41 protein-coding genes (2 of these 41 only partly in view) are annotated in these 57,671 nt (G+C 45.4%); 23 read left to right on the forward strand and 18 right to left on the reverse strand.

What is annotated here, in order from left to right:
• Positions 1 to 94, forward strand: the end of a protein-coding gene (dacB, locus tag OCU36_RS10815) for a serine-type D-Ala-D-Ala carboxypeptidase (protein WP_261838017.1). The gene continues 1,340 nt to the left of window position 1, outside the view; only the last 94 of its 1,434 coding nucleotides appear in the window; its start codon lies off the left edge, out of view; the stop codon is at positions 92 to 94.
• 82 nt (positions 95 to 176) lie between these two features.
• Here the strand turns inward: dacB and OCU36_RS10820 are convergent, their stop codons facing one another.
• Entirely contained in the window at positions 177 to 1,022 is an 846-nt protein-coding gene (locus OCU36_RS10820) for a magnesium transporter (protein ID WP_261838018.1), read from the reverse strand.
• A 394-nt stretch (positions 1,023 to 1,416) separates the two neighbouring features.
• The gene (tyrS, locus tag OCU36_RS10825) at positions 1,417 to 2,604 is read right to left on the reverse strand and encodes a tyrosine--tRNA ligase (protein ID WP_017059402.1); all 1,188 of its coding nucleotides are present in this window, start codon (positions 2,602 to 2,604) and stop codon (positions 1,417 to 1,419) included.
• A 129-nt stretch (positions 2,605 to 2,733) separates the two neighbouring features.
• Between tyrS and OCU36_RS10830 the strand changes: the two genes are divergently transcribed.
• Positions 2,734 to 4,023 carry a peptidoglycan DD-metalloendopeptidase family protein gene (locus OCU36_RS10830; protein WP_261838019.1) on the forward strand — a complete coding sequence of 430 codons (1,290 nt, stop codon included), beginning with the start codon at positions 2,734 to 2,736 and terminating at the stop codon, positions 4,021 to 4,023.
• A gap of 111 nt (positions 4,024 to 4,134) precedes the next feature.
• Here the strand turns inward: OCU36_RS10830 and OCU36_RS10835 are convergent, their stop codons facing one another.
• The 3 genes from OCU36_RS10835 to erpA form a co-directional block, all read right to left on the reverse strand.
• The gene (locus OCU36_RS10835) at positions 4,135 to 7,224 is read right to left on the reverse strand and encodes an efflux RND transporter permease subunit (protein ID WP_261838020.1); all 3,090 of its coding nucleotides are present in this window, start codon (positions 7,222 to 7,224) and stop codon (positions 4,135 to 4,137) included.
• 10 nt (positions 7,225 to 7,234) lie between these two features.
• Entirely contained in the window at positions 7,235 to 8,359 is a 1,125-nt protein-coding gene (locus OCU36_RS10840; RefSeq protein WP_261838021.1) for an efflux RND transporter periplasmic adaptor subunit, read from the reverse strand.
• Positions 8,360 to 8,684: 325 nt separating this feature from the next.
• Positions 8,685 to 9,026: an iron-sulfur cluster insertion protein ErpA gene (erpA, locus tag OCU36_RS10845; RefSeq protein ID WP_261838022.1), complete on the reverse strand. Its 342-nt coding sequence runs from the start codon at positions 9,024 to 9,026 to the stop codon at positions 8,685 to 8,687.
• Positions 9,027 to 9,322: 296 nt separating this feature from the next.
• Between erpA and hemL the strand changes: the two genes are divergently transcribed.
• The 14 genes from hemL (at position 9,323) to OCU36_RS10915 (ending at position 32,094) form a co-directional block, all read left to right on the forward strand.
• Positions 9,323 to 10,618 carry a glutamate-1-semialdehyde 2,1-aminomutase gene (gene hemL / locus OCU36_RS10850; RefSeq protein ID WP_261838023.1) on the forward strand — a complete coding sequence of 432 codons (1,296 nt, stop codon included), beginning with the start codon at positions 9,323 to 9,325 and terminating at the stop codon, positions 10,616 to 10,618.
• A gap of 342 nt (positions 10,619 to 10,960) precedes the next feature.
• Positions 10,961 to 12,046, forward strand: coding sequence for an AI-2E family transporter (locus OCU36_RS10855; RefSeq protein WP_261838024.1), 1,086 nt, complete (start codon positions 10,961 to 10,963; stop codon positions 12,044 to 12,046).
• A 110-nt stretch (positions 12,047 to 12,156) separates the two neighbouring features.
• Positions 12,157 to 13,179 (forward strand): 16S rRNA (guanine(1207)-N(2))-methyltransferase RsmC, encoded by a 1,023-nt coding sequence (gene rsmC, locus OCU36_RS10860; protein WP_261838025.1) that lies wholly within the window; start codon positions 12,157 to 12,159, stop codon positions 13,177 to 13,179.
• A 216-nt stretch (positions 13,180 to 13,395) separates the two neighbouring features.
• Positions 13,396 to 16,785, forward strand: a complete 3,390-nt coding sequence (locus OCU36_RS10865) for a response regulator (protein WP_261838026.1) — start codon at positions 13,396 to 13,398, stop codon at positions 16,783 to 16,785.
• A 701-nt stretch (positions 16,786 to 17,486) separates the two neighbouring features.
• The gene (locus OCU36_RS10870; RefSeq protein WP_261838027.1) at positions 17,487 to 19,169 is read left to right on the forward strand and encodes an ABC transporter substrate-binding protein; all 1,683 of its coding nucleotides are present in this window, start codon (positions 17,487 to 17,489) and stop codon (positions 19,167 to 19,169) included.
• 168 nt (positions 19,170 to 19,337) lie between these two features.
• Positions 19,338 to 20,324: an ABC transporter permease gene (locus tag OCU36_RS10875; protein WP_261838028.1), complete on the forward strand. Its 987-nt coding sequence runs from the start codon at positions 19,338 to 19,340 to the stop codon at positions 20,322 to 20,324.
• 2 nt (positions 20,325 to 20,326) lie between these two features.
• Positions 20,327 to 21,352, forward strand: a complete 1,026-nt coding sequence (locus OCU36_RS10880; RefSeq protein WP_261838029.1) for an ABC transporter permease — start codon at positions 20,327 to 20,329, stop codon at positions 21,350 to 21,352.
• 2 nt (positions 21,353 to 21,354) lie between these two features.
• Entirely contained in the window at positions 21,355 to 22,338 is a 984-nt protein-coding gene (locus tag OCU36_RS10885; protein ID WP_261838030.1) for an ABC transporter ATP-binding protein, read from the forward strand.
• A gap of 86 nt (positions 22,339 to 22,424) precedes the next feature.
• Positions 22,425 to 23,420, forward strand: a complete 996-nt coding sequence (locus OCU36_RS10890; protein WP_261838031.1) for an ABC transporter ATP-binding protein — start codon at positions 22,425 to 22,427, stop codon at positions 23,418 to 23,420.
• Positions 23,421 to 23,518: 98 nt separating this feature from the next.
• Positions 23,519 to 25,240, forward strand: a complete 1,722-nt coding sequence (locus tag OCU36_RS10895) for a glycoside hydrolase family 9 protein (protein WP_261838032.1) — start codon at positions 23,519 to 23,521, stop codon at positions 25,238 to 25,240.
• A gap of 2 nt (positions 25,241 to 25,242) precedes the next feature.
• On the forward strand, positions 25,243 to 26,127 hold the full coding sequence (locus OCU36_RS10900; protein WP_261838033.1) for an N-acetylglucosamine kinase: 885 nt from the start codon (positions 25,243 to 25,245) through the stop codon (positions 26,125 to 26,127).
• 12 nt (positions 26,128 to 26,139) lie between these two features.
• Complete coding sequence (locus OCU36_RS10905; protein ID WP_261838034.1) at positions 26,140 to 28,101, forward strand: beta-N-acetylhexosaminidase; 1,962 nt, start codon at positions 26,140 to 26,142, stop codon at positions 28,099 to 28,101.
• A 100-nt stretch (positions 28,102 to 28,201) separates the two neighbouring features.
• Complete coding sequence (locus OCU36_RS10910; protein WP_261838035.1) at positions 28,202 to 30,607, forward strand: GH36-type glycosyl hydrolase domain-containing protein; 2,406 nt, start codon at positions 28,202 to 28,204, stop codon at positions 30,605 to 30,607.
• Positions 30,608 to 30,681: 74 nt separating this feature from the next.
• A complete protein-coding gene (locus OCU36_RS10915) occupies positions 30,682 to 32,094 on the forward strand; it encodes a phosphoglucomutase/phosphomannomutase family protein (protein ID WP_261838036.1) in 1,413 nt (470 codons plus the stop codon).
• A gap of 126 nt (positions 32,095 to 32,220) precedes the next feature.
• Here OCU36_RS10915 and OCU36_RS10920 read toward each other — a convergent pair whose 3' ends face one another.
• The 10 genes from OCU36_RS10920 to hrpB form a co-directional block, all read right to left on the reverse strand.
• On the reverse strand, positions 32,221 to 33,249 hold the full coding sequence (locus tag OCU36_RS10920; protein WP_261838037.1) for an ABC transporter ATP-binding protein: 1,029 nt from the start codon (positions 33,247 to 33,249) through the stop codon (positions 32,221 to 32,223).
• A complete protein-coding gene (locus tag OCU36_RS10925; RefSeq protein ID WP_261838038.1) occupies positions 33,249 to 34,874 on the reverse strand; it encodes an ABC transporter permease in 1,626 nt (541 codons plus the stop codon). The genes OCU36_RS10920 and OCU36_RS10925 overlap by 1 nt, the downstream gene beginning before the upstream one ends.
• Positions 34,875 to 35,120: 246 nt before the next feature.
• Positions 35,121 to 36,134, reverse strand: a complete 1,014-nt coding sequence (locus OCU36_RS10930; protein WP_261838039.1) for a Fe(3+) ABC transporter substrate-binding protein — start codon at positions 36,132 to 36,134, stop codon at positions 35,121 to 35,123.
• Between the two features lie 249 nt (positions 36,135 to 36,383).
• The gene (locus OCU36_RS10935) at positions 36,384 to 37,613 is read right to left on the reverse strand and encodes an ammonium transporter (RefSeq protein WP_261838040.1); all 1,230 of its coding nucleotides are present in this window, start codon (positions 37,611 to 37,613) and stop codon (positions 36,384 to 36,386) included.
• A 28-nt stretch (positions 37,614 to 37,641) separates the two neighbouring features.
• Entirely contained in the window at positions 37,642 to 37,980 is a 339-nt protein-coding gene (glnK, locus tag OCU36_RS10940) for a P-II family nitrogen regulator (protein WP_261838041.1), read from the reverse strand.
• A 224-nt stretch (positions 37,981 to 38,204) separates the two neighbouring features.
• Positions 38,205 to 38,573 carry a YacL family protein gene (locus tag OCU36_RS10945; protein ID WP_261838042.1) on the reverse strand — a complete coding sequence of 123 codons (369 nt, stop codon included), beginning with the start codon at positions 38,571 to 38,573 and terminating at the stop codon, positions 38,205 to 38,207.
• A gap of 307 nt (positions 38,574 to 38,880) precedes the next feature.
• On the reverse strand, positions 38,881 to 41,469 hold the full coding sequence (acnB, locus tag OCU36_RS10950; protein ID WP_261838043.1) for a bifunctional aconitate hydratase 2/2-methylisocitrate dehydratase: 2,589 nt from the start codon (positions 41,467 to 41,469) through the stop codon (positions 38,881 to 38,883).
• A gap of 272 nt (positions 41,470 to 41,741) precedes the next feature.
• On the reverse strand, positions 41,742 to 44,075 hold the full coding sequence (locus OCU36_RS10955; protein ID WP_261838044.1) for a patatin-like phospholipase family protein: 2,334 nt from the start codon (positions 44,073 to 44,075) through the stop codon (positions 41,742 to 41,744).
• A gap of 37 nt (positions 44,076 to 44,112) precedes the next feature.
• Positions 44,113 to 46,512, reverse strand: a complete 2,400-nt coding sequence (mrcB, locus tag OCU36_RS10960; RefSeq protein WP_261838045.1) for a penicillin-binding protein 1B — start codon at positions 46,510 to 46,512, stop codon at positions 44,113 to 44,115.
• Complete coding sequence (gene hrpB, locus OCU36_RS10965) at positions 46,509 to 48,947, reverse strand: ATP-dependent helicase HrpB (RefSeq protein WP_261838046.1); 2,439 nt, start codon at positions 48,945 to 48,947, stop codon at positions 46,509 to 46,511. The genes mrcB and hrpB overlap by 4 nt, the downstream gene beginning before the upstream one ends.
• Positions 48,948 to 49,041: 94 nt before the next feature.
• Here hrpB and sfsA point away from each other — a divergent pair, with 94 nt between their 5' ends.
• From sfsA to panC, 7 genes are all read left to right on the forward strand, one after another.
• Positions 49,042 to 49,767: a DNA/RNA nuclease SfsA gene (gene sfsA, locus OCU36_RS10970; RefSeq protein ID WP_261838047.1), complete on the forward strand. Its 726-nt coding sequence runs from the start codon at positions 49,042 to 49,044 to the stop codon at positions 49,765 to 49,767.
• 135 nt (positions 49,768 to 49,902) lie between these two features.
• Positions 49,903 to 50,349 carry an RNA polymerase-binding protein DksA gene (gene dksA / locus OCU36_RS10975; RefSeq protein ID WP_004738189.1) on the forward strand — a complete coding sequence of 149 codons (447 nt, stop codon included), beginning with the start codon at positions 49,903 to 49,905 and terminating at the stop codon, positions 50,347 to 50,349.
• A gap of 219 nt (positions 50,350 to 50,568) precedes the next feature.
• Positions 50,569 to 51,444 carry a tRNA glutamyl-Q(34) synthetase GluQRS gene (gene gluQRS / locus OCU36_RS10980; protein ID WP_261838048.1) on the forward strand — a complete coding sequence of 292 codons (876 nt, stop codon included), beginning with the start codon at positions 50,569 to 50,571 and terminating at the stop codon, positions 51,442 to 51,444.
• Positions 51,445 to 51,627: 183 nt separating this feature from the next.
• A complete protein-coding gene (gene pcnB, locus OCU36_RS10985) occupies positions 51,628 to 52,983 on the forward strand; it encodes a polynucleotide adenylyltransferase PcnB (RefSeq protein ID WP_261838049.1) in 1,356 nt (451 codons plus the stop codon).
• Positions 52,980 to 53,465 (forward strand): 2-amino-4-hydroxy-6-hydroxymethyldihydropteridine diphosphokinase, encoded by a 486-nt coding sequence (gene folK, locus OCU36_RS10990; RefSeq protein ID WP_261838050.1) that lies wholly within the window; start codon positions 52,980 to 52,982, stop codon positions 53,463 to 53,465. Before pcnB ends, folK begins: the two co-directional genes overlap by 4 nt.
• Before the next feature lie 22 nt (positions 53,466 to 53,487).
• The gene (gene panB, locus OCU36_RS10995) at positions 53,488 to 54,282 is read left to right on the forward strand and encodes a 3-methyl-2-oxobutanoate hydroxymethyltransferase (RefSeq protein WP_261838051.1); all 795 of its coding nucleotides are present in this window, start codon (positions 53,488 to 53,490) and stop codon (positions 54,280 to 54,282) included.
• Between the two features lie 8 nt (positions 54,283 to 54,290).
• Positions 54,291 to 55,181 (forward strand): pantoate--beta-alanine ligase, encoded by an 891-nt coding sequence (gene panC, locus OCU36_RS11000; RefSeq protein WP_261838052.1) that lies wholly within the window; start codon positions 54,291 to 54,293, stop codon positions 55,179 to 55,181.
• Between the two features lie 105 nt (positions 55,182 to 55,286).
• Here the strand turns inward: panC and OCU36_RS11005 are convergent, their stop codons facing one another.
• From OCU36_RS11005 to OCU36_RS11015, 3 genes are all read right to left on the reverse strand, one after another.
• Positions 55,287 to 56,057, reverse strand: coding sequence for an ABC transporter permease (locus OCU36_RS11005; protein ID WP_261838053.1), 771 nt, complete (start codon positions 56,055 to 56,057; stop codon positions 55,287 to 55,289).
• 1 nt (position 56,058) lies between these two features.
• A complete protein-coding gene (locus tag OCU36_RS11010) occupies positions 56,059 to 56,976 on the reverse strand; it encodes an ABC transporter ATP-binding protein (RefSeq protein WP_261838054.1) in 918 nt (305 codons plus the stop codon).
• Between the two features lie 297 nt (positions 56,977 to 57,273).
• A protein-coding gene (locus tag OCU36_RS11015; RefSeq protein WP_261839726.1) for a SulP family inorganic anion transporter crosses the window boundary here: on the reverse strand, positions 57,274 to 57,671 show its 3' end. It continues 1,234 nt past the right edge of the window; 398 of the gene's 1,632 nt are visible here — the last part of the coding sequence; its start codon lies off the right edge, out of view; it ends in the stop codon at positions 57,274 to 57,276.

Consider the following 57,671-nt stretch of genomic DNA (forward strand, 5'->3'; position numbering starts at 1 on the left):
AGACAAACCAGTAGAAGCACCGATCACCCAGTTTGAGCGTGCTTTCTACAAAGATGTGGTCGAGTTCAGTCAAACACAAAACAAATCTAAGTAATGCTAGCTCTGTGTAAGCTTCTACATTAATAACAAAAATGGCGCTGAAGACCTTCAATCTTTAGCGCTATTTTTAGAAGTGGTTAAACGATGCCTAAGAATGCGTTCACTACAGTGAAGTAGATCCACATTCCTGAGATATCGACTATCGAAGCCAGCACAGGGCTCACTAACACAGCAGGATCAAGCTTGAATAGCCTAGCGACTATCGGCAATCCACCGCCAAGTACGGTTGATAAGGTCACCTGAATAAACAGCGCTACCGCTATCGCTAAGGCAATCATGTTGATGTCATGCCCTCCCGTTGATGGGCTATCACTGAACAGTAAGATCCGGCCTATTATCACCAAAGCGATAGCAAGCGCTAAGCAGATAGCAACTCTCAATTCTTTCCACAGAACGTTGGCCCATTGGCGCTTCTGCAACTCACCGGTAGCTAAAGCCCGGATCACCAAAGTTGCGGCTTGTGTTCCCGTATTACCACCAGCAGCAGCAATCACAGGCATGTAGATTGCCAAAAGAACCAACTGACTGAGAATGTCTTCATACTGAGCAATAATAAGCCCAGAGACGATTCCTAATAGTGCTAACGCAATAATCCAACCGATACGCTGCCTGACGTGACTCATGACGCCAGTAGAAAGATAGCCCTGCTGAGGCTCTACCTCTGAGTAGATCAGCCCGAGTTGGTGAGCGAGATGTCGAGATCGCTTCTCAAAGCCCTGCTCTTCTAGCTCACTAAGTAAAGTCTGAATTGTACTCAAAGAGCATTGCCCCAATACTAACACCGCATCTTCGAGCGGCATTCGGTTCAAAAGGTTAATTTGTTGTTCGCGTCCGTACTGTTGAAAAGCATTCGATACCGCTTGAATGTCTTGCTCTGAGTACTGAGCTTCAATAGATAAAAAAGTGTTGTTCATTACCGTCATGGCGAATCTCCCGATTGGCAAAGGTAACGACCATCAAAACAAATAGCCTATCGCTAGTACATCAAGTGCACATAACTAGGCGCACCAAGAGCTTTACGCACTGATGTGTCTACTTGTTAGAATCTAGTGTGTGGAAAAGAAAGAGGGGAAAACAAAGATACCCTACCTGAGCGGCAGGACAATAGATCAATACCGAGACAGGTTATTCTTCTCCATTCAAACTAGGAGGATGGTCGGTATTGTTCATAAAAATCTCCAGAATTACTGTCAATTTGACAGCGCGCATAGTGTAGCAATAGACGTTTAAAAACTTCGTCAACTTTCGGTTAATAATGTTAGAGGCAATAAAAAGGCATCCGTAGATGCCTTTCGATAACTGATTGATGATTCAATATTACTTGATAGTAATACGAGCAAACTTACGCTTACCAACTTGGTAAACCGCCGTACCCGCTTCAGGTACAAATTTGCTGTCTTCAATCTTTTCGCCTTCAAGCTTAGCCGCGCCTTGCTTGATCATACGCATCGCATCAGAAGTCGAGTTTACAAGACCCGCTTCTTTTAGCACGTTGGCAATCGGTAAGCCTGCTTCGAATTCAAATTCAGGCATTTCATCAGGAACTTGATTCTTAGCAAAACGGTTAACGAACTCTTGCTCAGCCGCTTCAGCATCCGCTTCACTGTGGAAACGAGCGATGATCTCTTTCGCTAGCAGTACTTTAACGTCACGCGGGTTTTTGCCTGCATCAACGCCAGCTTTCAGTTCCGCTACTTCTTCAAGAGGACGGAAAGACAGTAGCTCGTAGTAGCTCCACATCAGATCGTCAGAGATAGACATGATCTTACCAAACATCTCGCTTGGTGCTTCGCTGATACCGATGTAGTTGTGCGCAGACTTAGACATCTTCTTAACGCCGTCTAGCCCAACAAGTAGTGGCATCATCAGTACCGCTTGTGGTTTTTGACCGGCCGCTTTTTGCAATTCACGACCCATTAGCAGGTTAAACTTCTGGTCAGTGCCGCCAAGCTCAACGTCGCTCTCTAGTGCAACAGAGTCGTGACCTTGTAAAAGTGGGTACATGAATTCGTGGATTGCGATCGGTTGACCGCCAGCGTAACGCTTTTTGAAATCATCACGCTCAAGCATACGAGCAACCGTTTGGTTAGAAGCAAGACGAATCATGCCTTCAGCACCAAGCTCAGATAGCCATTCAGAGTTGAAACGAATTTGCGTTTTCGCAGGATCTAAAATCTTGAATACTTGCTCTTTGTAAGTTTCAGCATTCTTCAATACGTCTTCACGGCTTAGCGGTGGACGTGTTGAGTTTTTACCAGATGGATCACCGACCATTGCCGTGAAATCACCGATAAGGAATGTCACCTCATGACCAAGCTCTTGGAAAGCACGAAGCTTGTTAAAGATAACCGTATGGCCTAGGTGGATATCTGGAGCGGTTGGATCGGCACCCAGCTTAATGCGTAAAGGACGACCTTCTTTTAGTTTCGCAATCAGTTCGTCTTCTGGAATCAGTTCTTCCACGCCACGTTTGATCTCGGCTAGTGCTGCTTCAATACTCGCCATTCTTGTTCACTCCCACAGATTTGGCAAAAATATAATAATTAGACATCTTACTTGAATAGCGATGTATTTTGAAACCAGTTACACTGTTCCGTCGCCGATTTTCATAATATTTATAGAACGAACCGGAACATGTTGTCTATTTTTGCACGCCTTCCTATTTTGCACCGGGTTTTTATCGCATTTTTTAGTGCCATAATTTTCGTCGCGATTTTCTTACTTCCCGACGTCAACAGTTTGCGTGACGATACGGGGGCTTTAGTGGTGGGGAAACATTATCCACTCATCATCGATGCATCCTCAATGGTGAGTTCAACGGATACACTGCCGACGGCGGTACTCAATTGGGAAGAATACACCGTTCGTTCAGGCGAAAGCACCTCCGTCTTATTCGAACGTATTGGCCTCTCATATCGCCTGTTGATCACGCTACTCAATACCAACAATGATATTAAAAAGCAGTTGTCTAACCTTAGACCTGGCGACGTATTGCAATTCGGTTTTGATGAAAACAACGACCTGATTCAGTTAAAACGACAACTGAATGCGTTTGAAAGCTTCAAGATCACCAAATCTGGTGATTCGTTTACTTCTGGCTTCGACAAAAAAGAAGTGGCCTATCAGTACAATTATGCTGAAGCCAACATCACCTCGAACTTCTGGAATGCCGGCGTTAGCGCAGGTTTAACCGCAAACCAAATCATGGAGCTGGCCGGGATCTTCGGATGGGATATCGACTTTGCGTTGGATATTCGCAAGAACGACAGCTTTAAAATCTTATACCAAGAGAAAGTGGTGGAAGGCGAAGTCATTGGTCGAGGTAAAATTATAGCGGCTGTATTCAACAATCAAGGCGATTCATTTACTGCGATATTGGATGATCAAAGTGGCGACTACTTCGATGAAAATGGTCGTGCGATGAAGAAAGCCTTCTTGCGCTCACCGATTGATTTCCGCCGTGTAACATCGAACTTTAACCCTCGCAGAAAACACCCCGTAACCGGTAAGGTTCGCGCTCACCGCGGCACCGACTACGCGGCACCTGTTGGCACGCCTATTTGGGCGGCGGGTGACGGTATTGTTCAAAAGTCGAGTTATAACCAATTTAATGGTAACTATGTGTTCATCCGCCACAGCAACACCTACATCACCAAATACCTGCATATGAAAAAACGTTTGGTAAAAACGGGACAACGCGTAAAACAAGGCCAAACCATCGGCACGCTGGGGGGGACAGGTCGTGTAACGGGCCCGCACTTACACTATGAATTTTTGGTCAATGGCGTTCATAAAAATGCGCGCACTGTGAAATTACCACAATCTAAGTCGTTAACCGGTAAAGCAAAAGCGACCTTTATTGCAAACGCAGAAATTCGACTGAAAAATCTTGAGCGATATGGCCAGTTACTCGCGACCCAATAGACCACTCAATCGTTGAAGACACTTCATAGAAAGTGGCGATATGGTTGTTTCTCTCATATAAGAAGAGCGCCCAACAAGGCGCTCTTCTTCATTTTTGAATCACGGTGTCTGTTACTTTCCTGGCTTGTGGTTTCGCCCTAGCATTAACAGGCAAGGCGTCAGCACCAAGGTTAATACTGTCGCAAAAGCTAAGCCTCCCGCAATGGCCGTCGCGAGTTGTGACCACCATTGAGTGCTCGGCGCACCGAATTCTATTTTTTGATTGATCAGATCAATGTTCATCTCTAATACCATCGGCATTAAACCTAAGATGGTGGTAACGGTTGTCAGCATGACTGGTCTTAAACGCTGGACCCCCGTTCTGAGAATCGCATCTCGCTTATCCAAGCCTCTTTTGATCAATTGGTTATAGGTGTCAATCAGCACAATATTGTTGTTCACCACAATCCCAGCCAACGCTATCACTCCAATACCGGACATCACAATACCAAATGGACGCTGGAAGATAAGCAAACCGACGAACACACCAACGGTTGAGAATAACACGGCACTCAGGATCAAGAATGCTTGATAGAAGCTATTAAACTGAGTAATCAGAATCAAAGCCATCACTGCCAACGCCACCAAAAAAGCACTTTGTAAGAAAGCGGAAGAGTTTTCTTGTTCTTCATTCTGACCACGGATACGAAATTCGACACTACTCGGTAGCCCTAACTCATTTAACGCTTGCTCAATTTTTGGCAGTTCGAGGGCAAGGTTATAGCCCTCTTTCATATCTGCCATGATGTTCACTACCCGTTGACCATCGAGGCGTTTGATGGTGTCTTGCTTATGGTCGGGAACAATCTGAGCAAAGTTGGTGATCGGCACTAAACCTGCGGGCGTTTTGACTCTCAATTGATCGAAGCGCCCAATGTCTCTCTTGTCATTCGGGTAACGCACCAAGATATCGACCTCTTCTGATGAATCATCAGGCAAGTAATCACCAATCTTGAGTCCATTTGTCACGAATTGAACGGTATTACCAACTAAGGTCGCGTCTGCTGAAAAACGGGCAGCATCGTCGCGGCGAATATCCACCTTCCAATCGATACCATCCTTGCTCGCGGTATCACTGATATTGGTCAATGCTTGATTGCCATCCGCCCAATTTCTCACAATTTTTGCTGCCTGATTAAGTTGCTCTGGCGTTTTTGCCGACAACTCAATCACTAAGTCATTCTCAACCGGTGGTCCTGCATCTGGAAACTTATATTCAATCTCAACCCCAGCGTATTGGTCGGTCTGTACTTTTAGCTCATCAATTATCGCCTTAACACTGCGGCGATATTGCCAATCAACAGGGGTAATCGAGATCAAACCAATCTGATCGTCGCCCCCTGTACGTGTATAAACGCTTTCAAACTCGTCATGATTGAGCATCACCTGCTCAATATCTTGCATGATGTTATCTTTTTCTTGGATAGAGAGGTCACCATGAGAACGGACTTTGACATTAAAGAATGGTGGATCAACCTCCGGAAAAAACTCAGCCCCAAGACCCGCTTTTGAATAAATGACCCCCACCGCAACCGCGAGTAATATCGCACTGAAAAGAATCTTAAACGGGTGCTTAATCGCAACCGACAGCGTGTGGTAATACGCTTTGGTTAAGCCTGTTGCTTGTGAGAAATCACCATTATGCAGCGCCACCATTCGAGCTTGATTGTCAGAAGAGACATATTGAGGTTTGCCGATCAAACCGCCAAGTACAGGCACAAACAACAGCGCCATGATCAATGAAGCGGTTAGCGTTGCGATCAGTGTTAATGGTAAGAACTTCATGAATTCACCGGTCACATCTGGCCAAAACAGTAACGGCGCAAATGCGGCCAAGGTTGTGGCAGTGGATGCCGTTATCGGCCAAGCCATCCGCTTAGCCGCATCTCGGTAAGCCGCTTTGCGCCCTTCCCCCTCTTGCATTCGCCTGTCGGCAAACTCGGTCACCACAATCGCACCGTCGACCAACATACCTACGGCCATGATCAATGAAAACAACACGACAATATTCACAGTTAGCCCAAACACAGACAGAACCAACAACCCCGTCAAGAATGAGCCGGGGATTGAAATACCCACCAACAAAGCGGTGCGAACCCCGAGAATAGCGATGATAACGATCACCACTAAAATGATGGCGGATAAAATGTTGTTTTGAAGATCGTTGAGCATGATCTTCACATCTTTAGATTCATCCCATGTGTATTTCACCAGTAGGTTATTAGGCCATTCCGCTTGTTGCTGAGCAGCGGCCATTACCGCTTTAACGAGCTCAACAGTGTCAATGATGTTTTCACCTGCACGCTTCTTGATATCCAAGACAATCGCAGATTTACCATCTAAACGAGCAAAGCTCTCTGGGTCTCGAAACGCTCGACGAACGGTGGCGACATCGCCAAAGGTGACGACCTGTTTACCATCCACTTTGATGGGTAACTCAAGCACATCTTTTAAGGCGTTAAATACCGAAGGAACTTTGACCGAAAAACGTCCGTAGCCAGTATCAACAAAACCGGCAGCCACCACCCGATTGTTCAGAGCGATCAGATTATAGATATCCGCTTGATCTAGGCTGTAACTCTCCATCAATAGCGGATCAACAATGATTTCGACAATGTCATCGCGATCACCCGCAATATCGACCTCAAGGATCTGACGATAGCTTTCTAATTTATCCCCGAGCTGGCGAGCAATTTTTAAGATCGTGCGTTCAGGCACGGTCCCAAACAGAACCACAGAAAGCACAGGTTGCTCAGAAGCGAGCGTCACCTCATTGACCGTCGGCTCATCACTGTCTTCGGGCAGTTTTGGTTTGACGAGGTCAACGGCATCACGAACATCCGCCATCGCCTTGGTAAGATCAACGCCAACATTAAACTCCAACACAACAGAGGCATGCCCTTCTGCAGCGGTAGCCGTCATCTCTTTTACGCCTTCAATCGACCTCAGCTCTTGCTCTATCGGCCGAACCAACAGACGTTCGGCATCGGTTGGCGAAATCCCTTGGTGCCCGACTGAAACGTAGATAATCGGGATGGTAATATCCGGGCTCGACTCTTTGGGGATCGTGATATAGGTGACAACACCGGCGACCAGAATTAACGCCAACAACGAAAGCATGGTTCGAGCACGAGACAAGGCTGCATCAATAATTGAATACATCGGCAATCTCCTACTCAGCGATTACATTTGAGAGTTCAGCACCTTGCTCAACAGCCATAACAGAGTCACCATCACGCACAAACCCTTGCCCTACTGTGATGATATTGACGTGTTGACCCAATCCAGAGAGCCACACGCCATCTTGTTCTGCCTTGACGAGCTGAATACGGACAAATTTCACGATGGGTGAGTCATCGACTGAAACCAGGGTTTTGACACCAAGGTTACCTGCCTCATCCAGTGCCAGCATAGCAGGCGTCACCTTGACCGCGTCTCTTGCTTCTAGATTGAGTGTAACTTCAGCACTGACGCCAGCAGGCAACAGGCCATCGGAGTTATCGATTTCAATCTCGATTGGGAAGGTATTGGTTGAAGCAGAAGATATTCGAGAAACAAAACGCAAACGCCCTTCGACTTCTTCCCTTCCTAGGAGGCGAACGAAAGCGGATTGATTGACTAACAGATGTTGGATATGACGTTCACTCACATCCGCCTCTATCACCAGAGGATCGAGGTCAATCACGCCGGCGACGGGGTCTCCAACACCAACAAAATCACCGAGCTCAACCATCAAATCTTGTACCACACCCGAGAAAGGCGCGGTGATAACGGTATTCTTTAAAGCCAATTCGGCCTTGCGCTGCATGGCCTTCGCTTCGGTTAATGACGCCTCTGCGGTGGTGTAGGCGATTTCGCCTTGTAGCCCTTTTTTCTTCAGCGATTGCGCGGCTTTAAATTCTTTCTGCTTCAAACGATATAAAGCCGATGCTCGCTCTAATTGAACCTCCAAATCACCTTTATCAATCTGCGCAATGGCTTGTCCTGCTTTAACTCTATCGCCCTTAACAACGTTCAATCGAACAATCTTACCCGCGACCTCTGCGCCCAATCGGGCGTGCCTATCGGGCGCCGTTCGACCATAGAGGTCAATGGTTTTAAAAGTGGGTAATGAACTGAATGTTTGGAAGGAAACCTTAGCCAATGGAATCTCTGTCACTTTTTTATCAGGAGACTCTTCCGCCTGTCCTACTCCTAAGCCAAGCCAAATAGACAGCAGCACCACTAACAACAGAGAAAACAACCACGGCTGTTTAAGTTTCTGGAAAAGTGGCGAATGAGAAAATAGAGTCGGCATAACAAGTCCTTTTGTCCAAGTGATTAAGACGCGCTAAGTGGCTTAACACTGTTATGTGCATCTTCCTGATACACGCTGTTAACATTAACAGACCAAAACCAAACGAAATTGGACGCTATCGACAGTTTAAAAAATATACCGTGTGCTAAAAATTAAGAAATCAACGATTGGAATGGTTTGAAAAGCAAAGAATTCATGTATCTCAACGATTGTTGACTCTGCGATGAACTGAAACTAAGGGATATAAAAACAAAAATGCCGAACATAAGTTCGGCATTTATCATCTTCTGTTGTGGCTTTAAACCTTAACGATCTTCAACTCAAGCTATACGCTGAATGATGCGCCACAACCACACGTTGTAGTCGCATTCGGGTTGTTTACAAAGAAACGAGCGCCTTCTAAGCCTTCGGTGTAATCAACCACACCGCCTATCAGATATTGTAGGCTCATTGGATCAACAACCAGCGTTACTCCGCTGTTTACAATCGTCGTGTCGCCATCATTTACTTTTTCATCAAATGTGAAGCCATATTGGAAGCCACTACAACCACCACCAGTAATGTATACACGCAGCTTGAGTTCTGGATTTTCTTCTTCTGCTATCAACGTTTTTACACGAATGGCAGCTGCATCAGAAAAAGACAATGGAATATTTACTTCGCTCACGACAACCTCTCTTACCTGTGTCAAAAACAACATGATACAAATCTAATTCGAGATCACTGTTGCTGAATGTTTTTTTATATTCGGATGATTATCTAATACCTGACTGAAACGTTCAAGTATTCACCGCGGGATCGCTGCTTTTCCTTCTGGAAACTTGTCCGATCGAGAAAATTACAACGCGCAACCCCTCAAAATAACCAGATTCGGCGGATTATATCAGCGAAAGCATTCCTAGTTGGATTAGGGATAGGTACAATGCGAGCCAATTGGTCCGACAGTCAAAAGAGGATATATCCATGACCAAATCAGCAGAACTTTATCAAAAGGCACAGCAAACTATTCCAGGTGGCGTTAACTCTCCAGTGCGCGCTTTTAATGGTGTAGGTGGCTCTCCAATTTTCGTTGAGCGAGCAGATGGCCCACTTATTTTTGATGCTGATGGTAAAGCATATATCGATTACGTTGGCTCTTGGGGCCCAATGATCCTAGGTCACAACCACGTGGTTATCCGTGATGCTGTGATTGAAGCCGCTCAACGTGGTCTTAGCTTCGGCGCACCGACTGAAACTGAAATCAAAATGGCTGAACTTGTCTCTGAGATGGTTCCATCAATGGAACAGCTACGCATGGTAAGTTCAGGCACTGAAGCGACAATGAGTGCGATTCGTCTAGCTCGTGGCTTCACTGGGCGTGATAAGATCCTGAAATTTGAGGGCTGCTACCACGGCCATGCCGATAGCTTACTCGTAAAAGCAGGCTCTGGTGCGCTAACACTAGGTCAACCAAGCTCTCCGGGCGTTCCCGCTGATTTTGCAAAACTGACGCTAACAGCCATCTTCAACAACCTAGATTCAGTCCGTGAAATCTTCGCTGCAAACAAAGGCGAAATCGCATGTATCATCGTTGAACCTGTAGCGGGTAACATGAACTGCATCCCACCTGTTGAAGGCTTCCACGAAGGGCTCCGTGAAATTTGTGACCAAGAAGGGGCATTGCTCATTTTTGATGAAGTCATGACCGGTTTCCGCGTTGCTGAAGGTTGTGCGCAAGCTTACTACAACATCAAGCCCGATCTAACGTGTCTTGGTAAGGTGATCGGCGGCGGTATGCCAGTGGGAGCTTTCGGTGGTCGTAAAGACGTGATGCAATACATCGCACCAACAGGCCCTGTTTACCAAGCGGGGACACTTTCAGGTAACCCTGTGGCGATGGCGGCAGGCTACGCTTGCCTCACACTATTAAGAGAAGAAGGTAACGAAAAGCGTTTAGCATCAAAAACTAAACAGTTAGCCAATGGCTTTAAGCAGCTTGCCGATAAGCACGGCATCCCAATGCTCGTGCACCAAGTTGGCGGTATGTTTGGTTTCTTCTTCACTGACCAAGAAACTGTGACGTGCTACGAAGATGTAACTAAGTGTGATGTAGAACGCTTCAAGCGCTTCTTCCACCTCATGTTGGATCACGGTGTTTACCTTGCTCCTTCAGCATTCGAAGCAAGCTTTACCTCTCTTGCTCATGGTTCAAAAGAGCTGGATGCAACACTAGAAGCGGCTGACCGTTCTCTTGCGATCATCGCAGCGGAAAGCAAATAATCGAAAGCACGTTATTAGTCGCTAACCGATTGAATTTAGGGCTGCATTAACGCAGCCCTTTCTAATACACCGTGTCCATCCCCCCCAAAGATGCCAGCTGGATTACCGGCTGATTCGGGCCAATACAGAACGAAAAGCGCCTAACGTTTCCAGAAAAAGAAAACCAACAACATCAGTGTACCTAGAAACATTCTAAACCAAGGGATCTCATTTTTTATTTGCTTTTCTTGGTCTTGGCATTTCTTATCTTTATTACAGCATCCCATAATCAAAACTCCTCATTGCTAACGCTCTGTTTTGCAGCCATTATAAACTCAGAACGCCAATATAGAGACCATTACTGTGTCAGAAAAAATTAAAATAAACTCTAGCCACTGGGTAATCATTATTGCCCTACTTGCAGCGGCTTATGCTTGTTACCTGCTTATCGAACCCTACGTTAACTCGATCGTGATGGCCTTTATCATTTCACTGTTAATGTTTCCAATTCACGAATGGCTCGAAAAGAAAATTCCGAATAAAGAAAACCTTGTATCCCTACTTTCTTGTGTGATCCTGACCTTCATTATCGTTATCCCTTTATTGGCCGTATTTGCAGCGATTGTTCAGCAAGGCTCCCTGTTTTCTCAAAATACCTATCAATGGGTAACTCACGGCGGCATTCAAACTTTATTCGAACACCCTTTAGTCGTAAAAGCGCTATCTTTCTTAAATACCTATCTGCCTTTTGACAACATTGAACCTCAAGCCATCGCGCAAAAAGTAGGGGAATTCGCGACAAGCTTTGGGTCAAAGCTTGTTGGTATCAGTGCAAAAATTCTTGGTGATGCGACCAATTTTTTGATGAATTTCCTCTTGATGCTGTTTGTTCTGTTCTTCCTATTGAGAGATCGTGACAAAATAATCAGCGTCGTTCGTCATATTCTCCCGCTATCTCGCAGCCAGGAAGACAAACTTCTAACAGAAATTGAGCAAGTATCTAAGTCTGCTGTCATGGGCTCATTTTTAACCGCGATAGCACAAGGCTTTGCCGGGGGTTTAGGGATGTGGATAGCTGGCTTCCCTGGTCTATTCTGGGGAACCATGATGGGGTTTGCCTCTTTTATTCCCGTTGTGGGAACGGCTCTTATCTGGATCCCTGCGGCAACCTATTTGTTCCTAACCGGTGATACCACATGGGCGATTTTCCTAACGGTTTACTGTGTCGCGATTGTGGGTTCCATTGACAATCTATTGCGTCCATTATTGATGCAAGGCAGCGCAGGCATGAATACCCTAATGATTTTCTTCTCACTGTTAGGTGGTATTCAACTGTTTGGCTTGATCGGTCTTATCTACGGCCCACTGATTTTTGCGATTACTATCGTCCTATTCAACATCTACGATGAAGAGTTTAAGGACTTTTTAAACCAGCAAGACAAAAGTTAAGCAACTCAACGTCATCTAGGTTGTTGAACACGTATTAAACACTTCAAGCTTTGGGCGGATTATGCGAAAATCCGCCCTCATTTTTTGCTAACGATCCAATAGAGTGTCCTATGTCAGCTTATATAGCCCCAAGCCAGATTGCTCAGCGTCAACTCACCTACTTTGAAGGCAAACATGTTTTAGTTGCTGGAGAGGTTGAAGACTTATTCCCTGTTGAGTTGGCGAAACATTGTGAATCTGTCACCGTGTTTACGTCTAACTACAGCTATTATCGCCAATTAGATAATTGTCGCTCTATTCAACGTTTCTACGGTACTGAATTTACCGAAGAGACCAAAGCTGACTTGGTGATGCTGTATTGGCCAAAAGCCAAAGCGGAAGCGGAGTTCTTACTCGCGATGTTATTTGCAAAATTAGGCAAAGATACAGAGATTGTTGTCGTTGGTGAAAATCGCTCAGGAGTGAAAAGCATTGAGAAGATGTTTACCCCTTATGGCAAGGTTGTAAAATACGATTCCGCCCGTCGTTGTTCTTTCTACTGGGGCCAGTGCTTCGAGCAACCACACGCATTCAACCTACAAGACTGGTTTAAAACTTACACGGTAAGTATTGACGATCAAACACTGGCAGTAAAAAGTCTCCCTGGCGTCTTCAGTCACGGTCAATTCGATGTCGGTAGCCAACTTCTGCTTGATACTCTGCCCAAACTAAAAGGCAAAGTACTGGATTTTGGTTGTGGTGCGGGTGTGTTAGGTGCCGTTATGGCATCTCGTAACCCTGATATTGAGCTCGAAATGTGTGATATCAGCGCATTCGCCGTCGCATCAAGCCAAGCCACACTCGAAATCAATGGTCTAACGGGCAAAGTCTTTGCTTCTGATGTTTACTCAGACACTTCGAATGACTACCAGTTCATCATCAGTAACCCACCTTTTCACTCAGGATTAGACACGAGCTACAGTGCAACAGAAACCCTACTGGCACAGGCACCAAAGCACTTGAAACGCTCTGGTGAGATGATTATCGTTGCCAACAGTTTCTTAAAATACGAACCGATTATTGAGCAAGCTTTTGGAAAATGCGCGACTCTAAATAAGACCACCAAATTCGAGATATACCACGCAAAGAAATAGCCGTCCTAACACAGCGCAGGGTCACAATCTGCGCTACCTGCTTATTTTTTTATCAAAAAATCATAAAAATGAGCTTTTGCACACGCTTTAAATACCACTTACTTGTCAAAGTAAAAAAACTCGTTAATTTCGTTAAATTAGAAACCGTTAATTCGATTCTCTGTGCTTTTTCTCGCCCCCTTTTTGCAGTACACCAAGGAAAGTAGTACCCAATTTATGTTTAGATTCTATCGAAAGCAGAAGTTTAAGCGTCTTCAAAACACCCTAATGCTGGCATTTCTCGTCCTTAGTATTACCCCGGTGACACTTATCGCGATATTTTTCCTTCAATCGCACAGTCAGGATCTTCAAGAACAAAGTACTTCGCACCTTGTTTCAGTCCGTGATACTAAGCAACAGCAAATCATCGATTACCTAGAGGCTCAAGAGTCTCAAGTCATGGGGTTTGTTCGCTCAGAACTGGCGAATGCCAGCGGAGGGCGATTCTATGGTTTAGTTAATGCATTCCAACGACTTGGTTTAGATATTGAAGAGGCGCGCAGCAATGCACAACAACGGTATATTCAAGGGTCAGGAAACCAAATAAAAACATCCATTCTTCCAGAATCCAGCAGCTTCATTGGCAGTGAACGTTACCGTCTACTGCACAAACGCTACCACAATGCTTACCTAGAGCTCCTTAAACGTTCCGATTTTGACGATATCTTACTCGTGGATATCAATGGCAATGTTGCCTATTCCGTTTTTAAACGTGATGACTATGGCACCAACTTACTGACGGGAAAATACAAAAATTCAAACTTAGGCGAGACCTTTCGACGACTAGCAAAAGACGTGACCAAGCATCGTAAGTCCAATGAGGATTACACTCCCGTTATTGTCTCTGATTTTAAAGATGAAAATGGCAAACAAACCGCTTGGTTGGGCGCTCCCATCGTACAGCAAGGTTACCTTCACAGTTATGCCATGTTTCGATTACCCATTAACGGAATTACCAAACTGATCGCCGACTTAAATAAGCGTTCAAATATTCAAACCCTATTGGTCGGCAGCGATCATTTACCTCGTAGCCTTGCGCACTCACAAGAGTCGATCAACTTAAGTCAATATGTTGTCGATAAAGCACTGGCCGGAGAGACAGCTGTAGGAACGTTCGATAACACGCAAGGTCAAGCGTTCATCGCAGCATATACCCCTATCAAACTAAAATATGCGACATGGGCTTTAGTCGTCGAACTGCCTGAGAAAGAAGCCTTTGCTCGTATTCATCACCTCGAAAAAATCTTCGTGATTGTGATGCTAACAGCGATCATTCTTGTGGTGGTCGCATCACACTACTTATCCAATTTTATCACTTCACCGCTTCTCAAACTGACTTGGGCAGCAGAAAAAGTTTCCGCAGGCGATCTCGATGAGGCGATGATCAATACAGAGCGCAAAGATGAGATAGGCCGCTTAGCGGTAAGCTTTGAACGGATGCAACGTTCGATTCGCGACAAAATGCAACTGATCAAAAGCCAAAATGATGAGCTGGAAGACAACCTAAAAACCATTCAAAAGCAAAACGAAGATTTGCAGCTTGCCAACAAGCTCAAAGATGAGTTCTTAGCAACAACCTCACATGAATTGAGAACACCTTTACACGGTATGGTCGGTATCGCAGAGGCACTAATATCGGGCGCCAACGGCCCTATTCCTGCTAACCAAAAATACCAATTAGACATCATCATCAATAGTGGTCAGAGATTAGCAACCTTGGTTGATGATCTGCTTGATTATCACAAGATGCGCTACGGCAGTTTAGATATTAAGAAGTCCGCTGTTGATTTATCGGCCGCCACCAGCTTAGTACTTGAACTGTCACATCATCTATTAGGCAATAAGCCGATTCGAATTATTAATCAAGTTCCAACGGACTTAGCGTTAGTATCGTCCGACTCTCAACGACTGGAACAAGTGATGTATAACTTGGTTGGCAATGCCATTAAGTACACATCAGAAGGAAAAATCGTTATCTCGGCCAGCGTGATTGACGACAATATTCGTGTACAAGTTGTCGATACCGGGCAAGGTATACCACCAGAATATCTTGAACATATTTTTGAGCCGTTAATTCAAGCGGGTCAAGATGCAAGTAACTACCGTCAAGGTGCTGGACTGGGGTTATCCATTAGCCGCCAATTGATTGAACTCATGGGGGGCTCATTGTATGTCAGCAGTCAGCCAATGCTAGGCACAACTTTCAGCTTCACATTACCTTTAGCCACCCAAGAAGAATTAGATAGCTACAATGAATCAGGGAGCTACTCGCACTTCCAAGCACCCGATCTGATTGATAGTACCCAACAAGAAAACAGTGTTATCAGTGAAAATCCCGATGGCCCACTACTCGTTATCGCTGATGATGAGCCGGTAAATCTGCACGTGTTAGACAGCTTTTTGAAATTAGAAGGTTATCGAGTTCGTACCGCTTGTGATGGACCAGAAACCATAGACCTGATTAAAAAAGAGAAACCTGAATTGCTTCTACTCGACATCATGATGCCGGGGATGAGTGGCTATCAGGTTTGTGAAGCGCTGCGTAAGCAATATGATCATGCACAATTACCCATCATCATGCTTACCGCACTCAACCAAGCAGAAGACCGAGTTCGTGGCTTTGAAGCAGGAGCCAACGATTACTTATCGAAGCCATTTAATAAGCAAGAACTGGCTGCTCGAATTACTGCGCATTTATCAGCGAGCAAAGCCGAACAGCGGCGTATTGAGAATGACCAACTGCAATTAGAACTCAAACACCGAGCCATGGTCGAAGCAAACTTGTTAGAGACCCAAGGACGCTTACTGGAACAGTTAGAATCAGCCCCAGAAGCCATCGTCTGCATTCGAGAAGATCAACGTATTCGCTTTGCCAACGAAGCCGCGGCGAAGCTCTTTAAACGCGGACAAGAGCAACTTAAGCGCTCTACGGCCGACGAAATCATTGCACCTAAATACCTCAAGGTGGAGCAAGCTCATTACTGTGGTGATATTGATATCTATATTGATGACACCCGTCAGCGCATACCAAGTGACATCCTTAAGCTTCCTGAAGGATCAGGGCTCGACACCATGTATATCTTCAATGTGGGTGGTGGCGTTAACTCCAACCGAGTCAATAATCTTGAAACGGCGGTTGAGGCACTGTCAAGCTATGCCTTTGAAGGTGACAAAGACAAGCTACAACAACTGAAAGAGCTTGGTGGGGAATTTACTCGTCTTGCTGATAAGGCGACGGGGGAAGGTAAAAACAAACAAGAGTTGATGCGAGAAGTATTAGTTGATGCCATGACCAATGCCATCTTTTATTGGGAATCGGTCACGGGTGAAACAAAGTTTGCTTTCGCAGAAAAGAGTGGCTTGTGGCGTGTCTACTTAGACCGCAGTACGCTTCAGACCCGAACCTTAGACAAGTACCTACGTGTCGAAACCCTGCCAAGAACGCCTCGCTGGAGAACAGTTCTGAGTTCTATCGAGTTCATTCTCGAACACTGTAAAGAACAGACCCCAGAAAGAACTCATATCGAGATGCTAAGAGATAAACTGCAAAGACTGTTGACCAGTTAACGCTGAACTCATATCACGGATTTACGCCCACCTTGTGTGGGCTTTTTTGTGCCGAACACTTCAATTCGAAGAACAAGCGCATCGACCTAAGAGTGCTTTTTTTACACCTTTAAACAAGGGTAACATCACGTTACTTGAGATCTAAAGTACCTCTGAAAAGTCTCCATTACTCGCTCGATTCCTGACGATTTCTCACCGTTGGCTGACCCTTTTTTGTAGTTTGAGAAGCGAGTCACAACAGAACGGCAGATTTAATTTTCTAGAGAAATTTAACGTAAAACCGACAAGTGACCAAGATCTACAATTACACAAACACGTGGAAACAAGCGGCAATTAAAGGGCAAAAGGGCAAGTAAGCACTCACATATCACGAGCAATGTAAATTCATTTGCGAGTCACATCACTATAACAATTCCGTGCAAAAAACCACCAAACCACCCTATTTTGACGTTAATGACGTATGAACGTATGTTTTTAACGTTTTTAACGGGAAACAAGTTTGATTATTTCATCGATAAGGTGTTTTCTTACTCCTGCCAAAGGCCTACAGGCCACTCTTATCACTTCTCAGAAGACGCAACAAATCTTGAGTAACAGAGAAGAGGTAGGCCTTTAACTAGAGTGTGTGTCAACTAAATGATTTTAGCGACAGATAACATTCAATCCATTAGTGAAATGAAAGCAAATAGTAAGGAACAGCTATGCTTGCCAATATAAAAAAAACAGCAATAGCAACAGCAATTATTGCAACTGCTACAACAGGTTTTGCATCAGTAGCAACCGCTGCAGAACGCAGTGAATTGACTATTCACCCGAAAGAGTACACCACCTTTGTACGTAACTTTAACCCGTACCTTGGTGCGACTAATCTACATACGACAACTGACTTTATATATGAGCCACTCGTCGTATTTAACGAAATGCACGGTAATACGCCAGTATTCCGTCTAGCTGAAAGCTTCAAAATGTCAGATGATCTGATGAGCGTTGTTTTTGACATTCGTAAGGGTGTGAAATGGTCTGATGGAGAAACGTTCTCTGCCGATGATGTTGTTTTTTCTTTCAACCTCGTAAAAGAGAAACCTGAGCTTGACCAATCGGGCATCAATTCTTGGGTCACTTCTGTAGAAAAACTGAACGACTACCAAGTTAAGTTTAACTTAACGGAAGCGAACTCAAACGTACCTTATGAAATCGTTAAGGTTCCTATCGTACCGGAACACATCTGGAAAGACATCAAAGACCCATCAACATTCACCAATGAAAATCCAGTGGGTACAGGTCCATTTACAGAAATCGATACGTTTACCGCTCAACTGTACATTCAATGTGCAAACCCGAACTACTGGGATGCCGATAACCTAGATGTTGACTGTCTACGAGTTCCACAAATTGCAAACAATGATCAATTCCTAGGTAAAGTTGTCAACGGTGAAATGGACTGGACGTCTTCGTTCATCCCTGATATCGACCGCACATACGCAGCCGCAAGCCCTAAGCACCACTACTGGTACCCGCCTTCAGGCACACAGGCGTTCATGGTTAACTTCAAGGATCCAGATCCAGCGAAAAAAGAAGCGCTCACTAACGTAGACTTCCGTCGTGCATTCTCGATGGCGCTTGACCGTCAAACGATTATTGACATCGCATTCTACGGTGGCGGTACAGTAAATGACTTCGCATCGGGTCTAGGCTACGCATTTGAAGCTTGGTCTGATGAAAAGATTCACAACAAATACAAAGGCTACAACACGTACAATGTTGAAGGATCTAAAGAGCTACTTAAGAAAGCGGGCTTCAAAGATGTCAACAACGATGGTTTTGTTGACACACCATCAGGTAAGTCTTTTGAGCTTCTAATTCAATCACCAAACGGTTGGACTGACTTCAACAACACAGTACAACTCGCTGTAGAGCAACTGGCTGAAGTAGGCATCAAAGCGAAAGCGCGTACTCCAGACTTCTCTGTCTACAACCAAGCGATGCTTGAAGGTACGTATGACGTAGCTTACACAAACTACTTCCACGGTGCGGATCCATACACTTACTGGAACAGTGCTTACAACTCAGCACTTCAGTCTGGTGATGGTATGCCTCGCTTCGCAATGCACTTCTACAAAAACGACAAGCTAGATGGCTTACTTAACAGTTTCTACAAAACAGCTGATAAGAACAAACAGCTAGATATTGCACATGGTATTCAGCAAATCATCGCTGCAGATCAAGTGACAATCCCTGTGATGTCTGGTGCTTACATGTACCAATACAACACAACTCGCTTCACTGGTTGGTGGAACGAAGAAAATCCAAAAGGCCGTCCAAACATTTGGGCTGGTATTCCAGAGCGTCTACTTCATGTACTGGACCTAAAACCAGTTAAATAAGTATTCGTTCAATCTTTGCGGCGTAACTTCTTACGCCGCTTATAAAACCCCCACACTCTCTATTGAATGTATGGCGCTCGTCGTCAGGGGGTTTTTCGTTCCAAATTTCGCTAGGAGCGACCTGAATCCAGAAACAGGGAAACAATCTGGGTGAGTAAGGTGTGAGTTATGGGTTATTTTTTAAGACGTTTGTCATTTTATTTTGTCGCGCTATTAGTTGCTGCGACGTTAAACTTTATTATTCCAAGAGCAATGCCTGGTGACCCAGTTACCATGATGTTTGCAAATGCTTCTGTACAAGTTACTCCTGAGCGTATTGCTGCAATGAAAGAACTATTAGGCTTCGTTGATGGTGGCTATTTGGTTCAATACTTTGCGTACATGAAAAATATTCTTAGCTGGGAGCTTGGTACATCAATTCAATTTTACCCACTGTCAGTGAATACGCTATTAGGTGGTGCATTCGGTTGGTCGCTTTTCTTAGCGGGCACCGCGGTTATTCTTTCTTTCTCTATTGGTTCCATACTCGGTATTTTCGCAGCCTGGAAACGCGGCAGTAAATACGATGCCTTTGTGACACCTGGGATGCTGATTCTACAAGCCGTTCCTCAAGTTGTTATTGCGATGATTGCACTATTCACCTTCGCAATTGGCTTAAAGTGGTTCCCAACAGGCTACGCCTACACCGCAGGTACGATACCGGATTGGACAAGCTGGGCTTTCATTAAAGATGTCGCTTACCATGCCTTCTTACCCTTGTTCTGTGCTTCTGTTGTTCAAATTGGTGGCTTCTTAGTCAACATGCGTAACAACATGATCAACTTGCTAGCAGAAGACTACATCACCATGGCGAAAGGCAAAGGCTTGAGCGAAAACCGAGTGGTATTCAACTACGCCGCTCGTAATGCAATGCTACCAAGTGTCACTGCGCTTTCGATGTCTTTAGGTATGGCCATTGGTGGTCAGTTAATTATCGAAATCATCTTTAACTACCCAGGCCTAGGCAGCGTACTTTTCAATGCAATTAACGCTCGTGACTACCAAGTACTGCAAGGCCAGCTGCTTATCATGACGCTATTCATGCTGTTCTTTAACCTAGTTGCAGACATGCTTTACGTTGTTCTTGATCCTCGTCTTCGTAAGGGTGGTAAATAATCATGAAAGACTTTTTAAAACTCATTTGGCGTAACCCGATGGCCCTGACCGGCGTCATCATCCTCAGTGTTTTTATTCTTGGTGCGATTGCGGCTCCATTAATCACTAAGCACGTACCAGACAAGCGTACAGGTAATCCACACGAATACCCTGGTTTCATTGTTAAGTCAGCACAAACGAATCCTGATGGCTGGGTTGCTCAGAATCTAGCGGACGATCGTCGTACATTAATTATGTCGAAAAACGCAGACCATGTACTCGGTACTACTCGTATGGGCCGTGACGTTTGGTCACAAGTGGTATACGGCGCACGCGTATCTCTAGCAGTGGGATTTGGTGCGGGTCTCACCGTATGTTTACTCGCAACGGTTATTGGTGTTTCTGCAGGTTACTTCGGTGGTCGTGTCGATGACGTTCTAACCGCCGCAATGAACATCATGTTAGTCATTCCTCAATACCCATTACTGTTTGTAGTGGCCGCCTTTATCGGTGAGGCAGGGCCACTCACCATCACCTTAGTTATTGGCTTTATGTCCTGGGCTTGGGGGGCCCGTGTTGTTCGATCCCAAACCTTAGCACTGCGTGAAAAAGAGTTTGTAAAAGCCGCTGAAGTTTTAGGTGAATCTTCATTCCGCATCATCTTCGTCGAGATTCTGCCAAACCTTATCTCTATCGTTGGTGCGAGCTTCATCGGTTCGGTGATGTACGCAATCATGATGGAAGCTACGATTTCGTTCCTAGGTCTTGGTGACCCGAACACAATCAGCTGGGGCATCATGCTGTACAACGTTCAAACCTCTTCATCAATGTTGATTGGCGCTTGGTGGGAACTGTTGGCTCCTTGTATCGCATTGACACTACTGGTAACAGGTCTTGCTCTGCTTAACTTCGCTGTCGATGAAATTGCCAACCCACAACTGCGTTCTCACAAAGGCATGAAGCGTTGGAAAAAACTCGCGGCGCAAGATAAAGACGAACGTGAACCAGTACTACCACCACAAAATGCACTTTGGAGCGGAGATAAATAATCATGTCTGAACCACTAATTTCTATCCGCAATTTATGCGTAGATTACATCACAGACTCAGGCGATGTTCGTGCTTGTAACAACGTAAGTTTCGATATCGCCCCAGGTGAAGTATTTGGCCTTGCTGGTGAATCTGGCTGTGGTAAATCAACGGTCGCTTTCTCTTTAATGCGCTTACATAAGCCACCCGCTTATATCAGTGGTGGTGAGGTTATCTTCAACGGTGAGAACATCTTGGAATACAGTGATGACCGTATGCAGTCGTTCCGTTGGAGCGAGATGTCGATGGTCTTCCAGAGTGCGATGAACGCACTCAACCCTGTATTACCCATGGAAGAGCAGTTCTGTGATGTGATTATGCGTCACACCAATATGACGCGTGAACAAGCGAAAAAACGAGCTGAAGGTCTGCTTGAAATCGTCGACATTCACCCAAGTCGATTAACTGACTACCCTCACCAATTTTCTGGTGGTATGCGTCAACGTTTGGTTATTGCTATTGCGCTAGCTCTGAATCCAAAGCTGATCATTATGGATGAACCGACAACAGCACTTGATGTGGTTGTTCAACGCGAAATCCTACAAAAGATCTATGCGCTAAAAGAAGAGTTTGGCTTCTCAATTCTGTTCATTACTCATGACTTGTCATTGATGGTCGAGTTTTCTGACCGCATCGGCATCATGTACTCAGGTGAACTGATTGAGGTCGCGAACTCTCAAGATATTCTAGAAAACCCTTACCACCCTTACACCAAAGGACTGGGCAGTTCTTTTCCCCCATTAATAGGGCCAAAGACAAAGTTAACCGGTATCCCAGGTAACCCTCTGAACCTATTAGAGATTCCTGAAGGGTGTCGTTTCCAAGCACGTTGTGACCGCGTACACGAAACGTGTACCAAGGTGCCAACCAAGCTGCGTGCTATCGAAGCGGGACATTTGTCTAACTGCCACTTGTACGGTGACCCAATAGTACAAAGGAAGCTATAGCTTGCACGCTTAGTCAGCGTGAGTAATGAACAAGGCAGATCGACTGCCAAAAGCAAGCAAAGCGAACAAGGATTCTGGAGACAATTATGAGTAAAGATTTCGGTCAATTATTGGTAGAAGGTAAGAATGTCGTAAAAGACTTCCCAATAAGCAGTACCACCATTCAAACCCCGATGATGCGTGCAATTAACGACGTGTCATTCAAGATGTACAAGAGTCGTGGCCTCGCGGTGGTTGGTGAGTCTGGTTCAGGCAAATCCACAACCGCCAAAATGATCGCAAAAATGTATGCGCCTTCGGGCGGTACCATTGAGTACAAAGGCCGTGATATCCAAGAGATTTCGAGCCGAAAAGATCTGATGCATTACCGTGAAGGTGTGCAGATGGTATGGCAAGACCCGTTTGGCTCTCTTAACCCTACACACAACATCTTTCACCACATTGCTCGACCACTGTTGATCCATAAAAAGGTCACTCCGGGCAATAAGAAAGAACTTGAAGAGCGCGTATATGATCTTTTAGAGCAAGTGGGGTTAATTCCGCCAAAAGAGACATCAACAAAATACCCTCACCAACTGTCTGGTGGCCAGCGTCAACGTGTCAACCTAGCACGTAACATTGCGGTCGGTGCAGAAGTTGTGCTAGCCGATGAACCGACGTCAATGCTAGACGTTTCCATTCGTGCTGGTGTTTTAAACCTAATGGAAGAGATGAAATTTGAGAAGCAGATGTCTCTTCTTTACATCACTCACGATATCGCAACCGCGCGTTATATCGCTGAAGATCTTTCAGTGATGTACGTGGGACATATGGTGGAATGGGGTGATACCGATAGCGTGATAGCTAACCCTCAACACCCTTACACGCAACTTCTTGTTTCTGCCGTTCCAGATCCTAAAAAATCGATCCACGAAAAACTGGCGGGTAATAAAGGGGAAATCCCACTTTGGACTCCAGCATCTATCGGTTGCCCATTTGCAGGTCGTTGTACTCAAGCGATGGACAAGTGTAAAGAGCAGTTACCGGGTGTGACTCAACTAGCAGACAACCACTTTGTTCGCTGCTACCTACACGAAAGCTAAAGATTAAAACTGAGTTAGGGTCTCTGGGCTCTAACTATTTTTATCCAAACCAATTCTGGTACCTAGCCAATAGAAACTAGGACTGTCGGAGAATATTGATGCTGTTATTGACCAACCATATTGGCTATGAGTCCACAGGCCCCAAGCAAGCTATCTTACAAACGAAAAAAGCTCGCCTATCGAGCACAACGGCTCTGCTCGTCTGTGCTGACAATCATATGACTGTCGGAAGTTTTGATGTGGTTAAACAAGGCCGCGTAGCAAATTGGCATCAAGGGCAATTCTTCACTATCGATTTCAGTTCAGCCACTGAATCTGGTCGCTACTATCTACGTTTTGACAACCTGCGTTCAGAAGTGTTTGAGATTGGTAGCAACCTATTAATGAACCACACATTTTCTGATGTGATTCATTACTTTAAGTCTCAACGTTGCGGCGGTATTTTTGACAAGAAAGATCGACAAGCACAGATCTTGGGAACCGACAGATATATTGACGTGCATGGCGGTTGGTATGATGCATCAGGTGACGTGAGTAAGTATTTTAGCCACTTATCTTATGGCAACTACCTCAACCCACAACAAATTCCCATGGTCGTTTGGAACATGCTAAAAAGCGTTCGCTTGACCCACAATAACCCAGACTTCCCTAAATTCTCGATGACCCGCTTGACTGAAGAAGCGCTATTCGGTGCGGACTTCTTGGTACGTATGCAAGACACCGCTGGTTACTTCTACATGACGGTATTTGACAAATGGAGCAAAGATATCAATCAGCGCGACATCTGCGCGTATGCCACTCAAGAAGGGCATAAATCAACAGACTTACAAGCGGGCTACCGTCAAGGTGCTGGTGTTGCTATCGCAGCATTGGCTGCGGCGGCTGAGCTGGAAAGCAGTGGCGATTACTCTAGTCAAACCTATCTTGATACGGCTATCAAAGGTTACTGGCACTTAAAAGAGTACAATCTGCAATACCTAAACGATGGTGAAGAGAACATTATCGATGAGTATTGCGCCCTACTCGCCGCCAATGAGTTGTACCGAGTAACACAAGATTCACGATATCTATCAGAAGCAAGAACTTGGGCTGAACGATTGCTCTCTCGTCAGCAATCCGATGATTCCTTTGAGCATTTCTGGTCCGCGAACTCTAATGGCACTCGACCGTACTTTCATGCCGCAGAAGCTGGCCTTCCGGTGATTGCACTATGCGAATACATCGACCATGAAACGGACCCTAAGTTGAAAGAACAAGCACGTGTTGCGGTTGAGCAAGCTTGTCAGTTCGAAATCAACATCACCGACAAAGTCACCAACCCGTTTGGCTACCCAAGACAGTACGTTAAGTCTGTCGATGGTGATAAACGTGATGCCTTCTTTGTCGCACAACAGAACGAAACCGGCTACTGGTGGCAAGGTGAAAACGCGCGTCTTGGCTCCATTGCAACCATGGCGTATTTCGTTCAACCACACATTAGAGATGAGCCCCTTAAAAAGCGCTTACTCCAACTTTCACAAAACAGCCTTGATTGGATTTTGGGATTGAACCCTTACCACATGTGCATGCTTGATGGTCACGGTCATAACAACCCCGACTACCTACCGCAGCTTGGTTTCTTCAATGCGAAAGGCGGTATTTGTAACGGCATCACGGCTGGCTTTGAGGATGAACAAGACATCGCGTTCAATCCACCCGCTCAAAAAGAAGACATGCTACAAAACTGGCGCTGGGGTGAACAATGGATCCCTCATGGCGCGTGGTACTTGTTGGCGACCGCTGCACAATTCAGTCATTTTACATCGAGTAGGGAGCAATAATCATGACTCTTTACTACATAGGCATTGATGGTGGGGGTACCTCTTGCCGAGCTCGAATCCGAGATGACCAAGGCAAACTCATCGGTGAAGCAAAGAGCGGCAGTGCCAACATCCTTTTGGGTGTTGATGTTGCGATGAGCTCCATTATTGATGCCATCACAAAAGCGGCACAACAAGGGCAACTCGACTCCAACGATTTTTCTCGTATGCATGTCGGGTTAGCACTGGCTGGTGCTGAACAAAAATCAGCATGGCTAGGATTCATGCAACAAGACCACCCTTTCGCCAGCATGACATTAAATACCGATGCTTATGGCGCGTGTATCGGTGCTCACAATGGCCAAGACGGCGCAATCATGATTGGTGGTACAGGCTCATGTGGCATCTATCTAAAAGACGGTGAGCAACATGTTGTTGGTGGTCGTGAATTCCCAATTTCAGACCAAGGCGGCGGCGCGGTTATGGGCTTACGTTTAATTCAACAAGTCCTGTTAGCAGAGGACGGTATTCGCAGTAAAACCCCGCTAACTCAGCATGTTATGAGTCACTTTAATCATGATGTGGATGCTATCGTGGCGTGGTCGAAAGGCGCGATTCCAAAGGATTACGGCCAATTTTCTCCGATCATTTTTCAACTCGCTAATGAAGGCGATGAGTTGGCCATCGAACTGCTCAAGCAAACCGCAGCTGATATCGAAATGTTTGTCTTAGCACTGCATCGAAAAGGGGCTGACAAGGTGTGCTTAATGGGCAGTATCGCAGAGCGCATTCTCCATTGGTTATCCCCCCCGGTTCAACAATGGATCGTTAAACCTCAATTTGACGCTATCGAAGGCGCATTGATGTTTGCCGGTAAATCACAACATAACTTGTATCAATCGGCTTAGCAGGGTAGTTATATGAATTATCGCATCGACTTTGCTGTTCTTTCTGAACAAAAGAATAACTGCCGACTTGGCCTTACCGTACATAACTTAAGTGACTTCGACGTAAAAGATTGGTCACTGCATTTTGCCTTTGACCGATTCATCCTTCCTGAAAGTTTATCGCAAGGTGAGCTGACTCAAGTTGGCAGCTATTGCTCATTCAAACCGAGTTCGCTCGTATTAATGGCCAATAACCATTACTACTTTGAATTCAGTATTCAAAGCGCCCCATTCCGCTTCTATTCGGATGGTCTAAATGATGCCTTTATTCAATCTCATCACCAAGGAGAAACATCGGTACTGCCCGTTGCTATATCACCGATTGTTTTGGCTTCACCCTACCGTGAACGCAACCAAATTCCTGAAGTCAATGCCGCTCAAGTGGCGTTAATTCCTCAACCCAATCAGATCGAACTTCAACCCGGTAACTTCACGCTAACTGGCGAATGTAAGATTGACGCTCAATCTCATCTTGCTGATAAGGCGGTCTGTTGGCTACAACAAGAGTTACTTTCTGCTTTTGAACTGTCTCTTTCGAATGCGCTTTCAAAAGACGAAAGTGGCGACATTCTATTTCGCAGCAATCCGACGTTAGACGAAGCCCATTATAAGCTCGCCATCAATGCACAGCAGATCATACTTGAATCCGGTAGTCAGTCTGGCTTTACGCATGCCGTAGCCAGTCTAATTCAATTAGTTCAACCGCTGGGTATCAAGCGCTTCGCCATTCCATGTTGCAAAATCATCGATCAACCTCGTTTTCAGTATCGCGGCATGATGTTGGACTGCGCTCGTCACTTCCACTCCGTGGAACAAGTGAAGCGGTTAATCAACCAACTGGCACACTATAAGTTCAACGTATTTCATTGGCACCTCACTGATGATGAAGGTTGGAGGATTGAGATCAAGAGCCTGCCTCAGCTAACAGAAATTGGCGCTTGGCGCGGCCCTGATCATGTATTAGAGCCTCAATATACTCACATTGCAGATAACTATGGTGGCTTTTACACACAGCAGCAGATTCGTGACGTCATTGAATACGCAGAACAACGCAGTATCACCGTGATCCCTGAAATTGATATCCCAGGTCACTGCCGCGCCGCGATCAAATCACTGCCTGATATGCTGGTAGAGCAAGCAGACACCACACACTACAAAAGCATTCAGCACTACAACGACAACGTACTAAATCCGGGGTTACCGGGCACTTACCAATTCCTAGATGCCGTTATTGAAGAAGTCGCAGCGCTTTTTCCTAGCGAATTAATTCACATGGGTGCAGACGAAGTCCCCCTCGGCGTGTGGAGCAACAGCCCTGCCGCTCAAGCTCTAATGAAAGAGCATCAATATCAAGACAGCAAAGACTTACAAGGTCACCTATTTCGTTATGCCGAGAACAAACTCAAGCAACTGGGCAAGCGTATGGTTGGCTGGGAAGAGGCGCAACACGGCGACAAGGTGAGCAAAGAGACCATCATCTATTCTTGGCTCAGTGAAGAGGCCGCTGTCAATTGCGCTCGCCAAGGCTTTGATGTGGTGCTGCAACCTGCGCAGTTTACTTATCTCGACATGACCCAAGATTACGCACCGGAGGAGCCGGGGGTCGATTGGGCAGCGGTTATCCCATTAGAACAAGCTTATACCTACGAAGCACTTGCTGAAATCTCCGACACCGACCCGATTCGTAAACGGATCCGCGGAATTCAGTGTGCTCTATGGTGTGAGATCATCACCAACCAAAAGCGTATGGATTACATGGTATTCCCAAGAATGAGCGCTTTAGCTGAAGGATGTTGGACACATAAAAACAACCGAAACTGGCGAGATTACCTATCTCGCCTAAAGGGGCATCTGCCATTACTCGACAGACTCAATGTCGAGTATCGCAACCCTTGGAAAACCCAAGAAAACAAAAACATAGCAGGCTCACATTGAGAGCTTGCTGACTCAAATTAAGATGCTCAGTCCGATAAGACTCAGCCTCACTATTTAAAAATTAGCTGCATAGAGGCAGTTTGTTAAAAAGGAAATGACAATGAAATACGGCTATTTCGATAACGACAATCGCGAATACGTCATCACTCGCCCTGACGTACCAGCACCTTGGACCAACTACCTAGGTACTGAAAAGTTTTGTACCGTGATTTCGCACAATGCGGGCGGTTACTCGTTCTACAATTCTCCGGAATACAACCGTGTTACTAAATTCCGTCCAAACGGCACTTTCGACCGTCCAGGGCACTATGTTTACCTACGTGATGATGAAACGGGGGATTACTGGTCTATCTCTTGGCAGCCAGTGGCAAAAAGCCTAGATGACGCGAACTACGAAGTCCGTCATGGTCTGTCATACTCAAAATTCAAATGTGAGTACAGCGGCATTACCGCAACCAAAACCCTATTCGTACCTAAGGGCGAAGATGCCGAAGTTTGGGATGTGGTACTGAAGAACAACACAGACAAGCCAAGAACCATCAGTACCTTCTCGTTTGTTGAGTTCTCTTTCAGTCACATTCAATCAGACAACCAAAACCATCAGATGTCTTTGTACTCTGCCGGCACGTCTTACCAAGAAGGCGTTCTGGAGTACGACCTGTACTACAACACTAACGACTTTGAAGGCTTCTACTACCTAGCTTCAACTTTCTCACCAGACAGCTACGATGGCCAACGTGACAACTTCCTTGGCATGTACCGTGATGAAGCAAACCCGATTGCGGTCGAAAACGGTAAGTGTTCTAACAGCGCGCAAACTTGTTACAACCACTGTGGTTCTCTGCACAAGCAATTTACAATTCAACCCGGTGAAGAAGTTCGCTTTGCGTATGTACTCGGTATCGGTAAAGGCAACGGTGAACGCCTACGTGAGAAATACCAAGACACAGCCAACGTAGATGCTGCTTTCCAAGGCATCAAAGATCACTGGGACGAGCGTTGCAACAAATTCCAAGTTAAGTCGCCAAACGAAGGCTTAGACACCATGATCAACACGTGGACGCTATACCAAGCGGAAACTTGTGTGGTGTGGTCACGCTTTGCATCCTTCATCGAAGTGGGTGGCCGTACTGGCCTTGGTTACCGTGATACGGCGCAAGATGCTATCTCAGTGCCTCATGCCAACCCACAAATGACCAAGAAACGCATTATTGACCTGATTCGTGGCCAAGTGAAAGCGGGCTACGGTTTGCACTTATTCGATCCAGATTGGTTTGATCCGGAGAAAGCTGACGTTGAACCTTCCAAATCGCCAACGGTTGTTCCAACACCATCCGATGACGACAAGATCCACGGCATTGAAGACACCTGTTCTGATGATCACCTATGGATCGTTCCAACCATCATCAAGTACGTAATGGAAACCGGTGAACACGATTTCTTTGATGACATGATTCCATACGCAGATGGGGGCGAAGCAACGGTTTATGATCACATGAAAGCAGCATTAGACTTCTCTGCTGAATACGTGGGTCAAACCGGTATCTGTAAAGGCCTTCGTGCTGACTGGAATGACTGTTTGAACCTAGGTGGCGGTGAATCTTCAATGGTTTCATTCCTACACTTCTGGGCGCTACAAGAATTCCTAGATCTTGCTAAGTTCCGCAATAACGATGCTGACGTTGCTAAATACACAGAAATGGCAGCGAATGTTCGCGAAGCGTGTGAAACCCACCTTTGGGATGACGAGGGTGGCTGGTACATCCGTGGTCTGACTAAAAATGGCGACAAAATTGGCACCGCACAACAAGCTGAAGGCCGAGTTCACCTTGAATCAAACACGTTAGCTGTTCTCTCTGGTGCAGTTTCTCAAGAACGCGGCGAGAAAGCGATGGACGCCGTTGATGAGAATCTTTTCTCTGAATACGGCCTACATCTAAATTCTCCATCGTTTGCAACACCAAACGATGATATCGGCTTCGTCACTCGCGTTTACCAAGGTGTTAAAGAGAACGGTGCAATCTTCTCTCACCCGAACCCATGGGCTTGGGTAGCCGAGGCAAAACTTGGCCGTGGTGACCGTGCGATGAAGTTCTACGATGCCCTGAACCCGTACAACCAAAACGACATGATTGAAACGCGCTACGCAGAACCATACTCCTACGTGCAATTCATCATGGGTAAAGATCACCAAGACCATGGCCGTGCAAACCACCCTTGGTTAACGGGCACCTCTGGTTGGGCTTACTTCGCGGTAACCAACTTCATTCTTGGTGTTCGTACCGGCTTTGAAGGCTTAACGGTTGATCCTTGTATCCCGACGAATTGGCCCGAATTCGAGGTTACTCGTCAATGGCGTGGCGCGACTTACAACATCACAGTGCAAAACCCGAATGCAGTCAGTAAAGGGGTCGCTTCGATCACTATCAATGGTGAGTCAGTTGAAGGCGTAATCCCAGTACAAGCAGAAGGCAGCGTCAACGATATTGTCGTTGTTCTAGGCTAGTCTCGCAATTTAACGAACCGCTCCTGTCTCAAGCACAAATCAGCTTGAGACAGTGAGACTAAAAGGATTTTCTCATGATTAAATTTGGTACAGGTGGTTGGCGCGCTTTCATTGGTGAAGAGTTCACCAGAGAAAACGTTCGCTTGGTAGCACAGGCGCTTGCTAACATTATTAACAACGAAGATGCAGCAAAAAATGGCTTCGTCATCGGTTACGACCGCCGCTTCCTTTCCGATAAAGCCGCATGTTGGTTTGCTGAAGTATTGGCAGCTAATAACATCAAAGTCAGCTTTATAGACAAATTCGTTCCAACGCCTATTGTGATGTTCCAAGCAAAAGAGATGGGATGCACCTACTCAGCGTGTATCACCGCTTCTCACAACCCAGCAGACTACAATGGCATCAAGGTGTTCATTGAAGGTGGGCGCGATGCCGATGAGATCATCACAGAGAAGATCGAACAGCAAATCGCAACACTGACCAGCGAAGACGTTATCCGCGTTGACTTCGAACAAGCATTACATGACAAAGAAATCGAGATCATCAACCCGATGAATGACTTTGTTGATTCAATCATCAACTTCATCGATATCGAGTCGATCAAGCAAGCTAACCTACGTGTACTGATTGATCCAATGTTTGGCGTGGCAAAAAATGCTCTGCAAACAGTACTGATTAACGGTCGCTGTGATGTCGACGTGATCAACGATGGCAAAAACCCAGATTTTGGTGGCTTGATGCCATCACCAAATGCCGCAACGCTCTATCGCTTGAAGCACTTAGTTGCTGCAGAGGGCTATGACATTGGCATTGGTACCGATGGTGATGCTGACCGCTTAGGCATCATCGATGAAAAAGGTCACTTTATTCACCCTAACGAAGTGCTACTCCTGCTTTACTACTACTTACTGGAATACAAAGGCTGGAAAGGGTCTGTCGTTCGTAATATCGCAACCACACACCTACTCGACAAAATAGCAGAGGATCATGGCGAAAAAAGCTTTGAGGTTCCTGTAGGCTTTAAGCATATCAGCTCGCAAATGGAAGCCGATGACTCATTAATTGGCGGTGAGAGTTCGGGTGGCTTAACCATTCGTGGTCACATCAAAGGTAAAGATGGTGTATTCGCTTCAAGCTTACTGGTTGAGATGATCAGTGTGACAGGTAAAAAGTTGTCTGAGTTACTGAATGAAATCTATTCTAAATACGGCTATGCCTATACCGCTGAGGGAGATTGCAAGTTCAAGCCTTCAGAGAAAGAAGCGCTCTACACGAAAATCTACGTAGAGAAACAACTGCCTGAATTTGAATACGACATTGAAAAAGTCAGCTATGAAGATGGGGCTAAGGTGTACTTCAAGAATGGCGGCTGGGTCATTGCTCGCTTCTCAGGAACAGAGCCATTATTACGAATCTTCGCAGAAATGAAAGACAAAGACACCGCAGAACATGTTCTTCAAACAGTGAAAGACTTCCTCTCTCTATAGGCTTATAGAGTGAGCAGTTTTGTATAAGGCTTAACAAACCACTGCCTTGTTAAAGCCTATAGATGAAGAACGCTTGCCCAGTACTTGATTAAAGTACTGGGCTTTTTTAGACCGGACGAACGGCGGTTAAAACGCCAATACGCCTTTAGTATCCACTTTTACAGTGACTGGCATGCCCACTTCAAGCGCTTCTGAAGAGGTCGCTAATAATTTTTGACCATGCGCTTCAATCACATAACGACAGTGATCACCCATAAATTGTTGCTCTGATACAGACAGGTTGCTATCCACATCATGAGTGGCAACGATATGTTGAGGTCTTAACAACAACGCACATTCCGCGCCCACTTCAATCTCAGTTTGTGCTTTCGCTTCAATCACACCTAAGCTGGTTTCAAATTCACTGTCTGAAATACGTTGTGCCTTGAGATAACTGCCGCCACCTAAGAAATCAGCAACAAACTGACTTGATGGATGGAAATACAGATCAGATGCTGAACCATACTGTTCAATCACACCATGATTCATCACTGCCATTTTATCCGCAAAAGCGAACGCTTCTTCACGGCTGTGTGTCACAAAAATAGCCGTCACACCCTGCTTCTTAAATATCTTACGGATCTGAGAAATCAACTCATGACGAACTTGAGTATCAATGTTAGAGAACGGTTCATCCAATAGCAGTAAGTCTGGTTTGTAAGCCAAAGAGCGAGCAATCGCAACACGTTGTTGCTGACCACCAGAAATTTGGTGTGGGTAGCGGTCGCCGTACTCATCTAGGTGAACCAACTCCAACATCTCTTGAACCTTCTCTTTCTTTTGCTGTTCAGAAAGATCTTTTAAACCAAAACCCACATTCTGGTTTACCGTCAGATGCGGAAATAGGGCGTAATCTTGGAAAATCATACCAATATTGCGCTGCTCTGGCGGCAACCAATTATCGCCATCATCAATGGTTTGACAGTTCAAACTCATTACACCACGACTCAATGGCAGTAAGCCGGCAATCGCCTTAAGTAAGGTCGTTTTTCCGCAGCCACTCGCACCAAGCAGACAGACAATTTCACCATGCTCTACGTCTAACGAGAGCGCTTCCAAAATGGTTTGCGACTCATACTGACAAGTCAGATCTTTAATTGATAATGCACAACTCATTAGTGTTTCTGCTCCAAGGAACGGTTGACGATGATCAGAGGAATTAACCCCACCAACACCAATAATACAGCAGGCATTGCCGCCAATTCTAAGTGCTCGTCTGAGGCATAGTTATAAACGTACGTTGCCAATGTTTCGAAATTAAAAGGGCGCAGCAGCAAGGCCGCATTCAACTCTTTCATTGATTCGATAAACACCAGTAAGCCAGCGATCAATGCGCCACGTTTAATCAAAGGTAAATGAACACGGCGTAACATCTGATTGGTATTGCAACCCATGGTTTTAGAAGCCATATCCAATGAAGGGGAGACTTTACTCAAGCTACTTTCAATACTGCCAATTGCAACCGCAGAAAAACGCACCACCATGGCAAAAATAAGCGCAAACATAGAACCAGAGAAGATCAAACCAGGTCGCCCCCACTCCATCACTTTCGCAATATCGTTGACCAAGTGATCCATGAACAAAACAGGTACCATCACACCAATCGCTAACACGGTGCCCGGAACGGCATAGCCCATCGAAGCGAGACGCATATAAGCTTGATTTTTATTGCTCGGGCTAACGCGTTGATTGAAGTTAACAATCATCGCGACAATCACACCAATAATCGCAGCAACCACCGAAACATAAAGGCTGTTAACCGCATACTCTCTGAACTCAGGGGTCCAGCTTTGAGCAAAATATTTGTAGGCATAAATAATAAGTTGGCCAAGAGGGAACAAGAATGCAACGCAAACTAATCCCCAGCACCACAATAGTGCCAGCCATTTTTTCCAACCAGAAAGGTCATAACGAAAATCTTCGCGGCTGCTGAATTGATTCTGGAATAGCTTCTGCTTACGGCGACTGTATCGTTCTGAGCTCAACAGTAGGATCACGATAACCAACATGATTGCCGATATTTTCGCTGCTGCCGTTAAGCTTGAGTAGCCTAGCCAAGTATCATAAACCGCCGTCGTTAACGTATTGACCGCAAAGTAACTCACGGTACCAAAGTCACCGATGGTTTCCATCGCAACGAGCGATAAACCGACCGCAATTGACGGACGAACAAGTGGTAAGGAGATACGACGAAAGCTTTCCCAAGGTGAGCATTTTAGCAAACGAGCGGATTGCAATAAGGAGACGTTTTGCTCCATAAATGCCGCACGGCACAACAAATAAACATAAGGATAGAGAACGAGAGACAGAACAATAATAGCGCCGGATAAGGTTCTAATATCCGGGAACCAATACTCACCAGGTCCCCACCCAGTAAGATCTCGCAGTAAAACCTGAACCGGGCCGGCAAAGTCGAACCAGTCGGTAAAGATATACCCAACAATATAGCCTGGCATTGCTAATGGCAGGACGAGTGCCCACTGCAAAACACGCTCTCCTGGAATACGACACATTGCCATAACCCAAGCCGACGGAATGCCAAAAATTAAAGACAGGGACATGGTTCCCATCACTAAAATCACCGTATTGTAAGCATAGGTGGGCATCACCGTGGACATGAGATGAGAAAATAACTCATCGGTTTCGCCAACAGCCGTCGTAAAAATCGCTAAGATCGGTAAAACCAGTAGCACAGCGATTAAGCCGCTACTGGTGTTCCATAAATAATTCTTTTCTTTCATCGCTTAACTACAACGAGGCTTAATGAAATACATATGCATTTGCAAATACATCTCATATCCTTTTAATGGTGGGGTTATTTATACCCATATACGGTAATGACTTCAAGGTGAGATGTTCATAACTGAAAGGATCAGCAGAGAGCTTTGTATCAAAAAGTGATTTCCAAAAAACAAACCACCCCAAGTGGCCAAAAAGTGACGACTTGAGGTGGTATTTTTATGTCGGCTGAAGCCTACATTAATAAATTATAGATCGAACTTAACTTCATCTAATAGCTTGATTGCCGCCGCGTGGTATTTTGCAATTTCATCCAGAGAAATAGTATCCGCTTTGAACTCACCCCATGAAGCAACAAGTTCAGAAGGTTTCACGTCTGCTTTCACTGGATATTCAAAGTTCACTTCGGCGTACATGCTTTGTGCTGTGTTGCCAGATAGGAATTCCATCAGCTTAACGGCATTCTCTTTATTTGGAGAATATTTAGCCATTGCCATACCTGAGATGTTTACGTGAGTACCTGTCGTCTCTTGGTTAGGGAAGTTAATGTAAACAGAGTCAGCCCAAGCTTTTTGCTCTTTATCATTAATCATTTTACCTAAGTAGTAGCTGTTACCTAAAGCAACATCACACAGACCTTCTTTGATCGCTTTAACTTGCGCGCGGTCGTTACCTTGAGGCTTACGAGCCAGGTTAGCTTTGACACCTTCTAGCCATTCTTTTGTTTCAGCTTCACCTTTGTGAGCAATCATCGAAGATACTAGAGATACATTGTATGGGTGCTTACCGCTACGAGTACAGATTTTACCTTTAAACTCAGGCTTCGTTAGATCTGCGTAAGTGAACTCTTCACCTAGACGACCAACACGGTCACGTGAAGAATAAACGCTACGTGTACGCGTTGTTAGAGCGAACCACTCGTTATCTGTATCTTGGTATTGAGCAGGGATGTTCTTTTCAAGTACATCGCTCTCTACAGGTTGAACTAGACCTTGTTTTGTTAGCTCAGATAGACGGCTGATGTCTACCGTTAACACGACATCTGCTGGGCTGTATTCACCTTCTTGAGCTAACTTTTCTGCTAAACCTTTTTTAGCAAACTTAACGTTTACTTTAATGCCAGTCTCTTTTGTGAACTCCTTAAACATAGGCTCAACGAGGAAAGGTTGACGGTAAGAGTATACATTCACTTCTTCCGCTGCCATGGCTGTCGGAGCAATGACACTGCACGCTAGAGCTGAAAGAGTTAGCAGTTTTTTCATGGTAAAATCCTTTATATCGAAATGATAATGGGTATCAGTTGCGTTATTATATTCATCATGAATATATTTACAATGACGACCAACAAAAAATAAATCGACTTCAGCCATTAAAACGCCTTACTTTTGTAACAAAGCATTTCGAAACAAACACCTCATCATTTACCTCAAAAACAATCAAACCCCACAACCATGAGTTGTAGGGTTTGATTTTTCCGCCTAACCGCTATCAGGCGAGAAGATGATGTGTGATTATTTTACTGTTACGAATTCTGGATACGCGCCGACACCACAATCGTGCATGTCCATACCTTCCAGCTCTTCATCTTCAGTAACACGAATACCAATGGTTGCTTTGAGCACTGCCCATACTGCCAGACTCGCACCGAATACCCATGCAAAGATGACTGCCGCACCCAATAGTTGAGCACTAAACGTTGCATCAGCGTTGCTGAGTGGCACCACCATTAGACCGAAGAAACCACAGACACCGTGTACTGAGATAGCACCAACTGGGTCATCAACTTTTGCTTTATCAAGAGCAATAATACTGAATACAACCAATGCACCAGATACCGAACCAATCGCGACTGAGAATAGAGGGGATGGTGATAGAGGATCTGCTGTGATGGCGACGAGGCCCGCTAACGCGCCGTTAAGAATCATGGTTAAGTCTGCTTTACCCCAAGTCGTTTTACACACAAGCAGTGCTGCGATTGCGCCAGCGGCGGCGGCGGCGTTGGTGTTAAGGAAGATTTGACCGACTGCTGTTGCGTTCTCAAAGTCTGAAACCATCAGTTGAGAACCGCCGTTGAAACCAAACCAACCGAACCAAAGGATAAATGTACCTAACGTGGCAAGTGGCATGTTTGAACCCGGAATCGGATAGATTTCACCATTCTTACCGTATTTTCCTCGACGAGCACCGAGTAACAATACGCCAGCAAGTGCCGCTGAAGCGCCAGCCAGATGCACGATACCAGAGCCTGCGAAATCACTAAAACCCGCTTCTGATAGGAAACCACCGCCCCAAGTCCAGTAGCCTTCCATCGGATAAATAAACGCTGTTAACACAACAGAGAAAATTAGGAATGACCAAAGCTTCATACGCTCAGCAACCGCACCTGATACCACCGACATTGCCGTTGCAACGAATACCACTTGGAAGAAGAAATCAGACTCTAGAGAGTGGTCGGCGCCTTCACCTTGTGTACCAATTAATGTACCAAATGATGGCAACCAGCCACCTTCACTGTTATTTACGTACATAATGTTGTAGCCAACCACTAAGAAAGTCGTACAAGCGATAGCGTACAAACAGATGTTCTTAGTTAAAATTTCAGTGGTGTTTTTTGAGCGAACTAAGCCAGCTTCTAACATTGCGAAGCCTGCGGCCATCCACATGACCAACGCACCTGAAATAAGGAAGAAAAAAGTATCTAGTGCGTAACGCAGCTCCGTTACTGTTGTTGTAAGTTCCATATTAAAAGTCTCCAATCCTTGTCATTCTTTAAAGTGCTTCAGTATCCATTTCACCAGTACGAATTCGTACGGCTTGGCTTAGGTCATAAACAAAAATTTTGCCATCGCCAATTTTTCCTGTGTGTGCCGCTTGGCTAATCGCTTCAATAACTCGGTCCACATTCTCCGCTTGAGTCGCAATTTCTAACTTTACCTTGGGTAGAAAATCCACTTGATACTCTGCACCACGATACAATTCAGTGTGCCCTTTCTGACGACCAAACCCTTTCACTTCAGAAACCGTCATACCTTCAATACCGACATCAGAGAGCGCTTCGCGCACATCGTCTAATTTGAATGGCTTAACAATGGCATTTATTAATTTCATATCCGTTCCTTAAATTTTTACTCATCCGTTGATTCCTTTACTACAATCCAAGTAGCGTGCCAAAAATTTAAGTAGTTGATTTAAATAGAATTAGAATTGTAAGTTCATAAAAACTAAAAAAGGCCACACCAATATGGTGCAGCCTTTTCACTATATTAATGCGTGCCACTGTTATTGCTCCAGTTTTGGGCAACGAGACGATGGCAGCATATAACTTAGGGAAATTAGTAACCTAAAAAATCCATCCAACGTTCGATCAACAACTCGAAATCATCAATGCCGCAACTTGCCTGGCTTTCACAGTTATAGAAATCGAACTCACAGCCCTCTTCCATCTCTTGCTCGTGCGCTAACACATTTTCTTGAATGGTGACGTCATCTTCATTGATCGCAAGGCTTATTTCTTTACCCAAGAGAGTGACTTCATTGCTAAGGTCTTGTCTGGATTGTTGAATAAGATCCATTACATGATCTAACTTCTGCTTATCTTTACCGATCTCTTCTTGAAGCCAGCGGCCAACAATTTCATGACCCATACTGCATTTCACATAGTATTCACCCATTAGAGTGTTTCTAGTAAATTCGAATTCCATAGAGCACCTCATCGGGTTCTAGCTAACTTTATGGGCGGGAGTATACAAGGACTAAAGGTGTGAGGCGAGATATAGACTATAAACTCCAATAACTATGATAGGAAAGCACTGATCCTTGTCATCCTCAAGCACGAGGGACGTGTGAGTTGGGGATCTTTTAAAAGCATATGCATGCAGGGAGAGATTCCCTACTCCTTCCTTCGTCAGTCTATGGAATGACAGGTAGTTCTGTACTCGACATGTAATCGCTTGGTGCACAAAAAAGCGCCTACCGAAGTAGACGCTCTCAATTAAAGATGACAAGGAATTACGCTGGCTCTTGGAAGATAACCGTGTCTGCTTTTTCCGTGTACTGACCCATTTTATGGAAGTTCAAGTAACGGTATGTATCCGCAGCGGTCGCATTCACCTTCTCAGCGTACTCTAAGTACTCTTCTTTTGTTGGGATGCGACCTAGAATCGCGCCAACAGCAGAAAGCTCAGCAGAAGCCAGATAAACGTTGGCACCTGTACCCAAACGGTTCGGGAAGTTACGAGTAGACGTAGACATGACTGTCGACTTGTCTGCAACACGAGCTTGGTTGCCCATACACAGTGAACAACCCGGAGTTTCGATACGTACTCCAGCGCGACCGAAGATGCCGTAATAGCCTTCTTCCGTTAACTGATCTTTATCCATCTTGGTTGGCGGAGCCACCCACAGACGAGTGCTCAGTGAACCATTAAACTCCTCTAGCATCTTACCTGCGGCACGGAAGTGACCAATGTTGGTCATACAAGAACCGATGAACACTTCTTGAATCTCTGTACCTTGAACGTCAGAAAGCAGACGAGCATCATCAGGATCGTTTGGCGCACATAGGATAGGTTGATCGATATCAGCCAGATCGATTTCAATAACGTGAGCGTATTCAGCATCAGAATCCGCAGAAAGCAATTCAGGGTTCGCCAACCACTCTTCCATTGCAGTCACACGACGCTCGATAGTACGAACATCACCGTAACCTTCTGCGATCATCCACTTAAGCATCACGATGTTTGAGTTCAGATACTCTTCGATAGACTCTTGAGATAGCTTAACCGTACAACCAGCAGCAGAGCGCTCTGCCGATGCATCTGAAAGCTCAAACGCCTGCTCAACCGATAGGTGTTCAACACCTTCAATTTCGAGTACACGACCAGAGAATTCGTTAATTTTACCGGCTTTTTCTACGGTTAAAAGACCTTGCTTGATGCCGTATAGAGGGATTGCATGTACTAGGTCACGTAGCGTGATACCCGGCTGCATTTCGCCTTTAAAGCGAACCAAGATAGATTCCGGCATATCAAGCGGCATCACACCCGTTGCCGCAGCAAATGCGACCAAGCCAGAACCTGCAGGGAATGAAATACCTAGCGGGAAACGCGTATGTGAGTCACCACCAGTACCAACAGTGTCAGGCAGAAGCATACGGTTTAGCCATGAGTGAATAACACCATCACCCGGACGAAGTGAAACACCGGCACGGTTCATGATGAAATCAGGTAGCGTGTGGTGCGTGTTTACATCAACGGGTTTAGGGTATGCAGAAGTGTGACAGAATGACTGCATGACAAGGTCAGCAGAGAAGCCAAGACACGCCAAGTCTTTCAGCTCATCACGTGTCATAGGGCCAGTCGTATCTTGAGAACCGACTGTCGTCATTTTAGGTTCACAGTACTGACCTGCACGCACACCTTCAACGCCACAGGCTTTACCAACCATCTTCTGAGCTAGTGTGTAGCCTTTATCCGATGCCGATGGATCGATTGGTTTCGCAAACAGATCGGTTTCTTCTAGACCTAGAGCGTCACGAGCACGACCCGTTAGACCACGACCGATGATCAGTGGAATTCGGCCACCAGCACGCACTTCATCAAGTAATACCTTACCTAACTCAAAGTTTGAAATCACAGAACCGTCTTTACGTACAACACCTTCATATGGGTAGATATCAATGATATCCCCCATGTTCATCTCTTGTACGTTAAGCTCAATGGGTAGTGCACCAGAGTCTTCCATTGTGTTGTAGAAGATTGGCGCAATTTTACCGCCAAGACACACACCGCCAGTACGCTTATTTGGTACGAATGGGATATCATCCCCCATAAACCAAAGTACAGAGTTTGTTGCCGATTTACGAGAAGACCCTGTACCAACTACGTCACCAACGTAAGCCAGTGGGATGCCATCTTTCTGTAATTCTTCGATTTGCTTAATTGGACCAACATTACCCGCATCATCAGGGTTAATGCCTTCACGCTCCATCTTCAACATCGCTTTTGCGTGTACTGGAATGTCTGGGCGTGACCATGCATCTGGTGCTGGAGACAGGTCATCGGTGTTCGTTTCACCCGTGACTTTAAATACTTTAACGGTAATTTTTTCCGCGACTTTCTCTTTTGCGGTAAACCACTCAGCCTCCGCCCAAGATTGAAGCACTTGCTGTGCAGCAGCATTACCTGCTTTTGCTTTTTCTTCTACGTCGTAGAAAGCATCGAACATAAGCAGAGTGTGGGAAAGGGCTTTAACCGCGATTGGAGCCAGTTCCGCATCATCGAGTAGAGAGACTAGAGGCTCGATGTTATAGCCACCTTGCATGGTGCCAAGTAACTCCGCAGCTTTGGCTTTGCTGACTAATGGCGATGTTACTTCACCTTGGGTGATAGCCGTAAGAAAACCGGCTTTTACATACGCCGCTTCATCAACGCCCGGTGGAATGCGATTCTCGAGTAGGTCAAGAATGATCTCTTCTTCACCTTGAGGTGGGTTCTTTAGAAGTTCAACTAGACCAGCAACTTGCTCAGCATCTAGTGGTTTGGGTACAACTCCCTCAGCAGCACGCTCTGCGACGTGTTTACGGTAGGCTTCAAGCACGACTTTTTCCTCTCATTGCGGTTCACTTCTTACCTTCATCATTGTGAGTAAAATAAAGAAGCGAACATCCTTGGAAACTTGGCTCTCCATTGCCATTTTTGTCATTCAATTTGTATTGATGAGCGGCATCATAGAGGCCAAACTATGGGCGATAGAATAGCAAATTTAACGTTACATTAAAATCTTATCATTTTGACCAACATAGCAAGTTAGGACGAAAGTCCTACTCTATTGGCCGACTTAAAGCGCTAAATTACTCCCCTATCGCATGTTTATTTATAAGACGTTCCAATAATTAAGTAGACCGAGTCATAATTATCTTCGGTACGACCATAAGCCAAAATAATCGGCCCTATTGGAGAATCCACTCCAGCAAAAACGGAACCAGCAGTAAACATTGGCGCTTCATCAAAACCCAGTTCGCTATCTGACCACACACCACCATGCTCGATGGACGCCCCCACGTAAAGCGGTGATTTAAAGAGGCCGAAGTCATTTTCAAACCACTTATATCGATAAGTCAGGCTAGTGTATGCTAAGTTTTTTCCGATTAAGCTGTTTCTTGGAATACCCGATAAGTTAAGGAACCCACCAAGCTCTTTAGGATCAATTGGAAATATAGAGTTTTTACTTTCCACCATGCCAAAGTCTAGCTTGGCGACTAAAGTATGTTTTTCAATGCTTTGTGCAGCCATTAAATTGGCGGAAAACTCATGGACAGTATCACTTTCTGACGCCAACTTAGGATTATAAATCGTATTATTAGTGTCAAAATCATCATGTGTGACCAAATACTCTAGGTCAACAAAATAACCTTCGGTCGGCAAGCTGAAGTTATCTAATGTGTCTAATCGATAACTCATGAAAGCCCCAGTACGCTGATAAGAACCACTGCCGAATGACGGCAGAGAAGCCACGTTAACGTTACCATCAGTATATCGAGCGCCCACTTTGAACTCTTGCCATAACGCGGGTTGATACCCCAATGCGAATTCACCAATAAATTCTTTATAGGTCATTGGCAAATAATCTTGGGTAACATCAAGCGTCGGCCTTTCAATATCGTCAATATTAGCGGGTAGGTTTCGTTTTTGATTGCTGTAAACCAATGATGTGGATGTGAATAACTTCTGACTTGAGAAAAACGGAGAAAACAACTCAACCTCAGCCAGCTTATCTGTTCCCATCTCTACATTCGTTCTCAGCTCTGCACCATGAGAATTGATGTCAGTAAAGTTTGCAGACATCCCTATGCCATATTGGCTCGCGGTAGCAAAGTCATCCTCAAGATAGAATCGAAAATTGAGGTAGTTAGGACCCCATGACTTTTCATTCACATCCACCAAAAGCTGATCTTCACCCTCGACATTGTCAAATTTATAAGTGACCAGTTCGAAACGATCTAACGCGTACAGATCTTTAACTTGAGATTCGATCTCACTTGTTTTTAGGACTTGACCAGCACTGAGATGTAAGCGATTTTCAATCAATTTATCAGAGTAGTGACTGTTATTATTAATCACAACCTTATCAACCTTGGTTTGGTCACCGTACTTCAATTGCTGTCTGGCTTGTTGTTTATGGTCGATATACTTCTGATAATCAGCACTCGAGAGGGATAATTTGGAAAGCTGGTCTTTGTGCTGGAATGCTGCATTATACCCCGCCTGAAAAGCATCTGGCATCTTATCAAACTCGGTCGTTTCTATTTGCCCAACATCAGGATGTAAGAAGATATCGTCATCCGTTAACGTTTCAGCTTGCTCCTGAGTACTGCGACGAACCAGGTAGTTGGAAAGTTGATCGGCGGCGGCAAGAAAGGTGGTGAAATCGTCTTTGTCTTTATAGTTTGAACTGATATCGATCGCTATAATGATGTCAGCCCCCATCGCTCTGGCTACATCAACGGGCATATTATTGGTCACACCACCGTCAACCAACATTCGTCCATCCACTTCGTAAGGTGGAAGCGCTCCCGGTACCGACATACTTGCCATCATCGCATCAACTAAATTACCACGGTCGATAACGACTTCTTCAAGTTTGATAATATCAGTCGCGACTGAGCGATAAGGGATAGCCAGATGATCAAACGAATCAAAAGAGGATAAATTGCCTGTCGTCTCACGCAGAATACGTAACATATTCTGACCTTGTACCACCCCTTTCTTTGCTTTAATTTCACCAAAGCCTAAACCTAGGTCAGTATTTAACTGATAGCGGTCTTCATACTCTTTGTCTCGCACACGGCGATCACTACGGTTGACTCGATCACGATAACCACGATTCCAATCAACCGTATAAATCAAACTTTCTATCTCTTCAGCACTCATCCCTGTCGCATAAAGTCCACCAACGTAAGAGCCCATACTGGTACCGGTAATGTAATCAACCGGGATATGCATCTCTTCTAAGGCTTTAAGCACCCCAATATGAGCGGCCCCTTTGGCCCCTCCACCAGCAAGAACCACAGCAACCGTTGGCCTCTTATGAGATTGTTTCGTTGATTGAGAAGCATCAACCTTCAACTCAGTCGCGGCAAACAGCTGAACACTGATCACAATACCGACAATACCTAAGCCACTCACTAGCCAACGGGAAATCATTATTTAACTATCCTTGTTATTATTTTCGATTCTGACTTTACCACTGAAAAAGCTTCTTTAGCCACTGTTTTGGTTGACTTTCGCACCCCTTCTTAATGTTGCCACTCTCATCCCAAACGGGTAATTTGACGGAGCCATCACAGTCAAACTCTAACGCGCCTTCAGGTGTGCGGGTAAAGTGAGTTGTCACTATTCCAGTCGGCCAAGGCAGAAGTAACGGCTCTGGTGATCGTTGCTTCAGGTAACTCGCATACACACGTAACGCACCGCTAGAGCCCGTAAGTTTGGTCGGCTTATTGTCATCACGTCCCAGCCAGATGGTGGTCACGTCTCGGCCATCGACCCCGACAAACCAACTGTCACGGCTATCATTACTGGTTCCTGTTTTTCCGGCTAATCCCGCCGATGAAAATTGCCCTTGCAAGAAACGCCCAGTGCCTTCCGATACAACCCGTTTCATCGCATAAGTCGTCAACCAAGCCGCTTGTTGATCAACACGTTGTGACACTTTAGGGATCGATTGATATAAAACGTTCCCCTCATTATCAACAACAGAACGAAGGGCTGATAACGGTGCAATGCGTCCAGAGTTCGTTATTGTCTGGAACATCTGCGCCACTTGAAATGGTGTCAGTGAAAATGCCCCTAAAAACATCGACGGCACAGGGCGAATCTCATCTTTATTAACCCCCAGCTTTTCCAATGTTTTCGAGACGTTATCAATCCCTAACTGCATCCCTAAACGAACCGTAGGGACGTTGTAAGACTTAGACAATGCCACATACAAAGGCACGTCGCCACGAAACTTCCGGTCGAAGTTTCGTGGGCTCCAAACACTACCTTTACTGCCTTTCAAACTCAGAGGCGTATCCTTTAAGGTGGTAGCAAGCGTATACTTTTGCGGGTGTTCCAATGCCGTAAGATAGATAGCAGGTTTCACTAATGAACCAATTGGACGACTCGCATTCAGGGCTCGGTTAAAGCCATCATACCCCGTGCGTTTGCCCCCGACCATCGCGCGAATTTCGCCAGTGCTCCTGTCAACCGCTATCGCCGCACCCTCTAGTTTATTCCCTGCTGTTTTAGATAACTCAGGCACTTTACGTGCAATCGACTTCTCTAGTTTGTCTTGAGAAACCGGATCAAGAGAAGTAAAGACTCGAATGCCTTTCTGCGCTTCAAATCGATCGCCTACATACTTCTTCAGCTCAATACTTACCTGTTGGAAGTAAGCGGGCTGACGTCTAGCGATGCGTGGGTTGTCTTGAATATCTAAATCACGACTCGCGGCTTCTTCATACTGGCGCGGAGTTAAAATATCTTGTTGCATTAACAAACGCAGAACTAAATCACGTCGAGTCTTGGCACGTTCTGGGTATCGAACCGGATTATAATAAGACGGGCCTTTGACCATACCGACCAACAAGGCCAGCTGATCAATTCTCAGCTCTTGGATAGGCTGCCCGAAGTACAAGCGAGACGCCAATCCGAAGCCATGAATCGCTTCACCACCATTTTGCCCGAGGTAAACTTCATTCAGATAGGCCTCTAAGATCCGATCTTTGCTGTACCGATGATCCAAAATAAGCGCAATGTAGGCTTCTCGAAGCTTGCGCCACAGTGTGCGCTCACTGGATAGGAACAGGTTCTTCGCCAACTGTTGAGTCAATGTACTGCCCCCTTGTACCGTTCGCCCGGCTTTTAGATTGACCACCATCGCACGAGCGATTGCCAATGGTGACACGCCATCGTGCTGATAGAAATTACGATCTTCCGTGGCTAACAGCGCATCAACCATCACTTCTGGGAACTGGTTACGTTTTAAGAACAGACGCTGTTCATCGTTACCTTTCTCAAGCATGCCAAGCATCTTCGGTTCAATGCGCAGATACCCCATGTCGCCTTTTTTATCGAGCGATTGAATGCGAGTTAATTCGTTACCATTGAAGTACAACATCACATGGCGATCCATTTCTAACCCATCGACAAACTCAAATGGGCGTCGAATCATCTCGATCTTGGTTGAAGAAGAAGAGTACTCACCCGGATGACGAGGGGAACTCACCTTGCGATAGTTGAGTACATCCAATTCGTTCTTAACTTTTATCAAGCTAATCGAAGTGCCTGGTGATAGGTCCAACACGCGCGCATAAACGACGGTCGGCAAATCAAATAACTGGCCTTCAAATCGCTGTTTAACGACAGAATCCAGATAAATACCGATGAACAACAACAGTGCAATTAACGCCAAGCCCACTTTCCAAGCTATGCCCCATAAAATCTTCATCCAACCTCTATGTTTTGAGCTATTGGCTTTTGATTTCCCTTTTCTGGCTGCCGCTTTCGGCTTTCTTGGTTTCGCTTTAGTCGCTGGTGACTTCTTTGCTGGCGCTTTTTTAGATGGTGCCTTTTTCGGCGTTAACATTTTGGTCATCATCGCTTCAACTGTTGTTTTGTTTTAGTGGTTGCTACATGGTTAGCAGGATCATCCGGCCAAGGATGTTTTGGGTAACGGCCTTTCATCTCTTTTTGTACTTCTTTGTACGCGCCAGCCCAAAAGCCAGCTAAATCTTGAGTAATTTGCAGTGGTCGCTGTGCTGGGGAAAGTAGTTCAAGCACCACTTTCTTACGCCCCTGAGCAATCAAAGGGGAGTCTTTCTCTCCAAAAACCTCTTGCATTCGAACAGAGATCACCGGCTCTGACAAATGCTGATATCGAATCGCCTTTTTGCTGCCTGTCGGCATCAAATAATGCGTTGGCAGCCATTGGTCTATTTCTTGATTCAAAGGCCAACCAAGATAAGCCGACAACGCCTGTTCAATCGAAACACTAGCCAGCCCTTTGGCCGATTTAATACCATTCAAATATGGCGATAACCACTCATCAAGGCGTTCAATTAAACTCGCGTCATCCATCGCTGGCCAATCATGCTCAGGCATCCAAGACTCTGCGCAACGTACACGCTCAACGAGCTGTTTAGCAGCAGGAGTCCAATTTAGACATTCAAGCCCACATCGAGCGATATAATTCAGTAACGCTTGGCTTATCTGGCTAGAATCAGGCTCTGGCAAAGATTTGCGACCAATAATCAGCTTACCCAGTAATAGCCTCTCTTCAGCAACCAAGCGACCACGTTTTTCATCCCAATCCACATGAGCTGCGCGGGTAAAAAGACCGCAGAATAAACGCTCTAGTTGCACAATATCGATAGGCGTCGCTAAAAATATCTGACTCGCTCGCCCTGCACTGCGCATCAAATCAATCACAACAAGGTACTCATGATTAGCCAAGGGATCATCATCTCGGACTTCCGCTCCATGACCATTAGCAAGACGAAATGCACAGCTCGTGGTACTTCTCGATTGAGCAATTCTGTCTGGGAACGCCAAGCAAAGGACTAATGGTAACAATGATTCATCAAGTTGTGACAAATCTAAGTGATGATTAAGTTTGTTAGCGAGACTTTTCGCTCGCGGCATCACTACGCTGTTTTTCGAATGCTTTCTTTGCTTAAGTCGATGTAACGAGTGCTGAATGTCCGTCACGTTACGTTCAGGCTCTTCAAGCAAAGCCGCGGCAACAATCGCGACATTCAATAAAGCAGGACTACCTTGCTGCGCTTTAACTAACATGCTGGCGATACGCGGCTCAAGACCTAAACGTTGGGCCTGTTTTCCTAGTGCCGTAAATTGACCATTATCGTCTAATAATTCAAGAGCCTGTAAGAGTTGTTTAGCTTGTTCAATAGAAGCTTTTGGTGGAACGTCTAACCATTGCAATTCATCAGCACTCATCGCTCCCCATTGCGTCAATTCAGTGACCAACGAAGACAGATCAGAATGAAGAATTTCAGGTTCTGGTACAGCTGGTTGCTGAATCAGCTGCGTTTCGCTGTATAAACGAACGCACAAGCCCTCTTCAATTCGTCCCGCACGCCCCGCTCGTTGCTCGGCTGAAGACTGCGAGATCTTCACTTGCTCAAGCTTAGTAATACCGGTTTTTAGATCGAACTTTGCGACACGTTCCAGCCCAGAGTCTACCACCAGTCGAATGCCTTCAATCGTCAAAGAGGTCTCAGCAATGTTGGTGGCTAACACCACCTTTCGACGTCCCTTCTCTGATGGCGCGATGGCTTTCTGTTGTTGAGAAAAGCTGAGTTGCCCATACAAAGGGCACACATCGATATCACCAGCAAGCTGTTCAAGTTGAGATTCAACTTGCTTAATCGCAGAAACGCCCGGTAAGAAAGCCAAAAGTGAGCCAGACTCTTTCTCCATCAGAGAGCGAATCACACTGGCCATTTTAGGGGCTAAGTATTCATTGGCATTGAGAGGCTGATAACGGAAATTGACCGGAAAGGTGCGGCCTTGTGATTCAACATATTTGGCATTCGGTAGCAGAGATTGCAGCGCTTGTTGATCTAAAGTAGCCGACATAACAATCACTTTTAGATCGTCACGCAGCGCCTCTTGGATCTCTAAGCTAAACGCCAATGCCGTATCAGCGTGCAAGCTCCGCTCATGGAACTCATCAAAGATCACCATATCCACCCCGCTCAATTCAGGGTCGGTTTGGATCATTCTTGTCATGATCCCTTCGGTGACGATTTCCAAGAGAGTCGCACTGCTGATTTTAGATTCGCCACGAACTCTAAAGCCAATGCTCTCTCCCACCTTTTCTCCCAATTGGCTCGCTAAGTAAGTGGCAATATTCCTGGCTGCCAGACGGCGAGGTTCCAGCATGATTATTTTGCCCTGAACGGCGTTGGTCTTAACCAACTGTAAAGGGAAGAATGTTGACTTACCCGCACCGGGAGCGGCCTTTAGAATAAGTTGAGTATGTGTATCTACGCCAGCGAGCAGATCTGGCATCACAGCTTCTATGGGCAGTTGTGGCAATGGGAGAACCTTGTGGTGTAATGTTGGCAACATTGTACATAAAAACCCACTGGTCTAAATAAGTAATATGCACTTCAATCCCCCTTTAGAGCCAGCGACTCTTATTAAGCGCTATAAACGTTTTCTCACTGACATCCAACTCCCAGACGGCAGTGAACGCACTATCCACTGTGCAAACACTGGAGCGATGACAGGGTGTGCGACGCCTGGCAATACGGTGTGGTACTCAACATCCGACAATGCAAAAAGAAAGTACCCAAACAGTTGGGAGATCTCAGAAACAGACAAAGGTCATCGAATTTGTATAAATACTGTGCGGGCAAACCCGCTAGCAGTGGAAGCAATTGAAAATGGGACTATAGTTGAACTCTTAGGTTATAACGTGTTACGAACCGAGGTGAAATATGGTCGTGAGAATAGTCGCATTGATATTCTGCTCGAAGATAACGACAAGCCACCTTGCTATATTGAAGTAAAAAGCGTCACTCTGCTCGACGAGCAAAAAACGTCATCTAAAGGGCAAGGCTTTTTCCCTGATGCGGTCACGACCAGAGGCCAAAAACATCTGCGTGAACTCACAGAAATGGTCGAATCTGGAAATAGAGCCGTACTTTTATTCACTGTTTTACATTCAGGTATTGAAAAAGTATCTGCGGCGCACCATATAGACGCCAAATATTCGTTATTACTAAAACAAGCACAAGACGCTGGAGTTGAAGTGCTTTGCTATAAAGCAGAGCTCAGTAGTACTCAAATACAACTAAAACAAGCTGTTGAATTTATCAATAGCTAAGCAAAGATGCTGAACTAATCACATTGATTGCAAGTTTGAATAAGAGTATTTGCCACCATTCGTTCTTTCTGCTATAGATACCCGCCTTAAAATTAGCTGCTTTGCAGTTGACTAGGTGTAAATAGGAGATGCTGTATGCCAGAATCTAAGAAAAAAGCGCTAGGCATCCTAGCCATCGCAGGTGTTGAACCGTACCAAGAAAAGCCAGGTGAAGAGTACATGTCACCTGAGCAAACGGAACATTTTACAAAAATTTTAGCAGCTTGGCGCAACCAGCTAAGGGAAGAAGTTGATCGTACTGTACACCACATGCAGGACGAAGCCGCGAACTTTCCAGACCCTGTTGACCGAGCTTCTCAAGAAGAAGAGTTCAGCCTAGAGTTACGTAACCGTGACCGTGAGCGTCGTCTTATCAAGAAAATTGAGAAGACATTAGACAAGATCGAAGAAGATGATTTCGGCTTCTGTGATTCTTGCGGTATCGAGATCGGCATTCGTCGCCTTGAAGCTCGTCCAACGGCTGATCTTTGTATTGACTGTAAAACACTTGCAGAGATCAAAGAGAAACAGATGCAAGGTTAATTCTTGCAGATGTAAAGAAAGGGAGCCTTGGCTCCCTTTTTTGTTTGTTATCCAAGCGAAGTATTTCACACGCTTGATAGTAATTAGCAGCTTTAAGCCTTAGTTCTATACATCAAACCTTTTTTCTATAGATTGAAGCTTAGTTCTACGCATTAAAGCTCTTGTTAAACGTCTCAAGAATCGGTTACTGCGGTACCATTTAGATTAGGTTGTTCACTCATGAATTATATCGGGCGCTTTGCACCATCACCGTCAGGTCCTCTTCATTTTGGCTCACTGGTTGCAGCTCTTGGTAGCTACTTTCAAGCGAAATCTCACCAAGGAAAATGGTTGGTTCGCATCGAAGACCTAGACCCGCCAAGAGAAATGGATGGCGCGGCTGATCTCATTCTTAAGACACTTGAGGCTTACCATCTCTTTTGGGATGGTGAGGTCGTTTATCAAAGTCAGCGTCACGATCTCTATCAAGCTCAAATTGACCAATGGATTACCGAAAATCAAGCCTACTACTGCCAATGCACCCGAAAACAGATAAAAGCAATGGGTGGCTTCTATAATGGCCATTGCCGAGATGCTGGATTGATTGATTCTGGCGAGCAAGCGGTGCGTTTGTGCATGGATTTTCCAGTCGAGTCCTTTGACGATGTGCGTCACGGTACCATTCAAATACCGAAAGCACTGGCTGAAGAAGACTTCATTATCAAACGCCGAGATGGGTTGTTTGCCTATAACTTGGCGGTTGTCCTTGATGACATCGAACAAGGAGTGACAGAAGTCGTAAGAGGCGCAGACCTGATTGAACCAACAGGGCGACAAATCAGTTTGTATAAAACACTCAAACAAAAAAACGTCAGTTACTTGCACTTACCATTGGCAATCGATAACTTGGGGAATAAACTGTCAAAACAGAATCATGCCACCGCGATAGATCTTGGTAACCCAAAACCAACGTTACTCAATGCTATGCAATTCTTAGGTTTTGATATCCCGACGGCCCTTTGTGATACTTCAATGGATGAGATTTTATTGTGGGGCTGCCGGCAATGGAACGTCAGTCAGCTACCTGATAGTTTACAAAAAGAGCACTGTGATTAGCTCGAAACTCACGGCAAATAGCAATAACGACACATAAAAATGCCATAACCAACCACTGTGGTTAAGCAGACGATGTTCTCAAATGGCTCGCGCTAAGCTATTATTAGCCGCAATTAAACTCTGCACTACCACTTTGGACTAAGAGAAAAACAAAGTTGGCGATACCTACTTTGTTCTAAACTAATGAATACAAACGACAATACCCCAAGCGAACAACGCGGATTCCACGAATTAGCACTGAATATTTATACTCGTCAAGAGCACAATATTTCACGCAAGCAGATCAGTGACAACGCACTAAAAGTGTTATATCGCCTAAATGGTGCGGGTTTTGACGCGTTTTTAGTCGGTGGTGGTGTGCGCGATATCTTATTAGGCTCTCAGCCAAAAGATTTTGATATTGCGACCAACGCTACGCCAGAACAAATCAAACACCTCTTTAGAAACTGCCGTCTTATCGGTCGCCGTTTCCGCTTGGCACATATCATGTTTGGCCGTGACATCATTGAAGTCGCGACTTTCCGTGGTCACCACCAAGAGCCATCAAAGAACGTTTCTGCCCAATCTAAAGAAGGTATGCTACTGCGCGATAACGTGTACGGCAGTGTTGATGAAGATGCAGAACGCCGTGATTTCACAATCAACGCGATGTACTACAACATTGCAGACTACAGCATCCACGATTACGCGGGGGGGGTAGAAGATCTAGAAGATAAACTGATCCGCCTAATTGGTGATCCAGAAACGCGTTACCGCGAAGACCCAGTACGTATGCTACGTGCAATGCGCTTCGCCGCTAAACTGGATTTTGATATCGAAGAAGATACCGCTGACCCGATTGAAGAGTTAGCACACCTATTAAAAGATATCCCAGCCGCACGCCTTTACGAAGAATCTCTCAAGTTACTGCAATCAGGCCATGGTTTAGAGACCTACCATCTGATGCGTGAATATAATCTGTTCCAACAAATGTTCCCATCCATCGCAGAGCACCTTACTGAGAGTTACGATTCTCGTACAGAACAGATGCTTGACTTAGTACTCGACTCAACCGACCTTCGCATTGAAGATGGCAAGCGAGTAAACCCAGCATTTATGTTTGCAGCGATCCTTTGGTACCCAATGAATAAGCTGGCAGACAAATTGGTCGCTGAACAGGGTATGGCACACTACGATGCGATCATGGAAGCAAGCAACATCATCCTTGATCAGCAAGTAAAATCGATTGCTATACCTCGTCGTCATACTGCGACTATTCGTGAAATTTGGCAGCTGCAAGTCCGACTTCCCCGCCGCAACGGTAAACGTGCTGTTCGCCTAATGGAACTCAACAAGTTCCGCGCTGGTTACGATTTCCTAGAAATGCGTGGTGAGATCGAAGGCGGGGAAACCAAAGAGTTAGCAAAATGGTGGGAGCGTTATCAGACTGCTGGTCGCAACATGCGTCAAGCAATGGCTAACGACGTTGCTGCCCCAGCAAAATCAGGCCATCGCCGCCGTAAGACTTACCGAAACAAAAAGAGTAAGCAATCAGAATGATAACGGCTTATATTGCGGTCGGCAGCAACCTTGCCGACCCCGTTAGCCAAGCTCATTTGGCTATCGAAACGCTAAAAAACCTACCGCGATCAACGTTTATTGCGACCTCTCAGCTATATAGTAGCACTCCAATGGGGCCGCAAAATCAACCCGATTACATCAACGCGGTTGTCGCTATCCAAACCGAATTAACGCCCATTGAGCTGCTTGATTGCACTCAAAAGATCGAGCTAGAGCAGGGGCGTGTCCGTAAAGACGAACGTTGGGGACCAAGAACCTTGGATCTCGACATTGTGTTATACGGCAATGAGGTGATCGATTCAGAGCGCTTAATTGTTCCTCATTATGGAATGAAAGAACGAGAGTTTGTACTCTACCCGCTTGCTGAAATCGCACCAAGTTTACAACTCCCTGATGGGACTGAGCTGACAGAACTACTCAAAGTAGTCGATAAAAACGGGCTCAATGTTTGGCAACAATAGCCAAGCGCATTAAGGAAAAACAATGAAAAAAGTAACCATTAACGACCTGATCAAATGCAAACGTGAAGGCCGTAAATTCGCGACATCGACAGCTTATGATGCGAGCTTTGCTCAATTATTCGAAAGCCAAGAAATGCCAGTACTGCTTGTCGGTGATTCACTGGGTATGGTTTTACAAGGCCACAACGATACACTACCCGTCACCATTGAAGACATTGCTTACCATACACGCTCAGTACGTGCCGGTAGCCCAAACTGTCTTCTTATGGCTGATATGCCATTCATGAGCTACGCAACACCTGAGCAAGCTTGTGAGAATGCGGCCACCTTAATGCGTGCTGGCGCGAACATGGTAAAAATCGAAGGTGGCAGCTGGTTGGTCGATACTGTGAAGATGCTAACAGACCGCGCTGTACCAGTATGTGCACACTTAGGCTTAACGCCTCAATCGGTGAACATCTTTGGTGGTTATAAGGTTCAAGGTCGCGACGACGATCAAGCGGATAAAATGGTTGCTGACGCACTCGCGCTACAAAGCGCCGGGGCTCAAATCGTTCTCCTTGAATGTGTACCGGCTTCATTGGCAAAACGAATTACAGAAGCTTGTCACGTGCCGGTTATTGGTATTGGTGCTGGCAATGTTACCGATGGTCAGATCTTGGTTATGCATGATATGTTTGGTATCTCAGCCAACTACATGCCAAAATTCTCTAAGAATTTTTTAGCTGAAACAGGTGATATGCGTAAAGCTGTAGCGCTATATAAAGAAGACGTAGAGAGCGCTCGCTTCCCTGATGAAGCTCATACAATCGCTTAGGAGTAAGTATGCAAACTTTTGCTGAAATAGCGGCTCTTCGTGAGCAGATTAAACAGTTTAAGCGTGATGGACGTACGATTGCTTTTGTGCCGACAATGGGAAACCTGCATGAAGGTCACCTGACTCTGGTAAAGAAAGCTCGAGAACTGGCAGACATCGTTGTGGTCAGCATCTTTGTAAACCCAATGCAGTTTGACCGCGCCGACGATCTAAACAACTACCCTCGCACGTTAGAGGCGGATTTAAGCAAACTAACAGGTGAAGGTGTTGAGCTAGTATTTACCCCAACCCCAGAAGTGATGTACCCAGATGGATTAGACAAACAGACGTTTGTTGAGGTCCCTGGCATATCTCAAATGCTTGAAGGGGCATCTCGCCCAGGCCACTTCCGCGGCGTAGCAACGATCGTGACTAAATTGTTTAATATCGTTCAGCCAGATTTTGCATGCTTCGGCGAGAAAGACTTCCAGCAACTTGCTGTGATTCGCCAGATGACGACTGACTTAGCGTTAGATATTCAAATTGTGGGTGTTGCGACCGTTCGAGAAATGGATGGTTTAGCCATGAGCTCTCGCAACAGTAATCTCACCATTGATGAGCGTCAACGGGCACCTGTTTTAGCGCGCACGATGCGTTGGATCAGCAGTGCCATTCGTGGAGGACGTGATGATTACGCGTCAATCGTTGAAGATGCCATCGATCAACTTCGAGCTGCTGGCCTGCACCCCGATGAGATTTTTATTTGCGATGCGAAAACACTACAAGCCATCACTTCAGAATCCACTCAAGCTGTGATCCTAATGTCGGCTTTCCTAGGTAAGACTCGTCTTATCGATAACCAAGTTCTCGACTTGGTAACGGAAACTAAAGAAGAAGTGAAAGAAGAAGCAACTGAATAATTGGCTTCTGCTCTTAACGCAAAACAAAAGCACAAATGAAAGATATAAAAAAGGTCGATGTAATATCGACCTTTTTCTTTGCCTGTTACTTAGATTAACCAAAGGTTAGCTACGTAAGCCGATGCCTTTTGTTACTAGGTAGTGTGCAATGCCATATAACCCGACAATAAACACACCAAGCACGCTAAATGACGTTACGATACCCACATCAGACACGCCTAAGAAGCCGTATCGGAATGCATTGACCATGTACACAATCGGGTTCAGCTTCGACACGCCTTGCCAAAATTCAGGCAATAGGCTGATCGAGTAGAATACCCCACCAAGGTATGTCAGAGGCGTTAAAATAAAAGTCGGGATAATAGAGATATCATCAAATGTGCGTGCGAACACGGCATTAATTAAACCACCAAGAGCGAACACAATAGAAGTTAAAAATACCGTCGCAATGATCACCCCCCAATGGTCAACTTGTAGGTCGACAAAGAACAAGGATACGAAAGTGACTATGGTGCCCACTAACAAGCCACGAACCACTCCCCCCATGACGAAGCCGGCAATGATCACGTAATTGGGAACCGGTGCGACGAGCAACTCTTCAATGTTCTTTTGAAATTTGGCACTAAAAAACGATGAAGCAACGTTGGAGTATGAGTTGGTGATCACCGACATCATGATCAGGCCGGGCACAATATATTCCATGTAACTAAAGCCGTTCATTTCTCCGATTCTCGCTCCGATAAGGTTACCGAAGATGATGAAATAAAGCGTCATCGTAATCGCAGGCGGTACTAACGTTTGTACCCAGATACGCGTAAAGCGATTAATCTCTTTGGTCAATAAGCTACAAAAAGCGGTCCAATATAGACGGTACATATTATTTACTCCCCTCTCGAACAATACTCACAAACAGCTCCTCTAGACGATTCGCTTTATTACGCATAGAAAGGACTTTCACATTCTGTTCACTCAACTGGGCAAAGATTGAGTTCAAACCTAAGTTTTTGTCAATTTCGATTTCTAAAGAGCCATTGACCAAGGCTTGGCTATTCACACCTTCAAGCTTAGGTTCAGATGCCCCCTCTTCTAGATCGAGAATAAAGGTCTCTGCACTCAATTTACCCAACAGTGCTTTCATTGTTGTGTTCTCAATCAGTTCACCGCGATTGATGATTCCAATATTGCGACACAGCATTTCCGCTTCTTCGAGATAGTGTGTGGTCAAGATAATGGTCGTGCCTTGCTTTTCATTAATGTCCTTTAAGAACTCCCACATTGAACGACGCAGTTCAATATCAACCCCCGCCGTAGGTTCATCAAGAATCAAGAGCTTAGGCTCATGCATCAGTGCACGAGCGATCATTAAACGACGCTTCATCCCTCCCGACAAATTACGAGCACGTTCGCTGCGTTTATCCCACAAATCTAACTGAGATAGGTACTTCTTTGCCCGCTCTTTAGCAAGCGCTTTCGGTACGCCGTAGTAACCGGCTTGTTGCAGCACAATCTGCTCAACCCTTTCGAATGGGTTAAAGTTAAATTCTTGCGGGACTAACCCTAAATTCTGCTTGGCCAATTCCAAATCAGTATCAATGTCATAACCGAAGACATTAACCTTGCCAGAAGTCTTATTGACCAGAGAGGAGATAACACCAATGGTGGTTGATTTACCCGCTCCGTTTGGGCCAAGTAGCGCGTAAAAGTCGCCTTTTTTGACTTGTAAACTAATGCCTTTGAGAGCCTCAAAGCCCCCGGAATACGTTTTTCTTAATTGCTCAATTTCTAATGCATACATAGAGATAGACTGCCATTTGCGATAGATACGTGTCGTTGGTCGAACATGAGGAAGTGTGTGCAGCGTTAAACGAACAAGCTAAAACCCGCTTAAAACTTATCTGCACGACCATTTTGCCAGCAAGTCTATCGTTGAATTGCGATGAACACAAATGTCGATTGAGCATTTCTTTAAGGACGAGAGGCAAGCGACGATCAATAAAAGAAAAAAAAACGCCAAATCATCAATTTAGCAACTTTCATAATGGCTCAATAATACATAATCGATTGAAACATAAATTCAAACTAAGGTTGAAGTTCAGACTGCGACAAATTGATGTTCATCTCTGTCTACATAGCTTGTTGCCGCCGTTAACGCTTCATATCTAAATCGGTAGGTGTTGGATTCAGGCACGAGATCAATCACGTGGAATTTCTCTAGCTGTTGACGTGTATTTTCATTCGGACACAGCAAATAAACTTCGCACTGCGCATCTAAGGCATCTTTGATCGCATTTTCGAGCGCCAAACCAACGGTTACGTCAATCATCGGGACATCTGTCAAATCTAAAATCATGGCTTCATAGTCAGAGATGCTTGAGTGCTGACGTGAGATCGCTTTCGATACACTGAAGATCATCGGGCCAGAAAGATAAAAGAACAATACTTTGCCATTAGCAGAGTCTAACAACTGGCGTTCACTATCCGTTAGTGGAA

Origin of the sequence: Vibrio artabrorum (genome assembly GCF_024347295.1) — a bacterium.
Classification (GTDB): domain Bacteria; phylum Pseudomonadota; class Gammaproteobacteria; order Enterobacterales; family Vibrionaceae; genus Vibrio; species Vibrio artabrorum.

Excerpts from the sequence above, each read along its gene's own strand:
- OCU36_RS10920 (WP_261838037.1), bottom strand. The coding sequence starts at position 33,249 with ATGAGTTGTGCATTATCAATTAAAGATCTGACTTGTCAGTATGAGTCG.
- hemL (WP_261838023.1), top strand. The coding sequence starts at position 9,323 with ATGACCAAATCAGCAGAACTTTATCAAAAGGCACAGCAAACTATTCCA.
- OCU36_RS10900 (WP_261838033.1), top strand. The coding sequence starts at position 25,243 with ATGACTCTTTACTACATAGGCATTGATGGTGGGGGTACCTCTTGCCGA.
- OCU36_RS10830 (WP_261838019.1), top strand. The coding sequence starts at position 2,734 with ATGTTGTCTATTTTTGCACGCCTTCCTATTTTGCACCGGGTTTTTATC.
- OCU36_RS10905 (WP_261838034.1), top strand. The coding sequence starts at position 26,140 with ATGAATTATCGCATCGACTTTGCTGTTCTTTCTGAACAAAAGAATAAC.
- OCU36_RS11010 (WP_261838054.1), bottom strand. The coding sequence starts at position 56,976 with ATGTATGCATTAGAAATTGAGCAATTAAGAAAAACGTATTCCGGGGGC.
- sfsA (WP_261838047.1), top strand. The coding sequence starts at position 49,042 with ATGCACTTCAATCCCCCTTTAGAGCCAGCGACTCTTATTAAGCGCTAT.
- OCU36_RS10935 (WP_261838040.1), bottom strand. The coding sequence starts at position 37,613 with ATGGAACTTACAACAACAGTAACGGAGCTGCGTTACGCACTAGATACT.
- folK (WP_261838050.1), top strand. The coding sequence starts at position 52,980 with ATGATAACGGCTTATATTGCGGTCGGCAGCAACCTTGCCGACCCCGTT.
- OCU36_RS10865 (WP_261838026.1), top strand. The coding sequence starts at position 13,396 with ATGTTTAGATTCTATCGAAAGCAGAAGTTTAAGCGTCTTCAAAACACC.
- OCU36_RS10925 (WP_261838038.1), bottom strand. The coding sequence starts at position 34,874 with ATGAAAGAAAAGAATTATTTATGGAACACCAGTAGCGGCTTAATCGCT.
- OCU36_RS10840 (WP_261838021.1), bottom strand. The coding sequence starts at position 8,359 with ATGCCGACTCTATTTTCTCATTCGCCACTTTTCCAGAAACTTAAACAG.
- OCU36_RS10945 (WP_261838042.1), bottom strand. The coding sequence starts at position 38,573 with ATGGAATTCGAATTTACTAGAAACACTCTAATGGGTGAATACTATGTG.
- panB (WP_261838051.1), top strand. The coding sequence starts at position 53,488 with ATGAAAAAAGTAACCATTAACGACCTGATCAAATGCAAACGTGAAGGC.
- dksA (WP_004738189.1), top strand. The coding sequence starts at position 49,903 with ATGCCAGAATCTAAGAAAAAAGCGCTAGGCATCCTAGCCATCGCAGGT.
- OCU36_RS10895 (WP_261838032.1), top strand. The coding sequence starts at position 23,519 with ATGCTGTTATTGACCAACCATATTGGCTATGAGTCCACAGGCCCCAAG.
- OCU36_RS10870 (WP_261838027.1), top strand. The coding sequence starts at position 17,487 with ATGCTTGCCAATATAAAAAAAACAGCAATAGCAACAGCAATTATTGCA.
- OCU36_RS10820 (WP_261838018.1), bottom strand. The coding sequence starts at position 1,022 with ATGACGGTAATGAACAACACTTTTTTATCTATTGAAGCTCAGTACTCA.
- OCU36_RS11005 (WP_261838053.1), bottom strand. The coding sequence starts at position 56,057 with ATGTACCGTCTATATTGGACCGCTTTTTGTAGCTTATTGACCAAAGAG.
- mrcB (WP_261838045.1), bottom strand. The coding sequence starts at position 46,512 with ATGATGACCAAAATGTTAACGCCGAAAAAGGCACCATCTAAAAAAGCG.
- panC (WP_261838052.1), top strand. The coding sequence starts at position 54,291 with ATGCAAACTTTTGCTGAAATAGCGGCTCTTCGTGAGCAGATTAAACAG.
- OCU36_RS10930 (WP_261838039.1), bottom strand. The coding sequence starts at position 36,134 with ATGAAAAAACTGCTAACTCTTTCAGCTCTAGCGTGCAGTGTCATTGCT.
- rsmC (WP_261838025.1), top strand. The coding sequence starts at position 12,157 with ATGTCAGCTTATATAGCCCCAAGCCAGATTGCTCAGCGTCAACTCACC.
- OCU36_RS10880 (WP_261838029.1), top strand. The coding sequence starts at position 20,327 with ATGAAAGACTTTTTAAAACTCATTTGGCGTAACCCGATGGCCCTGACC.
- glnK (WP_261838041.1), bottom strand. The coding sequence starts at position 37,980 with ATGAAATTAATAAATGCCATTGTTAAGCCATTCAAATTAGACGATGTG.
- OCU36_RS10955 (WP_261838044.1), bottom strand. The coding sequence starts at position 44,075 with ATGATTTCCCGTTGGCTAGTGAGTGGCTTAGGTATTGTCGGTATTGTG.
- OCU36_RS10835 (WP_261838020.1), bottom strand. The coding sequence starts at position 7,224 with ATGTATTCAATTATTGATGCAGCCTTGTCTCGTGCTCGAACCATGCTT.
- pcnB (WP_261838049.1), top strand. The coding sequence starts at position 51,628 with ATGAATACAAACGACAATACCCCAAGCGAACAACGCGGATTCCACGAA.
- OCU36_RS10890 (WP_261838031.1), top strand. The coding sequence starts at position 22,425 with ATGAGTAAAGATTTCGGTCAATTATTGGTAGAAGGTAAGAATGTCGTA.
- hrpB (WP_261838046.1), bottom strand. The coding sequence starts at position 48,947 with ATGCCAGATCTGCTCGCTGGCGTAGATACACATACTCAACTTATTCTA.
- tyrS (WP_017059402.1), bottom strand. The coding sequence starts at position 2,604 with ATGGCGAGTATTGAAGCAGCACTAGCCGAGATCAAACGTGGCGTGGAA.
- gluQRS (WP_261838048.1), top strand. The coding sequence starts at position 50,569 with ATGAATTATATCGGGCGCTTTGCACCATCACCGTCAGGTCCTCTTCAT.
- OCU36_RS10910 (WP_261838035.1), top strand. The coding sequence starts at position 28,202 with ATGAAATACGGCTATTTCGATAACGACAATCGCGAATACGTCATCACT.
- OCU36_RS10885 (WP_261838030.1), top strand. The coding sequence starts at position 21,355 with ATGTCTGAACCACTAATTTCTATCCGCAATTTATGCGTAGATTACATC.
- OCU36_RS10875 (WP_261838028.1), top strand. The coding sequence starts at position 19,338 with ATGGGTTATTTTTTAAGACGTTTGTCATTTTATTTTGTCGCGCTATTA.
- OCU36_RS10915 (WP_261838036.1), top strand. The coding sequence starts at position 30,682 with ATGATTAAATTTGGTACAGGTGGTTGGCGCGCTTTCATTGGTGAAGAG.